This window comes from Klebsiella sp. 1SOBk5mer (genome assembly GCF_046603115.1).
GTDB classification, from domain to species: Bacteria; Pseudomonadota; Gammaproteobacteria; order Enterobacterales; family Enterobacteriaceae; genus Klebsiella; species Klebsiella quasipneumoniae.
Genome location: NZ_JBKIUU010000008.1, coordinates 1 through 55805 on the forward strand (window position 1 = coordinate 1; position 55805 = coordinate 55805).

Annotated in this window: 57 protein-coding genes and 1 riboswitch (1 of these 58 running past the window's edge); of the genes, 39 read left to right on the plus strand and 18 right to left on the minus strand. The window is 59.9% G+C overall.

Annotation, left to right across the window (positions count from 1 at the left end):
* Window positions 1–186: 186 nt before the first annotated feature.
* Window positions 187–432: a sulfurtransferase TusA gene (gene tusA, locus ACLH1U_RS17740; protein WP_044524980.1), complete on the minus strand. Its 246-nt coding sequence runs from the start codon at window positions 430–432 to the stop codon at window positions 187–189.
* Window positions 433–638: 206 nt separating this feature from the next.
* Between tusA and ACLH1U_RS17745 the strand changes: the two genes are divergently transcribed.
* Both ACLH1U_RS17745 and ACLH1U_RS17750 read left to right on the plus strand, forming a co-directional pair.
* Entirely contained in the window at window positions 639–1304 is a 666-nt protein-coding gene (locus tag ACLH1U_RS17745) for a 7-cyano-7-deazaguanine/7-aminomethyl-7-deazaguanine transporter (protein ID WP_101862283.1), read from the plus strand.
* Between the two features lie 73 nt (window positions 1305–1377).
* Window positions 1378–1935, plus strand: coding sequence for a DcrB family lipoprotein (locus ACLH1U_RS17750; RefSeq protein WP_023291237.1), 558 nt, complete (start codon window positions 1378–1380; stop codon window positions 1933–1935).
* Here ACLH1U_RS17750 and ACLH1U_RS17755 read toward each other — a convergent pair whose 3' ends face one another.
* The gene (locus tag ACLH1U_RS17755) at window positions 1936–3156 is read right to left on the minus strand and encodes an MFS transporter (RefSeq protein ID WP_032454259.1); all 1221 of its coding nucleotides are present in this window, start codon (window positions 3154–3156) and stop codon (window positions 1936–1938) included.
* Between the two features lie 405 nt (window positions 3157–3561).
* On the opposite strand from ACLH1U_RS17755, the gene ACLH1U_RS17760 reads away from it, so the two are divergent.
* From ACLH1U_RS17760 to ACLH1U_RS17855, 20 genes are all read left to right on the plus strand, one after another.
* Window positions 3562–3957 carry a hypothetical protein gene (locus ACLH1U_RS17760; RefSeq protein WP_411299375.1) on the plus strand — a complete coding sequence of 132 codons (396 nt, stop codon included), beginning with the start codon at window positions 3562–3564 and terminating at the stop codon, window positions 3955–3957.
* Between the two features lie 62 nt (window positions 3958–4019).
* Window positions 4020–5081: a methyltransferase gene (locus tag ACLH1U_RS17765; RefSeq protein WP_411299376.1), complete on the plus strand. Its 1062-nt coding sequence runs from the start codon at window positions 4020–4022 to the stop codon at window positions 5079–5081.
* Between the two features lie 20 nt (window positions 5082–5101).
* The gene (locus ACLH1U_RS17770) at window positions 5102–5824 is read left to right on the plus strand and encodes a beta-ketoacyl synthase chain length factor (protein WP_411299377.1); all 723 of its coding nucleotides are present in this window, start codon (window positions 5102–5104) and stop codon (window positions 5822–5824) included.
* Entirely contained in the window at window positions 5803–6636 is an 834-nt protein-coding gene (locus tag ACLH1U_RS17775) for a lysophospholipid acyltransferase family protein (RefSeq protein WP_171879206.1), read from the plus strand. The genes ACLH1U_RS17770 and ACLH1U_RS17775 overlap by 22 nt, the downstream gene beginning before the upstream one ends.
* Entirely contained in the window at window positions 6617–6874 is a 258-nt protein-coding gene (locus ACLH1U_RS17780; RefSeq protein ID WP_023291243.1) for a phosphopantetheine-binding protein, read from the plus strand. The genes ACLH1U_RS17775 and ACLH1U_RS17780 overlap by 20 nt, the downstream gene beginning before the upstream one ends.
* An 11-nt stretch (window positions 6875–6885) precedes the next feature.
* Window positions 6886–7137 carry an acyl carrier protein gene (locus tag ACLH1U_RS17785; protein ID WP_023291244.1) on the plus strand — a complete coding sequence of 84 codons (252 nt, stop codon included), beginning with the start codon at window positions 6886–6888 and terminating at the stop codon, window positions 7135–7137.
* A gap of 6 nt (window positions 7138–7143) precedes the next feature.
* Window positions 7144–7725: a hypothetical protein gene (locus ACLH1U_RS17790; protein WP_411299378.1), complete on the plus strand. Its 582-nt coding sequence runs from the start codon at window positions 7144–7146 to the stop codon at window positions 7723–7725.
* Window positions 7722–9071, plus strand: coding sequence for an AMP-binding protein (locus ACLH1U_RS17795; RefSeq protein WP_072421027.1), 1350 nt, complete (start codon window positions 7722–7724; stop codon window positions 9069–9071). Before ACLH1U_RS17790 ends, ACLH1U_RS17795 begins: the two co-directional genes overlap by 4 nt.
* Window positions 9058–9411 (plus strand): beta-hydroxyacyl-ACP dehydratase, encoded by a 354-nt coding sequence (locus ACLH1U_RS17800; RefSeq protein ID WP_023291247.1) that lies wholly within the window; start codon window positions 9058–9060, stop codon window positions 9409–9411. Before ACLH1U_RS17795 ends, ACLH1U_RS17800 begins: the two co-directional genes overlap by 14 nt.
* Window positions 9402–11093, plus strand: a complete 1692-nt coding sequence (locus ACLH1U_RS17805; RefSeq protein ID WP_102003142.1) for a glycosyltransferase family 2 protein — start codon at window positions 9402–9404, stop codon at window positions 11091–11093. Before ACLH1U_RS17800 ends, ACLH1U_RS17805 begins: the two co-directional genes overlap by 10 nt.
* 3 nt (window positions 11094–11096) lie before the next feature.
* On the plus strand, window positions 11097–11519 hold the full coding sequence (locus ACLH1U_RS17810; protein ID WP_032454265.1) for an acyl-CoA thioesterase: 423 nt from the start codon (window positions 11097–11099) through the stop codon (window positions 11517–11519).
* Window positions 11516–12121, plus strand: coding sequence for a LolA family protein (locus ACLH1U_RS17815; protein WP_085551460.1), 606 nt, complete (start codon window positions 11516–11518; stop codon window positions 12119–12121). Before ACLH1U_RS17810 ends, ACLH1U_RS17815 begins: the two co-directional genes overlap by 4 nt.
* On the plus strand, window positions 12090–14408 hold the full coding sequence (locus ACLH1U_RS17820; protein WP_411299379.1) for an MMPL family transporter: 2319 nt from the start codon (window positions 12090–12092) through the stop codon (window positions 14406–14408). Before ACLH1U_RS17815 ends, ACLH1U_RS17820 begins: the two co-directional genes overlap by 32 nt.
* Window positions 14405–14989: a DUF3261 domain-containing protein gene (locus ACLH1U_RS17825; RefSeq protein WP_023291252.1), complete on the plus strand. Its 585-nt coding sequence runs from the start codon at window positions 14405–14407 to the stop codon at window positions 14987–14989. The genes ACLH1U_RS17820 and ACLH1U_RS17825 overlap by 4 nt, the downstream gene beginning before the upstream one ends.
* Window position 14990: 1 nt before the next feature.
* On the plus strand, window positions 14991–16160 hold the full coding sequence (locus ACLH1U_RS17830; protein WP_411299380.1) for a beta-ketoacyl-[acyl-carrier-protein] synthase family protein: 1170 nt from the start codon (window positions 14991–14993) through the stop codon (window positions 16158–16160).
* The gene (locus ACLH1U_RS17835) at window positions 16157–16633 is read left to right on the plus strand and encodes a hypothetical protein (protein WP_023291254.1); all 477 of its coding nucleotides are present in this window, start codon (window positions 16157–16159) and stop codon (window positions 16631–16633) included. Before ACLH1U_RS17830 ends, ACLH1U_RS17835 begins: the two co-directional genes overlap by 4 nt.
* Complete coding sequence (locus tag ACLH1U_RS17840) at window positions 16630–17361, plus strand: 3-ketoacyl-ACP reductase FabG2 (protein WP_023291255.1); 732 nt, start codon at window positions 16630–16632, stop codon at window positions 17359–17361. The genes ACLH1U_RS17835 and ACLH1U_RS17840 overlap by 4 nt, the downstream gene beginning before the upstream one ends.
* Window positions 17358–18587, plus strand: a complete 1230-nt coding sequence (locus tag ACLH1U_RS17845; RefSeq protein WP_023291256.1) for a beta-ketoacyl-ACP synthase — start codon at window positions 17358–17360, stop codon at window positions 18585–18587. The genes ACLH1U_RS17840 and ACLH1U_RS17845 overlap by 4 nt, the downstream gene beginning before the upstream one ends.
* Window position 18588: 1 nt before the next feature.
* Entirely contained in the window at window positions 18589–19176 is a 588-nt protein-coding gene (gene acpT, locus ACLH1U_RS17850; RefSeq protein WP_065883199.1) for a 4'-phosphopantetheinyl transferase AcpT, read from the plus strand.
* Between the two features lie 100 nt (window positions 19177–19276).
* The gene (locus tag ACLH1U_RS17855; RefSeq protein WP_004202085.1) at window positions 19277–20326 is read left to right on the plus strand and encodes an AI-2E family transporter; all 1050 of its coding nucleotides are present in this window, start codon (window positions 19277–19279) and stop codon (window positions 20324–20326) included.
* On the opposite strand, the gene arnF is transcribed toward ACLH1U_RS17855, so the two are convergent.
* The 8 genes from arnF to ACLH1U_RS17895 all read right to left on the minus strand — a co-directional run bounded on the left by arnF (window position 20323) and on the right by ACLH1U_RS17895 (window position 28601).
* Window positions 20323–20703, minus strand: coding sequence for a 4-amino-4-deoxy-L-arabinose-phosphoundecaprenol flippase subunit ArnF (gene arnF, locus ACLH1U_RS17860; RefSeq protein WP_032454284.1), 381 nt, complete (start codon window positions 20701–20703; stop codon window positions 20323–20325). The genes ACLH1U_RS17855 and arnF overlap by 4 nt on opposite strands.
* Entirely contained in the window at window positions 20703–21041 is a 339-nt protein-coding gene (gene arnE / locus ACLH1U_RS17865; protein WP_023291259.1) for a 4-amino-4-deoxy-L-arabinose-phosphoundecaprenol flippase subunit ArnE, read from the minus strand. Before arnE ends, arnF begins: the two co-directional genes overlap by 1 nt.
* A complete protein-coding gene (arnT, locus tag ACLH1U_RS17870) occupies window positions 21038–22693 on the minus strand; it encodes a lipid IV(A) 4-amino-4-deoxy-L-arabinosyltransferase (RefSeq protein WP_368764183.1) in 1656 nt (551 codons plus the stop codon). The genes arnE and arnT overlap by 4 nt, the downstream gene beginning before the upstream one ends.
* Window positions 22693–23595, minus strand: a complete 903-nt coding sequence (gene arnD / locus ACLH1U_RS17875; protein ID WP_048298527.1) for a 4-deoxy-4-formamido-L-arabinose-phosphoundecaprenol deformylase — start codon at window positions 23593–23595, stop codon at window positions 22693–22695. The genes arnT and arnD overlap by 1 nt, the downstream gene beginning before the upstream one ends.
* Window positions 23592–25577, minus strand: coding sequence for a bifunctional UDP-4-amino-4-deoxy-L-arabinose formyltransferase/UDP-glucuronic acid oxidase ArnA (arnA, locus tag ACLH1U_RS17880; protein WP_065812650.1), 1986 nt, complete (start codon window positions 25575–25577; stop codon window positions 23592–23594). The genes arnD and arnA overlap by 4 nt, the downstream gene beginning before the upstream one ends.
* Window positions 25574–26557, minus strand: coding sequence for an undecaprenyl-phosphate 4-deoxy-4-formamido-L-arabinose transferase (gene arnC / locus ACLH1U_RS17885; protein WP_023291263.1), 984 nt, complete (start codon window positions 26555–26557; stop codon window positions 25574–25576). Before arnC ends, arnA begins: the two co-directional genes overlap by 4 nt.
* A gap of 1 nt (window position 26558) precedes the next feature.
* A complete protein-coding gene (gene arnB / locus ACLH1U_RS17890) occupies window positions 26559–27698 on the minus strand; it encodes a UDP-4-amino-4-deoxy-L-arabinose aminotransferase (RefSeq protein ID WP_072421031.1) in 1140 nt (379 codons plus the stop codon).
* A 396-nt stretch (window positions 27699–28094) separates the two neighbouring features.
* Window positions 28095–28601, minus strand: a complete 507-nt coding sequence (locus ACLH1U_RS17895) for a phenolic acid decarboxylase (RefSeq protein WP_167875413.1) — start codon at window positions 28599–28601, stop codon at window positions 28095–28097.
* A gap of 97 nt (window positions 28602–28698) precedes the next feature.
* Here ACLH1U_RS17895 and ACLH1U_RS17900 point away from each other — a divergent pair, with 97 nt between their 5' ends.
* The 8 genes from ACLH1U_RS17900 to ACLH1U_RS17935 all read left to right on the plus strand — a co-directional run bounded on the left by ACLH1U_RS17900 (window position 28699) and on the right by ACLH1U_RS17935 (window position 36327).
* Window positions 28699–29559 carry a LysR family transcriptional regulator gene (locus ACLH1U_RS17900; RefSeq protein ID WP_044524990.1) on the plus strand — a complete coding sequence of 287 codons (861 nt, stop codon included), beginning with the start codon at window positions 28699–28701 and terminating at the stop codon, window positions 29557–29559.
* Window positions 29560–29696: 137 nt separating this feature from the next.
* Complete coding sequence (nikA, locus tag ACLH1U_RS17905; RefSeq protein ID WP_085551467.1) at window positions 29697–31265, plus strand: nickel ABC transporter substrate-binding protein; 1569 nt, start codon at window positions 29697–29699, stop codon at window positions 31263–31265.
* The gene (gene nikB, locus ACLH1U_RS17910; RefSeq protein ID WP_023291267.1) at window positions 31265–32209 is read left to right on the plus strand and encodes a nickel ABC transporter permease subunit NikB; all 945 of its coding nucleotides are present in this window, start codon (window positions 31265–31267) and stop codon (window positions 32207–32209) included. The genes nikA and nikB overlap by 1 nt, the downstream gene beginning before the upstream one ends.
* Window positions 32206–33039 carry a nickel ABC transporter permease subunit NikC gene (gene nikC, locus ACLH1U_RS17915; RefSeq protein WP_117132889.1) on the plus strand — a complete coding sequence of 278 codons (834 nt, stop codon included), beginning with the start codon at window positions 32206–32208 and terminating at the stop codon, window positions 33037–33039. The genes nikB and nikC overlap by 4 nt, the downstream gene beginning before the upstream one ends.
* Window positions 33039–33803 carry a nickel import ATP-binding protein NikD gene (gene nikD, locus ACLH1U_RS17920; protein ID WP_117132888.1) on the plus strand — a complete coding sequence of 255 codons (765 nt, stop codon included), beginning with the start codon at window positions 33039–33041 and terminating at the stop codon, window positions 33801–33803. Before nikC ends, nikD begins: the two co-directional genes overlap by 1 nt.
* Window positions 33800–34591, plus strand: a complete 792-nt coding sequence (gene nikE, locus ACLH1U_RS17925; protein ID WP_023291270.1) for a nickel import ATP-binding protein NikE — start codon at window positions 33800–33802, stop codon at window positions 34589–34591. Before nikD ends, nikE begins: the two co-directional genes overlap by 4 nt.
* Entirely contained in the window at window positions 34579–34977 is a 399-nt protein-coding gene (gene nikR, locus ACLH1U_RS17930) for a nickel-responsive transcriptional regulator NikR (protein WP_023291271.1), read from the plus strand. Before nikE ends, nikR begins: the two co-directional genes overlap by 13 nt.
* A gap of 98 nt (window positions 34978–35075) precedes the next feature.
* A riboswitch (M-box (ykoK) riboswitch) is annotated at window positions 35076–35257 on the plus strand.
* A 56-nt stretch (window positions 35258–35313) separates the two neighbouring features.
* Window positions 35314–36327, plus strand: a complete 1014-nt coding sequence (locus tag ACLH1U_RS17935; protein ID WP_023291272.1) for a magnesium transporter — start codon at window positions 35314–35316, stop codon at window positions 36325–36327.
* A gap of 37 nt (window positions 36328–36364) precedes the next feature.
* Here ACLH1U_RS17935 and ACLH1U_RS17940 read toward each other — a convergent pair whose 3' ends face one another.
* Window positions 36365–37558: an NAD(P)/FAD-dependent oxidoreductase gene (locus ACLH1U_RS17940; protein ID WP_032454294.1), complete on the minus strand. Its 1194-nt coding sequence runs from the start codon at window positions 37556–37558 to the stop codon at window positions 36365–36367.
* A 229-nt stretch (window positions 37559–37787) separates the two neighbouring features.
* On the opposite strand from ACLH1U_RS17940, the gene pitA reads away from it, so the two are divergent.
* Window positions 37788–39284, plus strand: coding sequence for an inorganic phosphate transporter PitA (gene pitA, locus ACLH1U_RS17945; RefSeq protein ID WP_004204940.1), 1497 nt, complete (start codon window positions 37788–37790; stop codon window positions 39282–39284).
* A gap of 59 nt (window positions 39285–39343) precedes the next feature.
* Here the strand turns inward: pitA and uspB are convergent, their stop codons facing one another.
* Window positions 39344–39679, minus strand: a complete 336-nt coding sequence (gene uspB / locus ACLH1U_RS17950; protein WP_002921203.1) for a universal stress protein UspB — start codon at window positions 39677–39679, stop codon at window positions 39344–39346.
* A 382-nt stretch (window positions 39680–40061) separates the two neighbouring features.
* On the opposite strand from uspB, the gene uspA reads away from it, so the two are divergent.
* Both uspA and dtpB read left to right on the plus strand, forming a co-directional pair.
* Window positions 40062–40499, plus strand: coding sequence for a universal stress protein UspA (gene uspA / locus ACLH1U_RS17955; RefSeq protein WP_004145166.1), 438 nt, complete (start codon window positions 40062–40064; stop codon window positions 40497–40499).
* Between the two features lie 255 nt (window positions 40500–40754).
* Complete coding sequence (dtpB, locus tag ACLH1U_RS17960; protein ID WP_130941803.1) at window positions 40755–42230, plus strand: dipeptide/tripeptide permease DtpB; 1476 nt, start codon at window positions 40755–40757, stop codon at window positions 42228–42230.
* A 139-nt stretch (window positions 42231–42369) separates the two neighbouring features.
* Here dtpB and rsmJ read toward each other — a convergent pair whose 3' ends face one another.
* From rsmJ to ACLH1U_RS17975, 3 genes are all read right to left on the minus strand, one after another.
* Window positions 42370–43122 (minus strand): 16S rRNA (guanine(1516)-N(2))-methyltransferase RsmJ, encoded by a 753-nt coding sequence (gene rsmJ, locus ACLH1U_RS17965; RefSeq protein ID WP_032429010.1) that lies wholly within the window; start codon window positions 43120–43122, stop codon window positions 42370–42372.
* Window positions 43123–43129: 7 nt separating this feature from the next.
* Window positions 43130–45172, minus strand: a complete 2043-nt coding sequence (gene prlC, locus ACLH1U_RS17970; RefSeq protein WP_050534349.1) for an oligopeptidase A — start codon at window positions 45170–45172, stop codon at window positions 43130–43132.
* Between the two features lie 182 nt (window positions 45173–45354).
* Window positions 45355–46626 (minus strand): acid phosphatase, encoded by a 1272-nt coding sequence (locus ACLH1U_RS17975; RefSeq protein ID WP_261901972.1) that lies wholly within the window; start codon window positions 46624–46626, stop codon window positions 45355–45357.
* Window positions 46627–46819: 193 nt separating this feature from the next.
* Here ACLH1U_RS17975 and ACLH1U_RS17980 point away from each other — a divergent pair, with 193 nt between their 5' ends.
* Together ACLH1U_RS17980 and gorA are read left to right on the plus strand one after the other, a co-directional pair.
* Window positions 46820–47662, plus strand: a complete 843-nt coding sequence (locus tag ACLH1U_RS17980) for a 23S rRNA (adenine(2030)-N(6))-methyltransferase RlmJ (protein WP_004204945.1) — start codon at window positions 46820–46822, stop codon at window positions 47660–47662.
* Between the two features lie 72 nt (window positions 47663–47734).
* The gene (gorA, locus tag ACLH1U_RS17985; RefSeq protein ID WP_032454297.1) at window positions 47735–49087 is read left to right on the plus strand and encodes a glutathione-disulfide reductase; all 1353 of its coding nucleotides are present in this window, start codon (window positions 47735–47737) and stop codon (window positions 49085–49087) included.
* Between the two features lie 32 nt (window positions 49088–49119).
* On the opposite strand, the gene ACLH1U_RS17990 is transcribed toward gorA, so the two are convergent.
* On the minus strand, window positions 49120–50211 hold the full coding sequence (locus tag ACLH1U_RS17990) for a serine hydrolase domain-containing protein (protein ID WP_065882861.1): 1092 nt from the start codon (window positions 50209–50211) through the stop codon (window positions 49120–49122).
* Between the two features lie 195 nt (window positions 50212–50406).
* Window positions 50407–51030 carry a glutathione S-transferase family protein gene (locus tag ACLH1U_RS17995; protein WP_048298718.1) on the minus strand — a complete coding sequence of 208 codons (624 nt, stop codon included), beginning with the start codon at window positions 51028–51030 and terminating at the stop codon, window positions 50407–50409.
* 126 nt (window positions 51031–51156) lie between these two features.
* On the opposite strand from ACLH1U_RS17995, the gene ACLH1U_RS18000 reads away from it, so the two are divergent.
* From ACLH1U_RS18000 to ACLH1U_RS18010, 3 genes are all read left to right on the plus strand, one after another.
* The gene (locus ACLH1U_RS18000) at window positions 51157–52305 is read left to right on the plus strand and encodes an iron-containing alcohol dehydrogenase (protein WP_072422200.1); all 1149 of its coding nucleotides are present in this window, start codon (window positions 51157–51159) and stop codon (window positions 52303–52305) included.
* A gap of 239 nt (window positions 52306–52544) precedes the next feature.
* A complete protein-coding gene (locus ACLH1U_RS18005; protein WP_023291282.1) occupies window positions 52545–54197 on the plus strand; it encodes an alpha,alpha-trehalase in 1653 nt (550 codons plus the stop codon).
* A gap of 66 nt (window positions 54198–54263) precedes the next feature.
* Complete coding sequence (locus ACLH1U_RS18010; protein ID WP_023291283.1) at window positions 54264–54797, plus strand: GNAT family N-acetyltransferase; 534 nt, start codon at window positions 54264–54266, stop codon at window positions 54795–54797.
* A gap of 34 nt (window positions 54798–54831) precedes the next feature.
* Here the strand turns inward: ACLH1U_RS18010 and ACLH1U_RS18015 are convergent, their stop codons facing one another.
* On the minus strand, window positions 54832–55590 hold the full coding sequence (locus tag ACLH1U_RS18015; RefSeq protein WP_368764187.1) for an SDR family NAD(P)-dependent oxidoreductase: 759 nt from the start codon (window positions 55588–55590) through the stop codon (window positions 54832–54834).
* A 119-nt stretch (window positions 55591–55709) separates the two neighbouring features.
* Between ACLH1U_RS18015 and ACLH1U_RS18020 the strand changes: the two genes are divergently transcribed.
* Window positions 55710–55805: the start of a LysR family transcriptional regulator gene (locus ACLH1U_RS18020; protein WP_023291285.1), read on the plus strand. Its footprint extends 804 nt past the window's final position; 96 of the gene's 900 nt are visible here — the first part of the coding sequence; the start codon lies at window positions 55710–55712; its stop codon lies beyond the right edge, outside the window.

Sequence of the window (55805 nt, forward strand, 5' to 3'; positions counted from 1 at the left end):
TCCGGGATATTCCCTGCTCGCGCTACGCTTAGCAGGGCTACGGTTCCAGACCGTCGGGTAGCCCGGATAAGGCGCTACGCGCCGCTATCCGGGGTATTCCCTGCTCGCGCTGCGCTTAGCAGGGCTACGATTCCGGACCGTCGGGTAGCCCGGATAAGGCGCTACGCGCAGCCATCCGGGAGAGACTCAGTGGCTTTTGCGGATCAGGTAGCGGTACGGCAGAGCTTCGGTTTGCTGGGCCACCAGCTCATGCTCCATAAAGCGGCAGAATCCCGGGATATCGCGGGTGGTGGCCGGATCGTCAGCAATAATCAGCAGCGTCTCGCCGACGGGCATTGTCCGCACGGTTTTACGCACCATCATGACCGGCTCCGGGCAGCGCAGTCCCAGGGCATCCAGAGTGTGGTCTGGAGTGGAGAAAAGTTCGCTCATTTTAGTCTCACATCAACAAAACGGCCCTAGTTTACCCCCAGTTCGCCAGTACGCAAGCCAGGTTAACGTTTGCGCGAAAAACAACCATTGCATTACGCCGGCAACGCAGTATCATGCAGCCGTTTTTCATTGGGTTCCCTCACCCCAACGTTCCGCTGCCGATTGCTCATTTACCTGAAGCATGACGGGCATAAAAAGGTCACAATATGAATCCGTTTACTACCGTACAGCGCAAAAAAGCGCTCGTCTGGCTTTCGCTATTTCATCTGCTGGTGATCACCTCCAGCAACTATCTGGTTCAGCTACCGATCTCCATCTTTGGTTTCCATACCACCTGGGGGGCGTTCAGTTTTCCGTTTATCTTCCTCGCCACCGATCTGACGGTGCGAATTTTTGGCGCGCCGCTGGCGCGACGCATTATTTTTGCGGTGATGGTCCCGGCGCTGGTCATCTCCTACGCCATCTCCGCCCTGTTTTACATGGGCGAGTGGCAGGGTTTCGCGGCGCTGGGCACCTTTAATCTCTTCGTCGCGCGTATCGCCATCGCCAGCTTTATGGCCTATGCGCTGGGGCAGATCCTCGACGTCCACGTCTTCAACCGCCTGCGGCAGAGCCGCCGCTGGTGGCTGGCCCCCACCGCCTCGACGCTGTTCGGCAACATCAGCGATACCATGGCGTTCTTCTTCATCGCCTTCTGGCGCAGCCCGGATCCGTTTATGGCCGCCCACTGGGGGGAAATCGCCCTCGTCGACTACAGCTTTAAAGTGCTTATCAGCATCATTTTCTTCCTGCCGATGTACGGCGTACTGTTAAATATGCTGTTGAAAAGGCTGGCGGATAAATCTGATTTGTCGGCATTGCAGCCGAGTTAAAGGTACTCGCGGGCTGATGTGTTAAGATAGCCGGATGAGCCATTAGTGGCCGTTTATCGAAAGGAAGATGTCAATGCGCAATTTGGTTAAATATGTCGGTATTGGCCTGCTGGTGATGGGGCTTGCCGCCTGCGATAACAGCGATTCAAAAGCGCCAACCGTTGGGGCAGCAGCGGAGAGCAACACCAGCGGCCAGGCGATCAGCCTGCTGGATGGCAAACTGAGCTTCACCCTGCCTGCGGGCATGGCCGACCAGAGCGGCAAACTGGGTACTCAGGCGAACAACATGCACGTCTATTCTGACGCCACCGGCCAGAAAGCAGTCATCGTCATCGTCGGCGACAGCACCAATGAAGACCTGGCGGTGCTGGCGAAACGCCTGGAAGATCAGCAGCGTAGCCGCGACCCGCAGCTGCAGGTGGTGAGCAATAAATCGCTGGAGATCAAAGGTCACACCCTGCAGCAGCTGGACAGCATCATCTCCGCCAAGGGGCAGACCGCCTGGTCTTCCGTGCTCCTCGGCAAAGTGGATGACAAACTGCTGACCCTGCAGGTCACCCTGCCGGCGGACAACCAGCAGCAGGCGCAGACCGAAGCGGAAAGCATCATCAGCACCCTCACCATCCAGTAATTACTGGCCTGGTGCGACGGCCTCCGGTTCGCTGACCGGGGGCCGTTTTTTTAACCGCCAGCCCAGCAGCAGCGCCGCCATCACCAGACCTGCCGCCGCCAGATATATCACCGGGATCCCGGTCCACGCCATCAGCAAGCCGGCCAGCGGCCCGGTGACGCCTAACGACAAATCCATAAACACGGTATAGGTGGCCAGCGCCGACCCCTGGTTATGCTGCGGCACCGCTTTCACCGCCACCACGCCCAGCGCCGGAAAGACCAGTGAGAACCCGGCCCCGGTAAGAAAAGTGCCGATTTTCGCCAGCAGCGGCGTATCGGCAAAGCCGACCAGCAGCAGGCCGATGATCTCCACGCTAAAGCAGAGCATCGCCACGTTCAGCCCGCCGAGGCGGTTAATGGCGTTGGGAAACAGCAGCCGCGCGCCAACGAACGCGCAGCTGAACAGCGTCAGGGCGAAGGCCGCCCCGTCCCAACCTTTGGCGTCATAAAACAGCGTGATAAAGGTGGCGATAACCCCGAAACCGGCGGAGGCCAGGGCCAGCGCCATGCCGTAGGGCCACACCCGCCCGAGCACCGCGCGAAACGACATTGCTTTGCCTTTCGCCGCCTTCACCGCTGCGCGGGGCAGCGCGCAGAGGATAGCCACCAGCGCAACCGCCATAATGACCCCGGCCAGGCCGCTGAGGCCAATTTGCGAATAGCACAGCACGCCGAGCGGGGCGCCCATCGCCATCGCCCCGTAGGTCACAATGCCGTTCCATGAGATCACCCGCCCGATATGCAGCGACCCAACAACGCCGACGCCCCACAGCGTCGAGCCGGTGCCGGCAAAGCTCTGGCCGATGCCGAGAATGACCCGCCCGAGGCATAGCAGCAGCAGGCTAACCAGCGGCCAGCCGCTGCTCCAGGCGGCCAGCAGATAGCTCAGACCGCTTAAAAAGCAGCCGCAGAGGCCGAAGACGACAATCTTTTTGGGCCCCAGCAGGTCAGCGTAGCGCCCGGCGTGCGGGCGGCTGAGCAGCGTGGCGAAATATTGCAGACTAATCACCAGGCCAGCCCAGAAAGCGCTAAAGCCCATTACATCATGCACATAGCCAGGAAGTACCGCCAGCGGCAAGCCGATGGTGAGGTAGCTGGCAAAGTTAAAAATAACCACGGAGACAATCCGCAGATTGAGGCGCAGTCCATTGAGCGCCGGTTCGGCGACGGATTCGGGCATCAGGTTCCACCAGATTTGTACTATACAGAGCCACTATTACCACGACTTCTGTTGAAAAGCAGCCTTCCGGTGGCAATAACCTCAGCGGCGCCATCGCCGCGCTCATCAGCATAAATTGCCGCGACGATTATTCGACTTTCCTTAATGGAAGGATAAATACATATTAATAATTATCGCTATTGCCTGAGCAGGGTTAAATTACTTATACTTCCTCACGGCTCTGATAGCGCCTCATTGTTTATCATGATGTTAATATTTCTATAACATCATATTTCCCTCTCCGGCCTGTTTTAATACAGATGAACATATTGCCTGACAGAACAACCACAGCATATCAGCCTATATAAAAGTTTCTTACGTGGCATAAGTTAATGCCAGTAGCCAATATATTGACATGGAGTATTCATGAAAAAAATTATTCACTGGATGATTGTCGCTACGGTTGTCGGTGCGCTCGCCGGTTGCGCACGGACAGCCCCTATTGAACAGGTCAATGCGATAGTGAGCGCCGGCCATACGGAAGCGCAGGTCAAGGATGCCATTATCAAAGCAGGTGCTCAGCGCCAATGGATTATGTCTGACGCGGGCCCTGGCGTCATAAAAGGTAAATTGCAAAATCGCGACCATGTCGCGGATATTAAAATTAACTACTCCGCAACAAGTTATTCTATTGTCTATGTGAGTAGCATTAATCTCATGGCCTCCAACGGAAAAATTCATAGAAACTATAACCGCTGGGTACACAACCTCGATAAAGATATTCAGGTTACGCTGGCAGCAAACACCGCTCTGCAACAATAAATATACATACGGGTCACTACTGACCCGTTTCGCCGATTATTTGTAATAAGGTTGTACCGAACGTGTACCAAAAGGATTCTCTCAGCGCACTTGATGCCATTACTGAAGCGCAGCGTATTGCTTTTGCCCCCATGCTCTTTCAAACCGCATTATGTCTACGCAACTCAGGTATTCTGGGTTATCTGGACCAACAAGGTAAACGCGGTGCAACGTTTGCAGCCATCAGTGAAATTTTCGACGGAAAAGAATATGCCGTTAGCGTTTTGCTCGATATGGGATTAAGCGGTCGTATCCTGACCTATAAAGAGGAACGCTACCACCTCTCTAAAATAGGACATTTCTTACTTCATGATCCGATGACGCGAGTAAATATGGATTTTACTCAAGACGTTTGTTATCAAGGATTATTCTTTCTGGAAAATGCGCTCCAGGAGGGAAAGCCTTTAGGATTAAAAGTTTTTGGTGAGTGGCCAACGATTTACCCTGCCTTGTCACAGCTACCACCCGCGGCGCGCAAAAGCTGGTTTGCCTTCGACCATTACTATTCCGATGGCGCCTTCACTGCAGCGCTGCCCTATGTATTCGCCAGCCAGCCCGCAAGGCTGTACGATGTAGGCGGTAATACCGGGAAATGGGCGCTACGCTGTTGCCAGTACGATGAAAATATCGCGGTCACGTTATTAGATTTACCGCAACAAATTGCACTGGCACGGGAAAATATAGAAAATGCTGGCCTTGCCCATCGCATCGATTTTCATGCTGTGGATATGCTGAGTGACGCCCCCCTACCCGGAGAAGCGGATATCTGGTGGATGAGTCAGTTCCTGGACTGTTTCTCGCCAGAACAAATCATCACCATACTCAGTAACGTGGCACAGGTCATGAAACCTGGCGCCCGCCTGTACATTCTGGAATTGTTCTGGGATGCGCAGAAATTTGAAGCAGCATCATTTAGTCTGAATGCGTCTTCACTCTATTTTACCTGTATGGCCAACGGCAACAGCCGTTTCTACAGCGTAGAGAAGTTTTACCGCTATCTTGAAATGGCGGGGTTCGAAGTAGAACAGCGTCACGATAATTTAGGCGTTGGGCATACCTTGTTGATATGCCACAAGAATAATTGATTGATCGCGGATGCGAGTGGATGACATTTTCATTTAACATTGTTGATTGGCAGGCCTTCGCGCCTGGCGTCAGTGGCCCCGAGCAATGGCAACGGTGGTCACAGCATTTGCACGCCATCGATCCCGCCGCGGCGCCACCCAAACTCAGCGAATTGCCGATGATGACCGCACGCCGACTCAGTTCGGGAAGTAAGCTGGCTGTGGAATGCGGTCTGGCTATGCTCCGTCGCCATGAAATCGATGCCGTTCTTTATACCAGCCGTCACGGCGAACTGGAGCGCAACTATCGGATCCTCCATGCGCTGGCTATGGAACAAGCGATCTCGCCGACCGATTTCGCCTTATCGGTGCATAATTCCGCCGTGGGTAATCTGACGATTGCTGCAAAAAAAGCGATTATGTCGTCATCCCTTTCTGCCGGACGCGATACGTTTCAGCAGGGATTATACGAAGTGATGGGCCTGCTACAGGCGGGTTATCAGCGCGTGTTGATGGTTGATTTCGACGGTTTTCTCCCTGAGTTTTACCACGCTCAGTTGCCGCCAGGTATCACCACCTGGCCCTATGCGGCAGCCTGGGTGATTGAGCCCGGTCGCCAGTGGCAATGCCACTCCCAGCCTCATGCAGCCGTTGCTGAAAGTCCATTACCGCAAAGTTTACTGTTCTTGCAGTACTATTTGCAGAATGCCCGCACGTTCACGCTTCCCGGCGATCGCGTGCAATGGCAATGGAGCCGCGCATGAAGCCGTTTTTCCACCGGCTTAATCGGCTCTGGCGCGCAGCGATGACCGGTTTCTGCTTCGCACTGTTTGGCATTGGCGGCCTGCTGCTCTCGCTCATCTGGTTTAATCTGCTGCTGGTTTTGGTACGTAATAAAACCCGCCGACGCCGTATCGCGCGGCGCAGCATTTCCGTTAGCTTTCGCGTATTCCTCAGCGTGGTGAAAAGCGTCGGCGTTCTCGATTACCGTATCGATGGCCGCGATATTTTGCGCGCGGAGCGCGGTTGCCTGGTGGTCGCCAATCACCCCAGCCTTATTGACTATGTGATGCTGGCCTCGGTGATGCCGGAGACCGACTGCATGGTAAAAAGCGCGCTGCTGAAAAATCCATTCGTCAGCGGCGTGATCCGCGCCGCCGATTATCTGATTAACGATCAGGCCGATGCCCTGCTGCCGGCAAGCCGGCAGCGTTTACAGCAAGGCGATACGATTTTGATTTTCCCTGAAGGCACGCGCACCGTGCCGGGGAAAAAAATGCAGCTACAGCGAGGGGCGGCTAATATCGCGGTACGCTGCGGCAGCGATTTACGCATTGTCGTCATCCGCTGTACCGAGCATATGCTGGGTAAACAAAGCAAATGGTACGACGCGCCGCCAACTAAGCCGCGGTTTACCGTCGAGGTTGGAGAACGGCTGCCAATACATCAGTTTTATGATGCCAATAAACAAGAACCGGCGCTGGCCGCAAGACAGTTGAACCGTCATATTTTGCTTAAATTAGAAACAGGCACTCTCCCTGAAACAGGAATGAATGATGCAAGCGCTCTATCTTGAAATTAAAAATCTGATCATCAGTACATTGAACCTGGACGAGCTGTCCGCTGATGATATCGACACCGACGCCGCGCTTTTTGGCGATGGTCTGGGTCTGGACTCAATTGATGCGCTGGAGCTGGGTCTGGCGGTGAAAAATCAGTACGGCGTGGTGCTGTCGGCTGAAAGTGAAGAGATGCGTCAGCATTTCTACTCTGTCGCCACGCTGGCGGCATTTATTCAAGCACAGCGCGCCTGAGGAGAGTGGTTATGAATGAACAACAAGCCATTTACGAAGAAATCTCCGCGCTGCTGGTGAACGTGTTTGAAATCGATCCGCAGGATATTACGCCTGAGGCCCGCCTGTACGAAGATCTCGAACTGGACAGTATCGACGCCATCGACATGATCGTCCATCTGCAAAAGAAAATTGGTAAGAAAATCAAGCCAGAAGAGTTCAAAACTGTCCGCACCGTGCAGGATGTGGTCGATGCGGTAGAACGCCTGTTCAAAGAAGAATAATTCACCGTGTCGGGCATTCGCTCACTGCCAGTTGTGCCATTGCTGACGGGCATATTGCTGCTGGCCTGGCCGTTTATCATCTGGTTCGGCCTCGCGCATAACAGCCTGCAAGGGTTGTTACCGCTCATGGCGCTGATGTTGTTTTTACGCTTTCGTCAGACCCGGCGACGGGCGGGAGCGCTGAGCGTGGTCACTCAGATTGTGGCGGTGGCCGGCATGACGCTGTGTATTGCCAGCTACCTGCTGAAAACCCATCAGTTACTGCTATTTTACCCGGTGGTGGTGAACAGCGTGATGCTGGCGGTGTTTGGCGGTTCGCTATGGTCCACGATGCCGATAATCGAGCGTCTGGCGCGACTGCGTGAACCGGATCTTCCGGAGCAGGCTGTACGCTATACCCGGCGCGTCACCCAAATCTGGTGCGCCTTTTTCATCATTAACGGTGGCATTGCGCTTTTTACCGCGCTGTATGGCGATCTGTCCCTGTGGACGGCGTGGAACGGCATGATTTCCTATCTGCTGATGGGCACGCTCATGGCCGGCGAGTGGCTGGTGCGCCAGCGGGTGATAAAACGAGATAAACCATGAAGCAGCCTCTCCCGTTGGACCAGTGGCTCAGCGCCGCGCGTTCGCCGGAAACGCCGATCGCCTGGCAGGACACGCACCTCTGGACGCTTGCACATCTGCGCCATGATGTCGCCCACCTGCTCACGCACTTGCGTCAGCAGCCAGCCATGCGCTGGGCGTTGTGCATTGAAAATAGCTACTTGTTTATCGTCGCTCTGCTGGCAACCCTGCATGCCGGCAAAACGCCGGTCCTTCCCGGCCACGGCCGTATTTCGCTGTTAAATGAGCAGAAGGCGCTGTTTGACGGCATTCTCAGCGATAAAGCGCTGGCATGGGATGGCGCGCTGGTGATTGTCGAGTCCACGATGACGGTAACGAGCGGCCAGATGCATTTTCCCGCGCCAGGCAAAGAGGCTTGCATTGAGTTATTCACCTCCGGTTCCACCGGTCAACCGAAGCGAATTTGCAAACCGATCGGATCGCTCGACCGCGAGGCGGCGCTGTTATCCGCCTGCTATGCCGGGCGTCTGGCAGGCTGTCGGGTGGTGGCATCCGTAGCGCCGCAGCATCTGTATGGCCTGACGTTTCGACTGTTCTTGCCAATGGCGTTGGGTTTACCGCTTCACGCGGACATGCTGGAGTACACCGAGCAGTTAACGGCGTTAAGCCGGAAGCATCGCTATCTGTTTATTAGTAGTCCGGCCTTCCTTAAACGTCTCGACCACCGGCTTACCCCTCCGCCGATCGAAATGATCGTGTCCGCAGGCGGCAAGCTGCTTTGGCAGGATGCCGTGCAAACCGCCCGCTGGTGCAATACCTGGCCGGATGAAATTTACGGCAGTACGGAAAGCGGCGTCATCGCCTGCCGCCAGCGCGTGCAGGATGAGGCGCCATGGCAACCGTTTCCCGGCATCCGCTTTCAGCCAGAAGGCGATGCGTTCCGCCTCTTTTCTCCGCTTATTACCGATAACCGCGGCCAGCTGCTCGAGGATATTTTGCATTTTCGCGAGAGTGGCCACTTCCATTTGGCAGGCCGTCGGGATCGCGTGGTCAAAATTGAAGAGAAGCGCATATCGCTGAGCGAAGTGGAGCAGCGCCTGCTGGAACTTGAAGGCATCATTGATGCCGCCGTGTTACCCATCACCCGCGGCAGCCGTCAGAGTATTGGCGTATTGCTGGTGCTGGATAACCATGCCCGCCAGCGCTGGGGAAAAAGCCAGGAGACTCATTGGCGAAAAGCACTGCGCCCTCTGCTGGAACCGGTCGCCATTCCCCGCTACTGGCGGGTTATCGACGAGATCCCCGTCAATAGTATGAACAAGCGTGTCTACGCGCAGTTACAGGAGTTATTTCATGCAGCCCCATGAAATTGAGCGCCGTCAGCCACAAGCCGATCGGGTTGAAATCATTTTATCGGTGGATCCGGCGTTATTCTGGTTTCGCGGCCACTTTGCCGTTCAGCCCTTGTTGCCAGGCGTCGCGCAGATTGACTGGGCGATGCATTACGCCACCACCTTGCTGGCGCCCGGCTGGCGCTTTCACGATATTCACAATGTGAAATTCCAGTCGCCGCTCCTGCCGGGGGCGATCGTGACGCTCACTCTTAGCTGGCAGGAGGCGCGTCAGCTCATCACCTTCAGCTATCAGCGCCACGATGGCGAAACACGACATACCGCCAGCAGCGGGAAGATTCGCTTATGTCGCTAACCTTTTCCCCCTGCGTGGTGATCCCGTGCTATAACCACGGCGCGATGATGTCGCGGGTGCTGGCGCGCCTGCAGCCGTTTGATCTTCCCTGTATCGTGGTGGACGACGGCAGCGACAGTCGCACACAGCTGGAGCTGGAGCGACTGGCGCTGGAAAACCCGGATCTGACGTTGATCCGCTTACCGCAGAACGCCGGAAAAGGCGCCGCGGTCATCTGCGGATTACAGGCCGCAGCGCAAGCCGGGTTCAGCCACGCGGTGCAGGTCGATGCCGATGGACAGCACGCCATCGAAGATATTCCGCAGCTGCTGGCGCTGGCGCAGAAGCATCCCGAGGCGCTGATCTCCGGCCAGCCGGTTTACGACGACTCAATCCCGCGCTCGCGCCTGTACGGACGCTGGATCACCCACGTCTGGGTATGGATTGAAACGCTATCGCTGCAGCTAAAAGACAGCATGTGCGGCTTTCGCGTCTATCCGCTGGCGCCGACGCTGCAGCTGGCTAAGCGCGTGCCCCTCGGCAAGCGGATGGATTTTGATACCGAAGTGATGGTGCGCCTCTACTGGCAGGGGAACACCAGCTACTTTCTCCCGACCCGCGTGACCTATCCGCCGGACGGTTTGTCGCATTTCGATGCCCTCAGAGATAACTGCCGCATCTCGCTGATGCATACCCGACTGTTCCTCGGCATGTTGCCGCGGATCCCCTCGCTGCTGTTTCGCCGCGCTTCGCCGCACTGGGCGCGTCAGAAGGAGGTCAAAGGCTTATGGGGCATGCGCCTGATGCTGTTGGTGTGGCGGCTGTTGGGACGACACGCGTTTTCGCTGCTGCTCTACCCGGTGGTCGGCGTCTACTGGCTAACGGCCAGCACCGCGCGCCGCGCTTCACAAAACTGGCTTACCCGCGTGCGCGACCAGTTAGCCGCTCGTCAGCTGCCGGAGCCGGGCGAACTCAGTAGCTATCGTCACTTCCTGCGCTTTGGCAACGCGATGCTGGATAAAATCGCCAGCTGGCGCGGCGAACTGCAGTTTGGTCGCGATGTGGTGTTTGCCGCAGGTGCCGAAGAGACGCTCAATATCGACGATCCGCGCGGCAAACTACTGCTGGCCTCACATCTCGGCGATGTTGAAGCCTGCCGTGCGCTGGCGCAGCTGCAGGGCAGCAAGACCATCAACGCGCTGGTGTTCAGCGACAATGCCCAACGCTTTAAGCAGATTATGGCGGAGATGGCCCCGCAGGCCGGACTCAACCTGCTGCCGGTCACCGATATCGGCCCGGAGACCGCCATGCTGCTACAGGAAAAACTGGATCGCGGAGAATGGATCGCCATTGTCGGCGATCGTATTGCGGTCAATCCGCAGCGCGGCGGCGAGTGGCGCGTCTGCTGGAGCCGTTTTATGGGGCAACCGGCCCCCTTCCCGCAGGGGCCCTTTATCCTCGCGGCTATTTTGCGCTGCCCGGTCAATTTGATGTTCGCTCTGCGTCAGCAGGGCAAGCTGCGCATTTACTGTGAGTCGTTCGCTGACCCGCTGCCGCTGCCGCGCGCCAATCGCCAGCAGGCACTGCAACATATCATCGATCGCTACGCCGAACGGCTGGAATATTACGCGCTGCAGTCGCCGCTCGACTGGTTTAACTTTTTCGATTTCTGGCGTTTGCCGGAGCCCAAAGATAAGGAGTAAAGGGTGCTTAACGATCCCCGTTTTACTGCTGAAGTAGAGCTAACCATTCCCTTTCACGACGTCGATATGATGGGCGTCGTCTGGCATGGCAACTATTTCCGCTACTTCGAAATTGCCCGCGAGGCGCTGCTTAACCAGTTCAACTACGGCTACCGGCAGATGAAAGCCTCCGGCTATCTGTGGCCGGTGGTGGATACCCGCGTGAAGTACCGGGACGTTATCACCTTCGAGCAGCGTATTCGCGTCCGCGCGCGTCTGGAAGAGTTCGAAAACCGCCTGCGCATTGGCTATGAAATTTTTGCCGCCGAGAGCGGCAAACGCACCACCACCGGCTACACCATCCAGGTCGCGGTGGACGAAAAAAGCGGCGAGATGTGTTTTGTCAGCCCGCAAGTTCTGTTTGAACGCATGGGGGTCACGCCATGAGATTGCTGCTGTTGGTGGGACTGTTCATCAGTCCGTTGGTCAGCGCGCTGACGCTCGATGACCTGCAAAAACAATTTAGCGAACAGCCGGTGGTGCGCGCCCACTTCGATCAAACCCGCACCATAAAGGATCTTCCGCAGCCGCTGCGATCCCAGGGGCGGATGTTGATCGCCCGCGACCAGGGCTTGCTGTGGGATCAAACCTCACCGTTCCCGATGCAACTGCTGCTGGATGACAAACGGATGGTGCAGGTGATTAACGGCCAGCCGCCGCAGACCGTCACCGCCGAAAACAACCCGCAGATGTTCCAGTTCAACCATCTGCTGCGCGCGCTGTTCCAGGCCGATCGTAACGTGCTGGAGGAGAACTTCCGCGTGGAATTCGCCGATAAAGGCGACGGGCGATGGACGCTGCGCCTGACGCCTGTCACCACGCCGCTGGATAAGATTTTCGCCAGCATCGATCTCGCCGGAAAAACCTACCTGGAGCATATTCAACTCAATGATAAACAAGGCGATCGCACCGATATCGCCCTTTCCCAACATCAACTGACGCCAGCGCAACTGACCGATGACGAACGCCAACGCTTTGCCGCCCAGTAAACGTCCTGCGCTGATCTGGGGCGTCGTCTGCCTGATACTGGCGGGCGCGCTGCTGGCGCTGTTGCCGCAGGCCCGGCTCAACAGCAGCGTGCTGGCGATGCTGCCCAAACAGACGCTCGGCGCGATCCCCCCGGCGCTGAACGACGGCTTTATGCAGCGTCTGGATCGCCAGCTGGTCTGGCTGGTCAGTCCCGGTAAACAGGCCGACCCGCAGGTGGCTCGCGACTGGCTGCGGTTGCTGCAAACCTCAGACGCGCTGGCCGAGGTCAAAGGCCCAATGGATGCCGCCAGTCAGCAGGCCTGGGGAACGTTTTTCTGGCAACATCGCAATGCGTTAATCGACCCCGCCACCCGCGCGCGTCTGCAGGTGGGCGGCGAAGCGCAGGCCCAGTGGATCCTTTCGCAGCTCTATTCGGCGTTTTCCGGGGTCAGCGGTAAAGAGTTACAAAACGACCCGCTGATGCTGATGCGCGGCTCACAGCTGGCGATGGCGAATAGCGGCCAGCGGATGCAGCTGCAGGACGGGTGGCTGACCAGCAAAGACGCGCAAGGAAACGTCTGGTATCTGCTGCACGGCGAGCTGGCGGGTTCGTCGTTCGATATGCGACAGACGCACCGCCTGGTAACCACCCTCGCGCAGCTTGAAAAGGAATTAAAAGCGCGCCACTCGCAGGCGCAGCTGCTGTCGCGCGGCACCGTATTTTACAGTGATTACGCCAGCCAGCAGGCGAAGCGCGATATCTCCACTCTCGGCGCGGCCACCCTGTTCGGCGTCATCCTGTTGATCGTGGCCGTGTTCCGCTCGCTGCGTCCGCTGCTGTTATGCGCGATCTCTATCGCTATCGGCGCACTGGCCGGCACCGTTGCCACGCTGCTGCTGTTTGGCGAGCTGCATCTGATGACCCTGGTGATGAGCATGAGCATTATTGGCATTTCCGCAGATTACACGCTCTATTACCTGACCGAACGGATGGTCCATGGCGCAGCGGCTTCACCGTGGCAAAGCCTTGTTAAAGTACGGAAAGCGCTGCTGCTGGCGCTGCTTACCACCGTGGCGGCTTATTTAATCATGATGCTGGCCCCCTTCCCGGCAATTCGCCAGATGGCGCTATTTGCGGCCGTGGGGCTAAGCGCCTCATGCCTGACGGTGATTTTCTGGCAGCCATGGCTGTGCCATGGGCTCCCGGTGCGTCCCGTTCCAGCGATGGTGCTGATGTCGCGCTGGCTCGCGGCATGGCGGCGTAACAAAAAACTCGCCATCGGTCTGCCGGTGGTTCTGGCCATTTTCTCCCTGACGGGGCTCGCTCTCCTGCGGGTGGATGACGATATCTCACAGCTGCAGGCGCTACCGCAGAATATCCTCTCCCAGGAGCATGCCATCACCGCGCTTACTGGCCAAAGCGTCGATCAAAAGTGGTTCGTGGTTTACGGCGACACGGCGCAACAAACGCTGCAGCGGCTTGAAGCCTTTATGCCCGCACTGGCTAAAGCGCAAACCGACGGTATGCTTGGCGGGTATCGCGCCATTCCGCTCAATTCACTGGCCCGCCAGCAGCAGGATCTGGCCCTGCTGAAGCAGGCGGCGCCGGCCATCGGCCAGGCGCTGAATAACGCCGGACTCACCGCTGTTCACCCCGACCTGCGGCCGATGCCGGTGACAGTCGGCGACTGGCTTGCCAGTCCGGCCAGCGAAGGCTGGCGGCTGCTATGGCTGACGCTGCCGGATGGCGAAAGCGGCGTACTGGTGCCAGTGAGCGGGGTGAAAGATAGCCCGGCGCTGAAGGCGCTCAGCACAACCCAGACTGGCGTGGCGTGGGTCGATCGTAAAAGCGATTTCGACCAGCTTTTCGCGCTCTACCGTCATATTTTAACCGGGCTGCTGGGCGTTGCGCTGGCGGTGATTGCCTGCGGCGCCGCTATCCGCCTTGGCTGGCGCAAGGGCTTAATAAGCCTGGTGCCGTCGGTATTGTCGCTGGGATGCGGCCTGGGGGCGTTGGCGCTCATCGGCCACGCCGTTAACCTGTTCTCCTTACTGGCGCTGGTGCTGGTACTTGGGATTGGCATCAACTACACCCTGTTTTTCAGCAACCCGCGCGGCACGCCGCTGACATCGCTGCTGGCGGTTACCCTGGCGATGATGACCACCTTATTAACGCTTGGCATGCTGGTGTTTAGCGCCACCCAGGCCATCAGCAGCTTTGGCACTGTCCTGGTCAGCGGTATTTTCACCGCTTTCCTGCTGTCGCCGCTGGCGATGCCGAGCAAAAAAGAGAAAAAAAGACGATGAGAAGACCATCATTCTGGCGCGCCTTCGCGCTCTTCGCCGCCTTATTGCTGGCCGGCTGCAGTCATTCGCCGCCGGAGCCGCAAGGCCGTCCGCAGGCGTGGCTGGAGCCGGGTACGCGCGTCACGTTACCGCCGCCGGGCATCTCGCCGGCCATCAGTTCCCAGCAGTTATTGACCGGCCGCTTCAACGGCCAAACCCAGTCGCTGCTGGTGCTGCTCAATGCCGATGATAAAAAGCTCACGCTGGCGGGCCTGTCGTCCGTCGGTATCCGCCTGTTCCTGGTGACCTATGATCAACAAGGGCTGCGCGCGGAACAGTCGATGGTGATCCCGCAACTGCCGCCCGCCAGCCAGGTGCTGGCCGATGTGATGCTCAGCCACTGGCCGCTTAGCGCATGGCTGCCGCAGCTGCCGAAAGGCTGGACGCTAACCGACCGCGGCGACAAACGCGAACTGCGTAACGCGCGCGGAAAACTGGTCACCGACATCACCTATATCAACCGCAAAGGCAAGCGCGTGCCGATTAGCATCGAGCAGCACGTCTTTAAATACCACATCACCATTCAATACCTGGGTGACTGAGATGATCTTCATTTCTGCTGTCGGCATGATTAACGCCCTGGGACGCGATAATGATGAAATCGCCGCCAATCTGGCCCGCGGTATAGCGCCCGGCATGCGCCCGCGTGAAGGGTGGTTACAGGGGCATCCGCAGGCGATTTTCGCGGGGGTGGACGCCGAACTACCCGCCATTCACGATACCTTTCGCGACCATCGTTCGCGCAATAATCAGCTGCTGCTGGCGGCGCTGGCGCAGATCCAGCCGCAGGTGGATCGCGCCATCGCCCGCTATGGCCGGGCTCGGGTCGCCGTGGTGTTGGGCACCAGTACGTCAGGGCTGGATGAAGGCGACGTACACGTTAATTTGACGCTTAACGGCAAGGCGAGCGAGGCCTGGCGCTATCCACAGCAGGAGCTGGGCGACCCGTCGCGTTTTCTCAGCCGCTGGCTGGCGCTGGATGGTCCGGCATATACCCTGTCAACCGCCTGCTCCTCCAGCGCGCGGGCGATAATCAGCGGACGGCGGCTCATTGAGGCGGGGCTGGCGGATGTGGCGATCGTCGGCGGCGCGGATACCCTTAGCCGGATGCCCATCAACGGCTTTCACAGCCTGGAGTCGCTCTCCACGACGCAGTGCCAGCCGTTTAGCCGCGACCGCTGCGGGATCACCATCGGCGAAGGGGCGGCGCTGATGCTGCTGACCCGCGAGCCGCAGCCCATCGCGCTGCTGGGTATCGGCGAATCCAGCGACGCCTGGCATATTTCCGCCCCGCATCCCCAAGGAGAAGGGGCGATGCGCGCCATTCAGCAGGCGCTGGACGACGCGGGCATCATGCCGGAGCAGGTGGGTTACATTAACCTGCACGGCACCGCTACGCGGCTTAACGACCAGATAGAAGCCCGGGTGATCAACGCGCTGTTTGGCGAAAGGGTGCCCTGTAGTTCCACCAAACATCTGACCGGACATACGCTGGGTGCGGCGGGGATCACCGAGGCCGCCATCGGCATGCTGATCCTGCAGCGCAATCTGTTGTTACCGGCACAGGATTTCAGTCAGTCTCCGCAGGATGACACGCTACCGCCGTGCGGGCTCATTGAACATCCGCAGCCGCTGTCGCGGCCAGTTATCCTGTCGAACTCTTTTGCCTTTGGCGGCAATAACACCAGCATCCTGCTCGGGAGAATGTCATGAGCCACTTTTTATCACCCGGCAGTTACCTGCCGCACGACGCGCCGATGCTGCTGCTGGAAGAGGTCGAGGCGGTGACTGCCGACACCGCCACCTGCCGCGTCGCGGTCTCACCCGGCAGCGTTCTGGAGCCATTTCTCGATACCAACGGCGATCTTCCCGGCTGGTTCGCCCTTGAATTAATGGCGCAGACCGTCGGCGTCTGGTCCGGCTGGCACCGCCAGCAGCAAGGACAAACATCGCTCGCTTTAGGCATGGTGCTGGGCGCGCGCGAACTGGTTTGCGCGGCCGGGAGCCTGCCGGGCGGAAAGACGCTGTCCATCAGCGTGAAGCTCTTGATGCAGGATGAACGTTTCGGCAGCTTCGAAGGCACCATTATGGCGGACGATGACGTCCTGGCCAGCGGGCGGGTCAACACCTTCCAGCCCACAACAGAAGAACTTAGCACTTTATTTCAACAAGGAGCGTCAGAATGAGTCGTTCAGTTTTGGTTACCGGCGCCAGCAAAGGCATCGGTCGCGCTATCGCCTGCCAGCTGGCAGCGGACGGTTTTGTGGTGGGCGTCCACTATCATCGCGACCGCGCGGGGGCGCAACAGACGCTGGAGGCGATAACCGCCGCCGGCGGCGACGGCCGGCTGCTGAGTTTTGACGTCGCCGATCGTCAGCAATGCCGCGAGGTACTGGAGCAGGATATGGCCGACCATGGCGCGTGGTATGGCATTGTCAGCAACGCCGGCATCGCCCGCGACGGCGCCTTTCCGGCGCTTGGCGATGACGACTGGGACGCCGTGATCCACACCAACCTCGACAGTTTTTATAACGTCATTCATCCCTGCATCATGCCGATGATTAGCGCGCGCCAGGGCGGACGTATCATCACCCTCTCCTCGGTTTCCGGCGTCATGGGCAACCGCGGCCAGGTCAACTACAGCGCCGCCAAGGCGGGCATTATCGGCGCCACCAAAGCGCTGGCGATAGAACTGGCAAAACGCAAAATCACCGTTAACTGTATTGCGCCGGGTCTTATCGACACCGGGATGATTGACATGGAAGAGCACGCGCTGAAAGAGGCGATGACCATGATCCCGATGAAACGCATGGGTCAGGCCGACGAGGTGGCCGGGCTTGCCAGCTATTTAATGTCGGATATCGCGGGCTACGTCACCCGCCAGGTCATTTCCATCAACGGGGGGATGCTATGATACGCCGGGTGGTCATTACAGGGATGGGCGGGGTGACCGCGTTTGGCGAAAACTGGCAGGATGTCGCCACCAGGCTGCGGGAATATAAAAATGCGGTGCGTAAGATGCCGGAATGGCTGGCGTATGATGGACTGCATACGCTGCTGGGGGCGCCAATCGACGATTTCACCCTGCCGGAGCATTATACCCGCAAGCGTATCCGCGCGATGGGGCGGGTATCGCGGCTCTCCACCCGCGCCACTGAGCTCGCGCTGGAGCAGGCCGGGCTTATCGGCGACACCGTGCTGACCAACGGCCAAACCGGCATCGCTTACGGCTCGTCAACCGGTAGTACCGGTCCGGTGAGCGAGTTCGCCACCATGTTGACGGAGAAACATACCAACAATATCACCGGCACTACCTATGTGCAGATGATGCCGCATACTACCGCGGTGAATACCGGATTATTCTTCGGTCTGCGGGGGCGCGTGATCCCCACCTCCAGCGCCTGCACCTCCGGCAGCCAGGCAATTGGCTACGCCTGGGAAGCCATTCGCCATGGTTACCAAACGGTGATGGTGGCCGGCGGTGCCGAGGAGCTCTGCCCTTCGGAAGCCGCGGTATTCGATACTCTCTTCGCCACCAGCCAACGCAATGACGAACCGGCCCTCACCCCCTCTCCGTTCGATGAACAGCGAGATGGTCTGGTGATTGGCGAAGGCGCCGGCACGCTGATCCTTGAAGATCTCGAGCATGCCAAAGCGCGCGGCGCAACCATCTACGGTGAAATCGTCGGGTTCGCCACTAACTGCGATGCGGCCCATATTACCCAGCCGCAGCGCGAAACCATGCAGATCTGCATGGAACAATCGCTAAACATGGCGGGCTTAAGCCCCCGGGATATCGGCTATATTTCGGCCCACGGCACCGCCACCGATCGCGGCGATATCGCGGAAAGCCAGGCAACGGCGGCCGTTTACGGCGACAGCGTGCCGATCTCTTCGCTGAAAAGCTATTTCGGCCATACGCTTGGCGCTTGCGGGGCGTTAGAAGCGTGGATGAGCCTGCAGATGATGCGCGAAGGCTGGTTTGCGCCAACGCTGAATCTCCATAAACCGGACGCCAACTGTGGCGAACTGGATTACATCATGGGGGAAAAGCGCAAACTGGAGTGTGAATTCCTGCAGAGCAACAACTTCGCCTTCGGCGGCATTAACACCTCAATCATTATTCGACGCTGGCCTTGAAATGTATCAGCTTTTTCTGGGTAAGATCTCCGCCCTTAGCGCCCTGCCGTTACCGCCTGCGTTGATGGCGCAGGCGCCGGACGGACCGCGACGAGCCAGCTGGCTTGCCGGCCGCGCGCTGCTGGCGCAGGCGGCTGCCCCGCTGACGGATATTCAGCTTGGCGAACAGGGCAAGCCTGCCTTCCCCGTCGCGCGCGGGCTGTGGTTTAACCTTAGCCACAGCGGCGACGATATTGCCCTGCTGCTCAGCGATAAAGGCGAGGTGGGTTGCGACATCGAAGTGATTCGCCCGCGCGAAGGCTGGCGCCGCCTGGCTAACGCCCTGTTCAGCGAAAGCGAGCACCAGGAACTGGCGCAGGCTTCGCCGGCGCAGCAGCTCACGGTCTTCTGGCGTATCTGGACGCGCAAAGAGGCGCTGGTGAAACAGCGCGGCGGCAGCGCCTGGCAGATGGCCTCCGTTGACAGCGCCTGTCACGGCCCGCTGTCGCTCAGCCAGATTCTGCACGATGGGTTAAGTATTGCGGTCTGTACGCCGACGCCGTTCACGCTGACGGACGCGCGCATTCAACATTTCAGCGGCGCGGTTTAAGCGATCAAAAGATGATGGCGGAAAAGCCGCTCGCCTTTCGGAATATTGGCAGCCAGCGAACCGCTACACTTATCAGGCGCGACTCACAAAAGGAATACCTATGTCCCCTCCGCAGGCTGATAAAGCCGGGCTCCATATTTTACTTAAGCTGGCGGCGCTGGTGATTATCCTCGCCGGGATCCACGCCGCCGCCGATATTCTGGTGCAGCTCCTGCTGGCGCTGTTTTTCGCTATCGTCCTCAACCCGCTGGTCACCTGGTTCATTCGCCGCGGGGTGCGGCGCCCGTTCGCCATTACGCTGGTGGTGACGGCAATGCTGGTCATGCTGACCGCGCTGCTTGGCGTGCTGGCGGCGTCGCTCAATGACTTTGTCGCCATGCTGCCCGATTTCAACCGCGCCCTGACGCGTAAGATCGTCCAGCTCCAGGAGTATCTCCCCTTTCTCAACCTGCATATCAATCCGGAGCGCATGCTGCGACGTATGGATTCAGAACGGCTGATGACCTGGGCCACGACGCTGATGACCCAGCTTTCCGGGGCGATGGCCAGCATTGTGCTGCTGGTGATGACGGTGATCTTTATGCTGTTTGAGGTTCGCCATCTGCCCTACAAACTGCGTTTTGCCCTCAATAACCCTCGCCTGCATATCGCCGGGCTGCACCGGGCGCTGAAAGGCGTCACCCACTATCTGGCGCTGAAAACGCTGATCAGCCTGTGGACCGGCCTGATTGTCTGGCTGGGGCTGCTGGCGATGGGGGTGCAGTTCGCGCTGATGTGGGGGGTGCTGGCGTTCCTGTTGAACTATGTGCCGAATATCGGATCCGCCATCTCCGCCATCCCGCCCATGCTGCAGGCGCTGCTGTTCAGCGGCATCTATGAGTGCCTGCTGGTCGGGGCGCTGTTCCTGGTGGTGCATATGGTGTTGGGCAACATGGTGGAGCCGCGCATGATGGGCCACCGGCTGGGGATGTCGACCCTGGTGGTGTTCCTGTCGCTGCTGGTCTGGGGCTGGCTGCTGGGGCCGGTGGGAATGCTGCTCTCGGTGCCGTTAACCAGCGTCTGTAAAATCTGGATGGAGACCACCGTCGGGGGCAGCAAGCTGGCGATCCTGCTCGGCCCGGGGCGCCCCAAAAGCCGGCTCCCCGGCTAGCGGCGTTTCACCGGCCAGAAGATGGTCAATACGCCGGCGACGATAATCGCCACGCCCAGCAGCGATTGCCAGTGGAACGGCTCGTGCCAGCCGGGCAGCCAGATGGCGGCGGCCCAAACGAGGATATAGCTCAGGCTCAGCAGCGCATACGCTTTCGACAGCGGCAGACGGTGGAGGGCAAAGTACCAGCAGACCATCGACAGCAGGTAGCCCAGCAGGCCGAAAAACAGGCCGAAGGTGCCGGGCTGGAGATGCAACAGATGCTGGAGAAACGCCAGAATATCGGTCAGCGGCGGCAACACCACCATGGCGCTGCGCAGCAGCAGCTGCGCGCCGCTGACGAGGCCGACGCTGAATAATGCCCAGAGGAAGCCCATCAGACGCTGGTCCCCAGAATGACAATGCCCACGACGATCAAGCCGACGCCAAACCAGTGGCGGGGAGCGACCGGCTCATGCCAGATGCCCCAGCCCGCGAGGGTGACCCAGACGAAGTTCAGACTCAGCATCGGATAGGCGATGCTCACCGGAATTGACTGCAGGACGCTCAGCCACAGCAGCATGCCGCAGCCGAGGCATAACAGCGCCATCCCCAGCCAGAAGAGTATATGACGACTCCGCCGTCCGCGACGGGACGGGCGGGTCGCCTGTTTCTGGCACAGCTGTCCGGCGCAGCTCAGCAGGCTGGCGAACACCAGACAGATCCAGACGCTCATTGCGGCAGATACTGAAGGAAAACGACCCGCCCCAGCTCGTAAGCGTTATCGGGTTTCGGTAACGGTAAGTCGAGCATACTCTCTCCTTTATCCATCAACAGCACCAGCGAGACCGGCCCCTGCTGACGATGCGCGGCCAGCCAGTCGGCAAACCCGGCCTGGCTGACAAAGCTTCCCTGAGCGTCCGGCCAGTCGAGACCGTACTTCAGCTCACCCTGTTTGTCGAACATAATAATATCGCTTCGCTTCAGCTCCCAGGCCAGGCCGCCGGCGATCCCGACGTTGTTGGTCAGGACGTAGCGGCTGGGCTGCAGGGATTCGCTGACGATATCCACGAGGAACTGCGGCTGTTTGCTGTCGATAACCCGGTCCGGAATGGCGAAGCCCACCAGCAGCGCCAGGCCGAGCGGGCAGAGCGCCGCCAGGCTCCAGCGGCGGCCAGCGTCTTTCATCGCCAGCCAGCCCATCAGCGCCCAGACGGCGAAGGCGATCGCCGCCAGCAGACATTTATACAGCTCAATCTTGGTCCACACCGGCTTGTGCATCACGCCCCAGGGCGAGACCACCAGCACGGCGATCAGCCCCAGCAGGCCGACGCCCAGGTTGATCATCCCGTTGACCCGTAACGCTTTCGCGCCGGTCTTCGCCGCCTCCAGCGCGTAGCGCGCCATCAGGATCGACAGCGGCGCAAAGCACGGCAGAATATAGGTCGGCAGTTTGCCTTTGGCGATACTGAAGAACAGGAGCGGCATCGCCACCCAGCCTAACAGATACAGCGCGCCGCGGGCCTCATCGCGCTCAAGCCAACCGCGCTTCAGCGCCCCCGGCAGCAGGGCCAGCCACGGCAGGCTGCCGGCGATCAGGAACGGGATGTAGTACCAGAACGGCGCTTTGTGCTGGGCGTCTTGTTCGGCGAAACGCTGAATATGCTCGACCCAGAAGAAGTAGCGCCAGAAGTCCGGCTCGCGCTGGGCGATAGCCAGCCCCCAGGGCAGCACCACCAGCGTACAGACGACCACCGCCAGCCAACCGTAGGTCAGCACTTCACGCCAGCGTCGACGGGCGATCACCCACGGCAGAACGCCCACTACCGGCACCGCCAGCGCAAGGAAGCCTTTGGTCATCACCCCCATACCGCAGGCGACGCCCAGCAGCGCGTAACCCAGTATTTTGCCGCTGCGGCTCTGCGCCTGCGTCGCGCCCCAGAAACTGCACATCGCCAGCGCCAGCCACAGGGTGATCATCGGGTCCAGCACCGCATAGGTGCCAATCGCATACACCAGCATCGCGGTGAGAAAAATCACCGGCGACAGGACAGCTACCTTTTTGTCGCGAAAGACGCGCCACGCCAGCCAGGCCACCAGCACGGCGGTCATGGTGATGGCGAAGACCGACCCAAAGCGTACGCCGAAGTTATTATGGCCAAACAGCCATTGACCGATACTGTTGATCCAGTAACCGGCAATCGGCTTTTCGAAATAGCGCAATCCGAGAAAATGCGGCACCACCCAGTCGCCGGTGGCCAGCATTTCACGGCTGATCTCCGCGTAGCGGGTTTCATCGGGTTGCCAGAGCAAACGGAAATTAAGCGGCAGCAGGTAATACAGCGCAAACAGCGCAATCAGAGAGACGCCATAGCGAATGCTTTTCATCAAACACCCGAAGTCAGTAATTGTTCACGTCCGAGCCAGCCTTCCCGGCCAGCCAGTTCACCCCGAACCACTTTGCCAGACGGCAGCTCGCTAAAGTCAGCGGGCAATAGCTGGCTCAGTGGGCAAAACTGAATTTCTTCTTCCGCCGCCATGGTCAGCAGTTCATTGAACTGATCCGCGTAGGCAATGCCTTCCACTTCGGCGTGAATGGTATAGACCGGCACGCCCGGGTCGCGATGGATGCAGTCGAGGAGATAGCGGTTAAAGCCGGCGATATCCACCGCCGTGCCCACCGCCTCGTCCCAGGTCGGCAGCGTGACCGGGATCTGCACCGTACCGGAGACACCGCTGCCGAGCTGGGGCAGAAACGGCCGCGTGCCGCGACAGTCGCTGTTGTAGAGGAAATCGAAGGATTCTTTGGCTTTCACCACTCGCTGATCGGCGCGCCAGCCGGCGACAGCCGAGCAGGTGACCGGCCGGCCGATGATGCGTTCGAGCTCCAGCAGGCCGCGCTCAACCTCCAGCGTCAGCCGTTCCTGCGGCCAGACGCCGCTCCACGCCTGCCAGCTGTAGTGGTCCCAGGCGTGCAGGCCCACTTCATGAGACTCGGCGGCGGCGCGGATCACCGCTTCGTTCCCCGCGCCGATGCGGCGTCCCGGCCACGCGGTGCCGGCCAGCAGAATATCCCAGCCGTACAGCGAGGCCGCTCTGGAGCGCAGCATCTTCCACAGAAACTTCGGTTTTACCAGGCGCCACAAGTGGCGCCCCATATTGTCCGGCCCGACGCTGAAGAAGAAGCTTGCCTGGATCCCGTGCTGACCCAGCAGGTCCAGCAGCCGCGGAACGCCGTCCCGCGTGCCGCGAAAGGTATCGACATCTATGCGTAAGCCGACCTGTTTCATGGATGTTTAGCGTCCACCAGTTCAACCGTGCGCAGGAAGAAGTCCAGCGTATGCTCAACGGTCTCTTCCATCTCCACCTTCGGCTCCCAGTTCAGGCAGCGTTTGGCGTTGCGGATGCTCGGTTTGCGATGCTCAACGTCCTGATAGCCCTTGCCGTAGTAGTCGCTGCTTTCCACTTCGCGGAAGCCGGCAAACGGCGGGAAGCGATCGCGCAGCGGATGGCGTTCGAAGCAGGCCAGCAGCATCTCCGCCAGCTCTTTGATGCTCGCTTCGTTATCCGGGTTACCGATGTTGATGATCTGCCCGTCGCAGCGGCCGTCTTTGTTCTCGATGATGCGGAACAGCGCTTCGATACCATCGCTGATGTCGGTGAAGCAGCGCTTCTGCTTACCGCCTTCGATGAGCTTGATCGGCGAGCCTTCCACCAGGTTGAGGATCAGCTGGGTGATGGCGCGGGAGCTGCCGATACGCGCGGCGTTGAGGTTATCCAGACGCGGCCCCATCCAGTTGAACGGACGGAACAGGGTGAACTTCAGGCCATTCTTATCGCCGTAGGCCCAGATCACGCGGTCCAGCAGCTGCTTGGAGACCGAGTAGATCCAGCGCTGTTTGTTGATCGGCCCGACCACCAGATTGGAAGTGTCTTCGTCGAAGTTTTTATCAGTGCACATGCCGTACACTTCCGAGGTCGACGGGAAGATGATGCGCTTATTGTATTTCACGCAGTCGCGGATGATCTTCAGGTTCTCTTCGAAATCCAGCTCGAAGACGCGCAGCGGGTTGCGGGTGTACTCGATAGGGGTGGCGATGGCCACCAGCGGCAGCACCACGTCGCATTTCTTAATGTGATATTCGATCCACTCGGAGTGAATGCTGATATCGCCTTCCACAAAGTGGAAACGCGGGCAGTCGAGGAAACGGCTGATGGCGTCGGAGCCGATATCCAGGCCGTAAATCTCATAGTTGTCGTCCTGCAGCAGGCGTTCGGTCAGATGGTTACCGATAAAGCCATTGACGCCGAGGATCAGCACCCGGGTGCGACGCTTAACCGCCACCACCGGTTTGCTGCTGATCACCGCCCCGGACACCAGGCCCAGCCCCTGCGCCAGCTGGGCGCCCTGCATGTACACCCCGCGTTCGGTCTGGCCGGTGACAATCTCCAGCGCCCCCTCCTGGCACGCCACGATCAGCGGCGCAACGGAGATAACGGTACCCGGCTTAGCTGCCGGCAGATCATGACGGACGCGGGATTTCCAGACGATAAACTTGTTCGCGCCGGCGTAGCCGAAGGCGCCCGGCCACGGATCGGAGACCGCGCGCACCAGATTGTGCAGGGTCTGCGCCGGCTGCTCCCAGTCGAGGCGGCCATCTTCCGGGGTACGACGCCCCACATAGGTCGCCTGGCTGTGATCCTGCGGACGTTCATCGGTGGTTCCGGCGAGGATCGCCGGCAGCGCCTGGCCCAGCAGCCCGGTGGCGGCGGCGCACAGCTTGCGGTGCAGCGTCAGGGCGGCGTCATCCGGGCCAATCGCCACGGCCTGCTGGGCGACGATATCCCCCGCGTCGGCGCGGTTCACCATTCGGTGCAGGGTGACGCCGGTTTCGCTTTCGCCATTGACCAGCACCCAGTTCAGCGGCGCGCGGCCGCGATATTTCGGCAGCAGCGAACCGTGCAGGTTAAACGCCCCTTTCGGCGCGAGACGGAGGATCTCATCGCCCAGCAGATTGCGGTAGTAGAAGGAGAACAGCACGTCCGGCTTCATCTCGCGGATACGCTCGATCCACAGCGGATGGTTCACGTCTTCCGGCGCCCACACCGGAATGCCCTGCTCGGCAGCAAGGCGCGCCACGGAGCCAAAGAAATGGTTTTCGCCAGGGTTATCCGGGTGGGTGAAAATAGCAGCGATATCATACCCGGCGTCCAGCAGAGCCTGGATACCGGTGCAGCCCATATCGTGATAAGCGAAGACTACGGCTTTCATGAACGATCTTCCTCTTTAGATGCCGTTTCCGGCTGGCGAACAACACGTTGAATAAAGTAGCGGGGACGCGCGCGCACGTCGTTATAGATGCGTCCGATATACTCCCCGAGCAGGCCCATACCGATAAACTGGGCGCCGATGAACATAAACAGCACGGCGAAGAGCATAAACACCCCTTCCGCCGCCCACTGCGGGCCGAAGGCCAGACGCAGCACCACCAGCAGCAGGCCGAAGGCGAAGCCCAGCAGGGCTATCACGCTGCCGAAAATGCTGAGCAGACGCAGCGGCGTGGTGGTCAGACAGGTCACCAGGTCGTACATCAGGTTGATCAGGCGCATAAAGCTGTATTTGGAGTCGCCGAATTCACGCTCGGCGTGCATCACCGGGATCTCCACCGCGCGACGGGCGAAGGTATTCGCCAGAATCGGGATAAAGGTGCTGCGCTCGTGGCAGTTGAGCATCGCGTCGATAATGTGGCGACGGTAGGCGCGCAGCATGCAGCCGTAGTCGCCCATCGCTTTGCCGGTGGTGCGCTGGATCAGGCGGTTGATCATCTTCGAGGCGGTTTTGCGGAAGATGCTGTCCTGACGGTTCTGACGGACGGTGCCCACCACGTCGTAACCTTCATCCGCCTTCGCCACCAGCCGCGGGATCTCTTCCGGCGGGTTTTGCAGGTCGGCATCAAGGGTAATAATCAGATCGCCCGTCACATGGCTGAAGCCGGCCATGATCGCCGAGTGCTGGCCGTAGTTACGGTTTAACAGCACGGCGACGACGTGACTGCCTTCCGCCTCGGCGGCTTCGGTGAGCATGCGCGCGGAATCGTCGCTGCTGCCATCGTCGATCAGCAGAATTTCATATTGCCGCCCCAGCGTGGCGCAGGCGGTTTCCGTACGACGAAGCAGCTCCGGCAGGCTATCCTGTTCGTTATAAACCGGGATAACCACCGAGACCTTCTTCACGGGAGGGTAAGTAAGCATATCAACGTCCTGACAGCTGGCGCAGTGCGGAAATGACGCGAGTGACATCGTCATCGGTCATGTCCGGGAACAACGGGAGAGAACAGATGCGGGCGCTGTTCCATTCGGTATTCGGCAGGGAAACCTCAGGGAAGCGCTCGCGGTAATATTTTTGCGTATGGGCCGCACGGAAGTGCAGACCGGTGCCGATACCCATCGCCTTCAGCTTTTCCATCAACGCGTCGCGGCTGATGCCGCACGCAGCCTCATCGACGCGGATGATAAACAGATGCCAGGCGTGCTGGTGATCCCAGGCCGGGACGGTCAGGGGCGTAAACGGCGTGTCCGCCAGTTCGCGCAGATAGCGCTGGGCAATTTCCGCCCGCCGCTGGTTGGCGTGAGGCAGTTTTTCCAGCTGGACCAGCGCCAGCGCGGCGTTGATGTCGGCAAGGTTGTATTTAAAGCCCGGAGCGATCACCTCCGCCTGCGGCGCGCGGCCGTGGGTCTGGCGGTCATAGGCGTCCACGCCGAGGCCATGGAATTTCAGGCTACGGATGCGGGAGGCCAGCTCGTCGTCGTCGGTGACAACCAGCCCGCCTTCAGCGCAGGTCATATTTTTGATCGCGTGGAACGAGAAAATCGCGGTCCCCTGCCAGCCTACGTGGCGGCCTTTATAGTGGGTCCCCGCCGCATGGGCGGCGTCTTCGATCACCGGAATGCCATGGCGCTCGCCCACCGCGCGAATGGCGTCGATATCGGCTGGCGCCCCCGCGTAGTGCACAGGAATAATCGCTTTGGTCCGCGAGGTGATCGCCGCTGTCACCGCCTCAGGGGTGATCATCAGATTGTCGTTATCGACATCGATCATCACCGGCGTGGCGCCCAGCAGGCAGATCATATTGAGGGTGGAGACCCAGGTCTGGGACGGCGTAATGACTTCATCGCCGGGGCCAATACCCAGCGCCATCAGGGTCACGTGCATCCCGCCGGTCGCTGAACTGACGGCAATCGCGTGGCGGTTGCCGGTCAACTGGCAGAATGCCGCTTCAAGTGCCTGATTCTTCGGCCCGGTGGTGATCCAGCCCGACGCTAAAACTTCACGCAGCGCTGCCAGCTCTGCGTCGCCCATCGACGGGCGCGAAAAAGGCAAAAAATCGCTCATCATCATCCTGTTCTGTAGATGACCCACGCACAAATCAGGGTCGTTAGAATAAAATATCCTGCGCCTGTGGACTTAAACGAAATTAAAATGAAGTGAGTTCAGCGCGGCATTCCATTTCAGGGTATTTCGACCACTATTAATGTAGTTGACCTTGCTTAGGATAATATTAAGAAATTAATCTTTTCTCAGCACGGCCAAATAAATCATTAAGAAACAGAATGATAGGTTTTATTTATGGCAGAATTTTGACAAAAAAACGTTCCTGTCTGGAAAAGCAAACAGGAACGCTATCGCGGAAAGTAAACGGGGGTTAAACCAGATAACAATTAATGACGCTGTCTTTGTCACGCTTGATGACAAAAAGTTAGCGCAGATCACAAAGTTATTTCTGCTTAATTACAAATTTGCAGGAAAATCCGCAGGCAATTCACTCGCCGGGCAATTAATTACCTCATCATTATCTGCGCCACAGTCGCGAATGAAGGTGATGGTGGCGAACTCGTCAATCACTTCTGTCGGGTAGGCCGGGCCGGCATCGCGGTAAGAATTCATCAGCGGAATGTGATCGTTCTGGAAGCAGACGGTTTTTTCCGGGTTATTCATGATCCAGCGCGGGAAGAAGATGGTGCCGTGGAACAGTTTATCGCCCAGGTTGACGATCAGGCTCACGTCGGTACCGGTCGGTTCGGTCCAGGAGATTTTGTAGATACTTTCCCCCACCCGCACGATGTACGCTTCCTGATCTTTCACCCAGCGATTGCCGACGATGCCGCTGTGAATACGGTAGTCGAGGGTATGGTCGTTTTTGACGTAAATTTCGTAGTTCCAGCCGTTGTCGTAGGTGTAGACCAGATGTTTACCGATAAAGCCGCTGAGGTCATGTTTGTCGAAAGTGCTCATCATTTATTCTCCTCTGTGTTGTTGAGGACAGCATACGTCTTTAAAAATTGAATGAATAACGCTATGTTTGGATTAAATACATCCAAATTTTAGATTGATTATGCACAAGACAACCCTGGAGCAGTGGGCATTACTGGAAAAGGTCGTGGAACTCGGGAGCTTTGCCAGAGCGGCGGAGGAGACCAACCGCAGTCAGTCTTCGGTGAGCTATAACCTCGCGCTGCTGCAGGAGCGCTTAGGGGTGGCGCTGCTGGCGCCGTCCGGTCGGCGGGCGGTGCTGACCCCGGCCGGCGAACTGCTGCTGAATCAGGTCAAACCGTTGCTGCAGGCCTTCGCCTACGTTGAAACGCATGCTGCCACTCTGCGCAACGGGGCGCGCACCCGTCTGGACCTGGTGGTCGACAGCATTTTCCCGCGCCAGCGGCTGTTCGCCATTCTGCGCCAGTTTCAGCAGCGTTATCCGCAGACTCAGGTCAGACTCACCGAAGTGCTGGAAAATATTGATGACGAGGGCGCGGCGCGAACGGAAGCCGATGTCATGGTTCTGACCCGCCGCCAGGATATTACCGGCCGCGGAGAGTGGCTGATGAATATTGATTTTATCGCCGTCGCCCACCGCGACCATCCTCTCGCCGCCCTCGACGGTCCGCTGGAGGATAGCGCGCTGGCGCCATGGCCGCTGGTGCGCATTGCCGACCAGACCGGCGATGGCCAGGCGACGCGTGACGCCTGGACCTTCTCCACCATTGACGCGGCCATTGATGCGGTGATGTATCAGGTCGGCTTCGGCTGGCTGCCGGAAGAGCGCATTCGTTCCCATCTCGATCAGGGCGTGCTGAAGCGGCTGCCCCTCAGCCACGGCGCGCGCCGCGCGACGCCGCTGCATCTGATCGTCAAGCGGGATCTGGCGCCGATCGACGAACAGGTGGCCACGCTGCTGGGGTTGTTCCGGACGCCCTAAGGGGTAAGGCGGCGCCTGCCCCTGCGCATAATCATACGGATTACTTATACTTTCCGGCGCAATATTGATCCAGGTTACTCCGAAAGTATGATGAATCACTAAAATCGTCATACTTTCCTGTCGCTGAGAACGCCGTCTTGTCTATTTTCCGCCTCACTCTGCTGGCGCTGGTCGCCTGCGCCCCTCTGCTGGCTCAGGCCGCGCAGCACTCGCTTACTACCGCCTGGCCGGTGAACGTCGGCCCGCTGAATCCGCATCTCTATACGCCCAACCAGATGTTTGCCCAAAGCATGGTCTATGAACCGCTGGTGAAGTATCAGGCTGACGGCAGCGTGCAGCCCTGGCTGGCGACCCGCTGGCGCCACTCCGCCGATGGTAAAACCTGGTGGTTTACCCTGCGCGAGGATGTGACCTTCTCCAACGGCGAACCCTTTAACGCCCAGGCCGCGGCGGCTAATTTCCAGGCGGTGCTCGCCAACCGCCAACGCCACGCCTGGCTTGAGCTCGCCAATCAGATAACCGACGTGCGGGCGCTCAGCGCCAGCGAGCTGCAGCTCACCCTGAAAAGCGCCTACGCCCCCTTACTACAAGAGCTGGCCCTGCCCCGCCCGTTCCGCTTTATCGCCCCCTCGCAGTTTATCGATGGCGGCACCGCCAACGGCATCAAAGCCCCGATCGGCACCGGGCCGTGGCGACTGGCGAGCTCGCAGCTCAATCAGCGCGACGTGCTGGTACGCAACGAACGCTACTGGGGTAATCAACCCGCGCTACAGCAAATCACCATCAAAGTGATCCCCGACGCCACCAGCCGCGCGGTGGCGTTCGAAACCGGGGAAATCGACATGCTCTACGGCGACGAGGGGCTGCTGCCGCTGGATACCTTCGAACGCTTTCGTCATCACCCCGGCTACGCGGCTCGTCTCTCCGCCCCGGCGGAGACGGTGATGCTGGCGCTGAACGCCAGCCAGGGCCCGACCCACGAGCAGGCGGTTCGCGAGGCGCTCAACTACGCCGTCGACAAGCAGACCCTCGTCGATAGCGTGCTCTACGGCACCCAGCAGGTTGCCGACACCCTGTTTGCCCCCTCGGTCCCCTACGCCCCGCAGGATCTGACGCCGCGCCGTTACGACCCGGCAAAAGCCCGCGCCCTGCTGGCGCAGGCCGGCTGGCAGCAACCGGAAGGCCAGCCCTGGCGACAAAAGGCCGGGCAACCGCTGGCGATTGAGCTGGCGTTTATCGGCACCGACGCGCTGGCTAAATCGATGGCCGAAATTATTCAGGCCAATCTGCGGGAGGTCGGCGTCCGCGTCACCCTGGTGGGCGAGGAGGAGAGCAGCATCTATGCGCGCCAGCGCGAAGGGCGGTTCGGCATGATCTTCAATCGCACCTGGGGCGCCCCCTACGATCCGCATGCCTTTTTAAGCTCGATGCGCGTGCCCTCCCATGCCGATTATCAGGCCCAGCGCGGCCTGCCCGACAAGGTGCTGATTGATAAAGAGATTAGCGAGGTGCTGACCACCAGCGACGAGGCGCAGCGGAAACGGCTGTACCACGATGTGCTGAGCCGCCTGCACCAGGACGCGGTGTACCTGCCCATCAGCTATGTCTCGCTGATGTCGGTTGCACGCCAGGAGGTCGGGGTGATCCCGTTCGCGCCGGTGAGCACCGAGATCCCTTTCGACCAGATTAAACCGGTAACGCCATAATGTTACGCTATATTTTACGCCGCCTGCTGCTGCTGATCCCGCTGCTGCTCGCCGCCTCCGCCATCATCTTTCTGCTGCTGCGGCTCGGCACCGGCGACCCGGCGCTGGATTATTTACGCCTGTCGAACCTGCCGCCCACTGAAGAGATGGTCGCCTCGACCCGCGAACTGCTGGGGCTCAACCAGCCGCTGGCGATGCAGTATCTGCACTGGCTGTGGCGGGCGCTGCACCTGGACTTTGGCCTCTCCTATGCCACCCGGCGACCGGTGCTGGATGACCTGCTGCACTTCCTGCCGGCCACTCTGCTGCTCACCGGCGCGGCGCTGGCGCTGATCCTCGTCACCTCGCTGCCGCTGGGGATCTGGGCGGCGCGCCATCGCGATCGCCTGCCGGACTTTGCTGTGCGGCTGATTGCCTTCCTCGGCGTGTCGATGCCGAACTTCTGGCTGGCCTTTCTGCTGGTGATGCTCTTTTCCGTGCATCTGCAGTGGCTTCCGGCGATGGGGTACGGCGACTGGCAGCACCTGATATTGCCCGCCGTCTCCATCGCCTTTATGTCGCTGGCGATCAACGCCCGTCTGCTGCGCGCCAGCATGCTGGAGGTCTCCAGCCAGCGTCACGTGGTGTGGGCGCGGCTGCGCGGCTTGAGCGCGCGCCAGGTGGAACGGCGGCATATCCTGCGCAACGCCACCCTGCCGGTGGTGACCGCCATGGGCATGCACATTGGCGAGCTGATCGGCGGCACCATGATTATTGAAAATATCTTTGCCTGGCCGGGGGTCGGCCGCTACGCGGTTTCCGCGATCTTCAATCGCGATTACCCGGTGATTCAGTGCTTTACGCTGATGATGGTCACGGTGTTCGTGCTGGCTAACCTGGCGGTGGATGTGCTCAACGCGGCGCTCGACCCGCGCCTGCGCCGCCATGAGGAGGTGAGCGTATGAGATGGCTGCGAAACTTCCGCTGGCCGGTGAAACTGGCCCTGCTGGTTATTGCGCTGCTGGCGGTCATCGCCATCGGCAGCGGCTGGTGGCTACCTTGGGATCCGGCGGCGATTAACCTGCAGCAGCGACTGCTGCCGCCAGGGGCAGCGCACTGGCTGGGGACCGATCATCTAGGACGGGATATTTTCTCGCGCCTGCTGGCCGCTACCCGCGTCTCGCTGGGGGCGGTAATGGCCTGCCTGCTGCTGGTGCTGCTGATCGGTCTGGCGGTTGGCGGCAGCGCCGGGCTGCTGGGCGGCCGCGCCGACCGCGGCCTGATGCGCCTCGCCGAACTGTTTATGACCTTTCCAACCTCGATCCTGTCGTTCTTTATGGTGGGGGTGCTCGGCGCCGGGCTGACCAACGTGATCCTCGCCATTGCGCTATCGCACTGGGCCTGGTACGCCAGAATGGTGCGTAATCTGGTGGTCTCCCTGCGCCAGCGCGAATTTATCCTCGCCGCCCGCCTGAGCGGCGCCAGCCAGTGGCGGCTGTTCAGCGACCATCTGGCAGGGGCGGTGATCCCCTCGCTGCTGGTGCTCGCCTCACTGGATATCGGCCATATGATGCTTCACGTGGCCGGCATGTCGTTCCTTGGCCTCGGCGTCAGCGCGCCGACGGCGGAATGGGGGGTGATGATCAACGACGCCCGGCAGTATATCTGGACCCAGCCGCTGCAGATGGTCTGGCCGGGGCTGGCGCTGTTCATCAGCGTGATGGCCTTTAACCTGCTGGGCGACGCGCTGCGCGATCGCCTCGATCCTCACCTGATCGCGGAGCATAGCCACTGATGCCGCAGAAGATCCAACTGCAACAGATCGCCCTTGCCGCCGACCGCCCGCTGGTCAGCGACGTCTCTCTTACCCTGCGCCGCGGCAAGGTGCTGGCGCTGCTCGGCAGCAGCGGCAGCGGGAAATCGCTTACCTGCGCCGCCGCGCTGGGCCTGCTGCCGCCCGGCGTCAGCCAGACCGCCGGCCGGGTGTTGCTTGACGGCATGCCGGTGCACAGCGAACCGCTGCGCGGCGCGACTATCGCCACCATCATGCAGAACCCACGCAGCGCCTTTAATCCGCTGCATACCATGGCCGCCCACGCCCGGGAAACTTGCCGGGCGGCGGGACGCGAAGCGAATGACGCCGCCCTGCTGGCGGTGATGGAAGAGGTGGGTCTGGATAATCCGCGCTCGCTGCTCAGCCGCTATCCCTTCGAGATGAGCGGCGGCATGCTGCAGCGGATGATGATCGCCCTCGCCCTGCTCAGCCGCGCGCCCTTTATCATCGCCGACGAGCCGACCACCGACCTCGATGCCATCGCCCAGGCGCGGATCCTCGATCTGCTGGCGGATATCGTCGCCAGCCGCGGTCTGGGGCTGCTGCTGGTGACGCATGACATGGGCGTTGTGGCGCGGCTGGCGGATGACGTGACGGTCATGGAGAACGGTCGCCTCGTTGAACAGTGCGATGTAAACACGCTGTTCAGCGCCCCACAGCACCCGCTGAGCCAGCGCCTGCTGGCGGCGCATCTGGCGCTGTACGGACTGGAGAAAACAGCATGAATTTACTCAGCGTCAACGGGGTGAGCCACGATTATCCCCACCACGGCAGGGTCCTGCACGAGATCCAACTCGCCATCGCCCCCGGCGAAACGGTGGCCCTGCTCGGGCGCAGCGGCTGCGGCAAGAGTACCCTGGCGCGGATGCTGGTGGGCCTGGAAACGCCGCAGCACGGCGATATTGTCTGGCGCGGCACACCGCTGACCGCCCTGAAGGGCGAGGCCGTCGGCGCCTTCCGCCGTGATATTCAGCTGGTGTTTCAGGACGCCTTCAGCGCGGTGAATCCGCGCAAAACGGTGCGCGAGATCGTCAGCGAGCCGCTGCGCCATCTGTTCCGCTTGTCGCGCGAGGAGCGCGCACGGCGGGTGGAAGAGATGCTGCACGCGGTCGACCTTTCCACGACGCTGCTCGATAAACGCCCGGCGCAGCTCAGCGGCGGACAGCTGCAGCGCGTCTGCCTGGCTCGCGCCCTGGCGGTGCGGCCGCAGCTGTTGATCCTGGATGAAGCGGTCTCGAATCTCGATCTGCTGCTGCAGGCGGAGATTATCGCCCTGCTGAAGCGCCTGCAGGCCCGGTTTGGCACCGCCTGCCTGTTCATTACCCACGACCTGCGGCTGGTGGAGCGCTTTTGCCAGCGGGTGCTGGTGATGGAGCACGGACGCATCGTCGAAACCGCAACGGTCAGTCTACCGCTGCGCCTGCGCTCTCCTGCCGGACAGGCGCTCCAGCAGGCGGTGCTGCCACCTTTTCCTGCCACTCTGCTCAACGAGGCCATGCCATGCAGCGCGTAACCCTGACCCTTGATGATGACCTGCTGGCCGCTCTCGATGCGCTCAGCGCCCGCCGCGGCTACCATAACCGTTCGGAGGCGGTACGCGATATTCTGCGCGACGCCCTCAACCAGGATCCCGCGCCGTCGGAGCCGCGGCGCGGTTATGCCGTCCTGTCATATGTCTACGAGCATGAAAAACGCGAACTGGCGAGCCGGCTGGTGGCCACCCAGCATCATCATCACGATCTCTCCGTCGCCACGCTGCATGTGCATATCAGCCATGACGACTGCCTGGAGATTGCGGTGCTGAAGGGAGACATGGCCGAGGTGCAGCATTTTGCCGACGACGTGATTGCCCAGCGCGGTGTGCGCCATGGGCATTTGCAGTGTTTAGCGGATGATTAACTATTTGAAAATGACTGAGTGGTTTATCAACAGTTGATAAACCACATAAACTATACGCTTGGTGAATTATCCCTCTTCGCCAATAATGGCGCCTCATTTAACGATCTCGTTATGGCGAGGCTCCTGCATAAATACAAGTTACCGCCCTGTTGGTATCGAGAGAGACCACTCAGGGAAATACAGGCTTCCATCGAATCAAGGTGTTGCCAAGGTAACTTCTGGCGGTCATGACCGTTCAGATACGTTATGCAGTGCTAAAACCAGGACGTAGGGATCTGCCTGCGCTAACCCTGTCTTGTTCGCCCCTATGAGTGATTTTTTATAGGGATTTTAATCATGTCTTCCATTCAACTCTGCGCCGCCCATCAGGCGACCTCTGGCTTCGACGGCGATGCCATCGCCCAGTACATGCGTACCGACTTTATTACGCTGCAGGAACATCTCAGCGTCCATGAAGCGCGGGAGCACTTTATCTCACAGCTCACCAGCGATGATATTCCCGGCCAGGTGTTTGTGGTCGCCGGCAAGAAGCTGCGCGGCAGCCTGTCGGTCAAAAAGCTACTGCAGGAAGGGGATGTCGGGCAGTCTATCCGCTACCTGATGGACAGCTGCCTGTTCCGCGTCAAACCTGACGATGAACGCCCGCAGGTGATTGCCGAGCTCAACGAGCGCGGCCTCGACCTGGTTCCCGTCGTCGATAAAGGCGAGCTGGTCGGCTGCCTGATGGAAAAGGAGATCGCCCATCTGCTGGAGGATGACGTCACCGAGGACGCCCAACTGCAGGGGGCGACGCTGCCGCTGGAAAAACCGTATCTGGACATCAGCCCCTGGACGCTGTGGAAGAAACGCTCGGTGTGGCTGCTGCTGCTGTTCGTGGCCGAAGCCTACACCAGCAGCGTGCTGCAGCATTTTGAAGAGGCGCTGGAATCGGCCATCGCGCTGGCCTTCTTTATTCCGCTGCTCATCGGTACCGGCGGCAACAGCGGAACGCAGATCACCTCAACGCTGGTGCGCTCGATGGCGCTGGGAGAAGTACGGCTGCGCGATATGGGGCGGGTGATCCGCAAAGAGGTATCGACCTCATTTCTGATTGCCTTAACGCTGGGGCTGGCGGGCTGCCTGCGCGCCTGGATGATGGGCATCGGCATGGAAATCACGCTGATCGTCAGCCTGACGCTGGTATGCATTACCCTGTGGAGCGCGATTGTCTCGTCGGTCATCCCGATGGTGCTTAAACGGATCGGCATCGACCCGGCGGTGGTTTCCGCGCCGTTTATCGCCACACTGATCGATGGCACCGGACTGATCATCTATTTCAAAATCGCCCAGTATTTTCTTGGGTTGAACTAACCTACACGCCCGGGCGCCGAATGCCCGGGCCCTTAGTTTAAGCGTCCACCAGCGCCTGCGCGCAGGCCCAGGCGCTTGACCACGCCCACTGGAAGTTATACCCGCCGAGCCAGCCGGTGACGTCCATCACTTCGCCGATAAAGTAGAGGCCCGGCGCCTTGCGCGCCTCCATAGTACGCGACGAGAGCTCATTGGTGTCCACGCCGCCGAGGGTCACCTCCGCCGTCCGGTAGCCTTCGGTGCCGTTCGGCTGCACGCGCCAGGCGGTCAGCGTCTCCACCAGCGCCTGCTGATCGCGAACGTTCAGCTGCTTCAGCGTGACATCAGGAATTTGCCCCAGCTGCTGCAGGCACTCCACCAGCCGCTTCGGCAACTGCATCGCGAGGGTGTTTTTCAGGCTCTGGTTGGGATGCGCGCCGCGCTGCTCGTTAAGGAAGTCTTCAAGATTGCAGTCCGGCAGCAGATTCACGGTGACGAACTCGCCGGGCTGCCAGTAGCTGGAAATTTGCAGCACCGCCGGTCCGGAAAGGCCGCGATGGGTGAACAACAGATTTTCGCGGAACAGGGTGCCGTTCTCGGCGGTGATGGTCGACGGCACCGAGACGCCGGAGAGAACCTGCAGCTGCTCAAGCAGCGGCTTGTGCAGGGTAAACGGCACCAGACCCGCACGGGTCGGCAGCACCTTCAGGCCGAACTGTTCGGCGATTTTATAGCCGAACGGCGAGGCGCCAAGGCCCGGCATCGACAAGCCGCCGGAGGCGATCACCAGCTTTTTGGTCGCCAGCGTTTCGCCGTTCACCTGGAGCCGGTAGCCTTGCTCGTCGCGCTCGACGCTGAGGATTTCGCTGCGCAGGCGGATCTGCACGCCGCCCTTTTCGCATTCCGCCAGCAACAAATTGACGATCTGTTCCGCCGAATCATCGCAAAACAGCTGACCGAGGGTTTTCTCATGCCAGGCGATGCCATATTTGCCGACCAGCTCGATAAAGTCCCACTGGGTGTAGCGCGCCAGGGCAGATTTGCAAAAATGCGGGTTTTGGCTCAAATAGGCCGCCGGCTCAACATACATATTGGTAAAGTTGCAGCGACCGCCGCCGGACATCAGAATTTTTCGCCCCGGCTTTTTGCCGTTGTCGAGCAGCAGAACGCGACAGCCGAGCTGCCCCGCCTGCGCTGCGCAAAACATTCCCGCCGCTCCGGCGCCAACGACAATGGCATCAAACCTTTCCACAGCGCATTCCTCGTTCCCCAATTGTCGGGTTTTGTAAATATTTCACTCTGGTCACACCAGCGGGAAAAATCCCGCATTAGATACATCATTGAAAGATATAGGATTACTCCCAACAGGGTAAAACCTAAACAGGAAGAAAATCAAAAAAAGTCTATATTTCACTTTGCCCGCGCCGCTAAAGTCACTGATAATGCGCCGCGTTCATGTCCTCAAAATGGCGTAACGTCCTATGCTACATTTATTTGCCGGTCTGGATTTACATACCGGACTATTATTATTGCTTGCTTTAGCTTTTGTACTGTTTTACGAAGCGATTAACGGTTTCCATGATACCGCAAACGCGGTGGCTACGGTTATCTACACTCGCGCTATGCGCTCACAGCTCGCTGTGGCGATGGCGGCGCTCTTCAACTTCTTCGGCGTTCTGCTGGGGGGTCTCAGCGTAGCTTATGCCATCGTGCATATGCTGCCGACCGATCTGCTGCTTAACATGGGTTCCGCACATGGCCTCGCCATGGTGTTCTCTATGCTGCTGGCGGCGATCATCTGGAACCTCGGCACCTGGTACTTCGGTCTGCCGGCATCCAGTTCCCATACGCTGATCGGCGCTATCATCGGGATCGGTCTCACCAATGCCTTAATGACCGGTACGTCGGTCGTTGACGCGCTGAATATCCCGAAAGTCATCGGCATTTTTGGATCGCTGATTATCTCGCCTATCGTCGGCCTGGTGATCGCGGGCGGCCTGATTTTCCTGCTGCGTCGCTACTGGAGCGGCACCAAGAAACGGGCGCGTATCCACCTGACCCCAGCGGAGCGTGAAAAGAAAGACGGCAAGAAAAAGCCGCCGTTCTGGACCCGTATCGCCCTGATCCTGTCCGCTATCGGCGTGTCGTTCTCTCACGGCGCTAACGATGGACAGAAAGGCATTGGTCTGGTGATGCTGGTCCTGATTGGCGTCGCCCCGGCGGGCTTCGTGGTGAATATGAACGCCTCCGGTTACGAAATCACCCGTACCCGCGATGCGGTCAACAACGTGGAAACCTTCTTCCAGCAGCGCCCTGACCTGCTGAAGAAAGCCACCGGCGTTGACCAGCTGGTTCCCTCTCCGGACACCAATACCGCGGCCAACGGCGAGTTTCATTGTCATCCGGCGAACACCATCAACGCCCTTGACCGCGTGAAGACCATGCTGACCGGCGTTGAGAACTACGAGTCGCTAAAACCGGAACAGCGCGGCCAGCTGCGTCGTATCATGCTCTGCATCTCCGACACCACCGACAAAGTGGCGAAACTGCCGGACGTGAGCGCTGACGACCAGCGTCTGCTGAAGAAACTGAAAACTGATATGCTGAGCACCATCGAGTACGCGCCAATCTGGATTATCATGGCGGTCGCACTGGCGCTGGGTATTGGCACCATGATCGGCTGGCGCCGCGTGGCGACCACTATCGGTGAGAAGATTGGTAAGAAGGGCATGACCTACGCCCAGGGGATGTCGGCGCAGATGACCGCGGCGGTCTCTATCGGTCTGGCGAGCTACACCGGGATGCCGGTCTCCACCACCCACGTACTCTCCTCCTCGGTAGCGGGGACGATGCTGGTGGATGGCGGTGGTCTACAGAAAAAGACGGTGACGAGCATTCTGATGGCCTGGGTGCTGACCCTGCCGGCAGCGATTATCCTTTCAGGCGTCCTTTACTGGCTCTCCCTGAAGCTGATTTAAGCGTTATTCGTTCAAAACGGGCCAGCTTGCTGGCCCGTTTTTTTATCCCGAAGATGCCGTCAGTGCCAAATCATCAACGCAATCAGGCTCACCACCACCAGGCCGCACAGGGCGCTGGTCAGAATAAACTGGCGACGAACACGTTCGCAGCGACGAATAAATTCATCGTCATGATGGTCACGGTAGCGCTGGGCATAGATATACCACACCAGGCGCATCTGTTTGCTGGGCTGCCCGTGCGAGGTAAAAAAGCCGCCGCCATCGACGTACTGATAGAGCAAGGGATCGCAACCACGTAGCACAACCAATAATGCACGCAACGATGAGAAGTAGCGTGCCATATTCACCACACAAACGACACACAGGGCCCAAAACAGCGCAATAGTGCTGATCATACCTCCTCCCCGGCGACCCGCCCACGGAGAAACCCTCCGCGGCTACCGCTCCCCAAATAACCGACGACAATACCGTAAAGAGTGCGATTCCGATCACATTTATTTTTCCGACCGGCTCATTAAATAGTGTAGGAGATCCATTAATTTTTTTACCACAAGGTTATTCGTTATCAATACGTAAGACGGATAAATTTGTTTAACTTTTAGGTGAACCCAGTGCATTGACGGAGTGCGGGGGGCGCTATAAGGTAAGAAATATCTTCTACAATGAAGTCCTTAAAGGCTACCCTCCCGCGAATGTAGCACGCAGGACGCGGGCGAAACGGCAGCGCCAGCTGTCAGGTCCAATGGTCATCGACAAACTTATGGAAGGAGTAACACTATGGCTTACAAACATATTCTGATTGCAGTAGACCTGTCCCCGGAGAGTAAAGTACTGGTTGAAAAAGCCGTTTCTATGGCCCGCCCGTATAACGCGAAAGTCTCCCTAATCCACGTGGATGTGAATTACTCCGACCTCTACACCGGGCTGATTGACGTGAACCTCGGCGACATGCAAAAACGCATCTCCGAAGAGACCCATCACGCGCTGACCGAACTCTCGACCAACGCCGGCTACCCGATCACCGAGACCCTGAGCGGCAGCGGCGACCTGGGCCAGGTGCTGGTCGATGCGATTAAAAAATATGATATGGACCTGGTGGTCTGCGGCCACCATCAGGACTTCTGGAGCAAGCTGATGTCCTCTGCCCGTCAGTTGATCAACACCGTCCATGTCGACATGCTGATTGTCCCGCTACGCGACGAAGAAGACGAATAACCGTCCCGTTGTGTCATGCCAGACGCCCGCCGCTGCGGGCGTTTTTATTTTCGCTTCCGCCTCGCCAGACAATAGAGCTTAACTCCATAAAAAAGCCATTCAATTAGTGTGATCAACCAGTTATTCACTAAAACATCTATATAATAATCTATTCAATAAGCCAATAACCGCAGCATGGCGAGTTATCAGACATTTTCGGCGCGTTCTGGCATACGCGTTCATACTTTTTGGGAAAGTAATACAAGGCGAAGGAATATGAATACAACTGCACCTACGGGCTTGCTGCAGCAACCTCGTCCGTTCTTTATGATCTTCTTTGTGGAGCTCTGGGAACGTTTTGGCTATTACGGCGTTCAGGGGATCCTGGCGGTCTTCTTTGTTAAACAGTTGGGCTTCTCTCAGGAACAGGCCTTTATCACCTTCGGCGCCTTCGCGGCGCTGGTTTACGGGCTGATCTCCATCGGCGGCTACGTGGGCGACCATCTGCTGGGGACCAAACGCACGCTGGTGCTCGGCGCGATTGTGCTGGCCATCGGTTACTTTATGACCGGGATGTCGCTGCTGAAACCGCAGCTGATCTTTATCGCCCTCGGCACCATCGCCGTCGGCAACGGTTTGTTTAAAGCCAACCCGGCGAGCCTGCTGTCAAAATGCTATCCGCCGAAGGATGCCCGTCTCGACGGGGCGTTTACCCTGTTTTATATGTCGATAAACATCGGTTCGCTGCTGTCGCTGTCGCTGGCGCCGGTGATCGCGGAAAAGTTTGGCTACGCGGTGACCTATAACCTGTGCGGCGCGGGGCTGATTATCGCGCTGCTGGTCTACCTCGCCTGCCGCGGGATGGTGAAAGAGATTGGTTCCGAGCCCGATCATCGCCCCCTCAGCCTGCGCAATCTGGCGCTGGTGCTGGCCGGTACGGTGGTAATGATTTTTCTCTGCGCCTGGCTGATGCATAACGTGATGATCGCCAACCTGGTGCTGATTGTCCTGTCGGTCGTGGTCATTGCGTTCTTTTTCCGCGAGGCGTTTCGCCTTGATAAAACCGGGCGCAACAAAATGTTCGTCGCCTTTATCCTGATGATCGAGGCGGTGCTGTTTTACATTCTCTACGCCCAGATGCCAACCTCGCTGAACTTCTTCGCCATCAATAACGTCCATCATCAGATCCTGGGTTTTACCATCAACCCGGTCAGTTTCCAGGCCCTGAACCCCTTCTGGGTGGTGGTGGCCAGCCCGGTGCTGGCGGCGATCTACACCCATCTCGGCCACAAGGGTAAAGACCTGACCATGCCGGTGAAATTTACCCTCGGGATGTTCCTCTGCGCGCTGGGTTTCCTTACCGCCGCGGCCGCCGGGATGTGGTTCGCCGACGCCCAGGGATTAACCTCGCCGTGGTTTATTGTGCTGGTTTATCTGTTCCAGAGCCTGGGCGAGTTGCTGATCAGCGCCCTGGGGCTGGCGATGGTCGCCGCGCTGGTGCCGCAGCATCTGATGGGCTTTATTCTGGGGATGTGGTTCCTGACCCAGGCCGCCGCGTTCCTGCTCGGCGGCTATGTGGCGACCTTCACCGCGGTGCCGGAAAATATCACCGACCCGCTGCAGACGCTGCCCGTTTACACCAGCGTGTTCAGTAAAATTGGCCTGGTGACCCTGGGGGTCACGGTAGTGATGGCGCTGATGGTGCCGTGGCTGAACCGGATGATTAATACCCCGGGGGAAGCTAACCGGTAGAGATGATCGTCGGTTTGCGCCTTACTCAGCCCGGCCTGCGGGAATGATATCCATCTGATATATAAATGATTATGTAGGCCGGGTAAGGCGCAGCCGCCACCCGGCAACATGACGGCGCGATGCCTGATAGATTGCAAATTTACGCCGGCGTGCCGGCGTAAATATCAAACCGATGCCCTTTGGTCACCACCGCGTTCGGCGTGGCGACTTCCGCCAGCGGCGGCGCGTAATCCGGGCGCTTCACCACCACCCGTTTGGTCGCCAGCTGGCGCGCCGGGGCCAGCAGGCCATCGGCGTCTAAATCGGGCCCCACTAGCGACTGAAAGACGCGCATCTCTTTCTTCACCAGCGCGCTTTTCTGCTTATGCGGGAACATCGGGTCGAGGTAGACCACCTGCGGACGCGGGGTAATATCGGTCAGCGCCGTCAGGCTGGAGGCGTGGATCAGCTGCAGCCGCTCCTGCAGCCAGCCGCCGATTTCCGCATCGGCATAGCCGCGGGCCAGGCCATCGTCGAGCAGCGCGGCGACCACCGGATTACGCTCCAGCATCCGCACGCGACAGCCGACCGACGCCAGCACAAAGGCGTCACGCCCCAATCCGGCGGTGGCATCGACGACATCCGGCAGATAATCGCCTTTAATACCGACCGCTTTGGCCACCGCTTCACCGCGGCCGCCGCCAAACTTGCGCCGGTGGGCCATCGCCCCGCCGACGAAATCGACGAAGATACCGCCGAGTTTGGGCTCATCGCGCTTACGCAGCTCCAGATGCTCAGCGGTCAGCACCAGCGCCATCAGGTTATCGTCATCCTGCTCCAGCCCCCAGCGGGCGGCTAAAACAGATAAGGCGCCGTCTCCGGCGCCCGTTTCATCAATTAAGCAGATCTTCACCGCAGACTTAACCCTTGATCCCGTAATGCTCCAGCATCGCATCCAGCTGCGGCTCGCGCCCGCGGAAGCGTTTGAACAGCACCATCGGCTCTTCAGAACCGCCGCGGCTCAGGATGTTATCGAGGAACGACTGACCGGTTTCACGGTTGAAGATCCCCTCTTCTTCGAAGCGTGAGAAGGCGTCTGCCGCCAGCACGTCGGCCCACAGGTAGCTGTAGTAACCCGCCGCGTAACCGCCGGCGAAGATATGGCTGAAGGCGTGCGGGAAGCGGCCCCAGGTTGGGCCCGGCACCACGGCGACCTGCTTTTTAATCTCCGCGAGGGTCTCAAGGATTTTCGCCCCCTGCTCCGGCTTGTACTCCGCGTGCAGGCGGAAATCGAACAGGCCGAACTCCAGCTGGCGCAGAATAAACATCGCCGCCTGGTAGTTTTTCGCCGCCAGCATTTTCTCCAGCAGCGCCTGCGGCAGCGGTTCACCGGTTTCATAATGACCGGAGATAAAGGCCAGCGCTTCCGGCTCCCAGCACCAGTTTTCCATAAACTGGCTCGGCAGCTCGACCGCGTCCCACGGCACCCCGCTGATGCCGGAAACCCCGGCGGTATCAATGCGGGTCAGCATGTGGTGCAGACCGTGGCCGAACTCGTGGAACAGGGTGATTACTTCGTCGTGGGTGAACAGCGCCGGTTTGCCGTTGACCGGACGGTTGAAGTTACAGGTCAGGTAGGCGACCGGCTTCTGCAGGGAACCATCCAGCTTACGCATCTGGCCGACGCAGTCGTCCATCCACGCCCCGCCGCGCTTGTGCTCGCGGGCATACAGGTCGAGATAGAAGCTGCCGCGCAGCTCGTCGTGTTCGTCATACAGCTCGAAGAAGCGCACTTCCGGATGCCACACGTCGACATCGGTACGCTCTTTGGCGGTAATGCCGTAAATGCGCTTCACCACTTCAAACAGACCGTTAACGGCTTTGTTTTCCGGGAAATAGGGGCGCAGCTGCTCATCGCTGATGCTGTAGAGATGCTGTTTCTGTTTTTCGCTGTAGTAAGCGATGTCCCACGGCTGCAGCTCTTCGACGCCGAACTCGGCTTTAGCGAAAGCGCGCAGCTGGGCCAGCTCTTTTTCGCCCTGCGGACGGGCGCGTTTTGCCAGGTCGGTGAGGAAATCGAGCACCTGCTGCGGATCCTCCGCCATTTTGGTGGCGAGGGATTTAAAGGCGTAGCTGTCAAAGCCCAGCAGTTGCGCCAGCTCGTGGCGCAGGGCGAGGATCTCCGCCATCACCGGGCTGTTATCCCATTTACCGGCGTTTGGCCCCTGGTCGGAGGCGCGCGTGGAGTAGGCGCGGTACATCTCTTCGCGCAGCGCCTGGTTGTCGCAGTAGGTCATCACCGGCAGGTAGCTCGGGATATCCAGGGTCAGCAGATACCCTTCCTGCTCTTTGGCCTGGGCCTGCGCCTGAGCGGCGGCCAGCGCGCTTTCCGGCATACCGGCCAGATCGGCGACGTCGGTCACCAGCTTGTTCCAGCCCATGGTGGCGTCAAGGACGTTGTTGCTGTACTGGTTGCCCAGCTCAGAGAGGCGCGCGGCGATTTCACCGTAGCGTTTCTGCGCCTCCGGCGGCAGGCCAATACCGGATAATTCGAAATCGCGCAGCGCGTTATCCACCGCTTTTTTCTGCGCGGTATTCAGCGTGGCGTAGTTATCGCCATCGCGCAGATCGCGGTAGGCTTTATACAGGCCTTCATGCTGGCCGACCCAGGTGCTGTACTCGGAGAGCAGCGGCAGCGTCTGTTCGTAGGCCTCACGCAGTTCCGGGCTGTTTTTTACCGAATTGAGATGGCTGACAGGCGAGAAGATGCGTCCCAGCACATCGTCCACTTCCGCCAGCGGCTGGCAAAGATTTTCCCAGCTATACGGCGCGCCGTGCGCCACCGCGCTTTCCACCGCGGCCCGGCAATCCTCCAGCGCTTTGGTGACCGCAGGGACCACGTGCTCTGGTTTGATCGCAGAAAAAGGCGGCAGGGAAAAAGGCGTCAGTAATGGATTGGTCATATGCGCTGTCCTGTTGAAAAGGGTGAGTGAAGCGCGCGTCCGGCGCTTATGCATGAGATCTAGAATGGGGGATAGTTGGGGGAATTTCAATGACGGGCGGTGCGTCAGCCTGGGTATTGCTGCGATAAGTCCGCCCGTTGCCGGAAAAGCGCGACACGCGGCGCAGCGTGCCGGAAACCGCATTAATGCCTTTTTTGCGCCATCTCCCAGGCCGCCGACAGATTCAGCCGCTGCCAGAACTGCTGTTCGGGGGTGGCGCCGGAGAGCGGGTAGCCCGCCGGCAGCGCGGTGTTGACCATCAGCGCCCGACGCTGGGCCGCTGACAGCTGCGGCAGGGCAGCCTCCAGCAGCACTTCCGCCCCCTCCGGCGCCTGCAGGCGCGGCTGCGGCCCCTTCTGCCGCGGCAGGTCGTAGGTCATGGTGAAACGAGTGAAATCACGCATCGCCGGATCGCGCCAGGGATCGTCTTTCACACTGCTCTTCGCGCACTCGGCAAGCGACGTACCGCAGGCTTTCGCCAGCGCGGCGCGCAGCTGATCGCGGGCTTCGTTAAATAATACCCGGTAGCGCGGATCGTTAAGATAATGGGCCACGTTGCGCTCGGCCACCATCCGCGAGCCGATCACGTCCAGCGGATAGTGGACGCCCAGCACGATGCGCGAGTAGCCATAGCGGGCGCCGCGCGCCACCAGCGCGTCGTAGCGCTCCGGGATCATCGCCGCCAGCAGCAGCGCATCGGTATAGCCAGTGTTGGTGTGGCCGCTGGGGAACGAGCCGCCGTCGGCGGTATAGGGCTGGTTATCCTTTACCACCACGTCGTCCGGCACCAGGTGAATGGTGTTGCCCTGGACCAGGAACGGCCGCGGATTGTGGAAGTGCTTTTTCGCCTCGCCGGTGCTGACTTCCGAGGCTTTGATCAGCGCCGCCGCTTTCCCCAGCGCGCCCTGGTCATAGGCGGTCAGAAACGCGTTGCCCAGACGAGGCCCCAGCGCGTCGCTGAGGAAATAGAGGTAGCTAATCCCTTGCGCATCGGCCAGCGCCTGACGGCGGGTGGTCTGCACGGCGTCGCGGTTGATGGCGGTCACCGTCGCCAGGTTCTGCTTCACGACGGTCTCCGGCAGACTGCTGAACGCCGACAATAGCGCAATATCCGCCTGCTGGTTTGCCCGGGTCTGGAAGTCGTAGCCGCTGGCCTTCAGCCAGGCGGTATCGGCCTGGGTTTTGTTTTGTTTCGTGTGCGCCAGCCGATCGCGGGTCAGCGTCGCGGCATCCCCTTGCAGCGCGTGGCGCAACTGCGCCAGCGCCTGTTGCTCAAGATCGTCATACGCCTGGCTGGAGGCAGCCGGCGTCACGCTATTGGCGAGGGCCGCCGCCCTGTTCAGCGGGATGTCTTTAGCCAGAACCGGTTGCGCCAGCAGCAGCGCGACGGCCAGCAGCGAGAGTTGCTTTTTCATTATTTTTCCTTTTATTCAAACAATTACCTTGCCTGTATCCGACGCTAGCGCGGCCGTTTGACGCTTTTATGACAGCGTTATGTTTTGCAACGCTTTTGGCAGAAATGAAACAGCGCGGCGGCGCAGCGGTAATCTCGGCCGATCTGCGGTAAACTATCGGTTAACTTGTTTATTTCCCGGAATCTCTGCATCCATGCTCAGTTATCGCCACAGCTTTCACGCAGGCAACCACGCCGACGTCCTCAAACACACCGTTCAGAGCCTGATCATTGAAGCGCTGAAAGAGAAAGAAAAACCGTTTCTCTACCTGGACACCCACGCCGGCGCGGGCCGCTATCAGCTGAGCGGCGAGCACGCCGAGCGTACCGGCGAGTATCTCGAAGGCATCGCCCGCATCTGGCAGCAGGACGACCTGCCGGCAGAGCTTGAGCCCTATATTTCGGTGGTCGAACACTTCAACCGTAACGGCCAGCTGCGCTACTACCCGGGTTCTCCGCTGATCGCCCGCCAGCTGCTGCGCGAGCAGGACAGCCTGCAGATGACCGAGCTGCACCCGAGCGACTTCCCGCTGCTGCGCGCCGAGTTTCAGAAAGACAGCCGCGCGCGCGTCGATAAAGCCGATGGCTACCAGCAGCTGAAAGCCAAACTGCCGCCGGTCTCGCGCCGCGGTCTGATTCTGATCGACCCGCCGTACGAAATTAAAACCGACTATCAGGCGGTGGTGACCGGAATTAACGAAGGCTACAAACGCTTCGCCACCGGCACCTACGCGCTGTGGTACCCGGTGGTGCTGCGCGCGCAGATCAAACGCATGATCAAAGACTTAGAAGCCACTGGCATTCGCAAGATTCTGCAGATTGAGCTGGCGGTACGTCCTGACAGCGACCAGCGCGGCATGACCGCCTCCGGGATGATCGTCATCAACCCGCCGTGGAAGCTGGAGCAGCAGATGAACAATGTGCTGCCGTGGCTGCACAGCAAGCTGGTGCCGGCCGGTACCGGTCACACGACCGTCAGCTGGATCGTGCCGGAGTAATCGCAACCATCGGTGGAACCTTTTACGCCTCGCGTTACAATCGCGGCAATCAACGATTAAGGACATATGGGCATGAGCAAACATTATGATTACCTCGCCATCGGCGGCGGTAGCGGCGGTATCGCCTCGATTAACCGTGCGGCCATGTACGGCCAGAAGTGCGCGCTGATTGAAGCCAAAGCGCTGGGCGGCACCTGCGTCAACGTCGGCTGCGTGCCGAAAAAAGTGATGTGGCATGCGGCGCAGATCCGCGAAGCGATTCATCTTTACGGCCCGGACTACGGTTTCGATACCACCATCAACCATTTCGACTGGGAGAAGCTGGTCGCCAGCCGCAGCGCCTATATCGACCGCATTCATACCTCCTACGACAACGTGCTGGGTAAGAACAACGTCGACGTGATCAAAGGCTTTGCGCGCTTTGTCGATGCCCACACCGTGGAAGTGAACGGCGAGACCATTACGGCCGATCATATCCTGATCGCCACCGGCGGCCGTCCGAGCCACCCGACCATTCCGGGCGTGGAATACGGTATTGATTCCGACGGTTTCTTCGAACTGCCGGCGCTGCCGAAGCGCGTGGCGGTGGTCGGCGCGGGCTACATCGCCGTTGAGCTGGCGGGGGTGATTAACGGCCTCGGCGCTGAAACCCACCTGTTCGTGCGCAAGCACGCGCCGCTGCGCAGCTTCGATCCGCTGATCGTCGAAACGCTGGTGGAAGTGATGAACGCCGAAGGTCCGCAGCTGCATACCAACGCCATCCCGAAAGCGGTGGTGAAGCATGCCGACGGCAGCCTGACCCTTGAGCTGGAAGATGGCCGCAGCCAGACCGTTGACTGCCTGATCTGGGCGATTGGCCGCGAACCGGCGACCGATAACTTCAACCTGGCGGCTACCGGCGTGAAAACTGACGATAAAGGCTACATCGTCGTCGATAAGTTCCAGAACACCAGCGTGCCGGGCATCTACGCCGTGGGCGATAACACCGGCGCCGTTGAGCTGACCCCGGTGGCCGTGGCCGCAGGCCGTCGTCTCTCCGAACGCCTGTTTAACAACAAACCGGAAGAGCATCTGGACTACAACAACATTCCGACCGTGGTCTTCAGCCACCCGCCTATCGGCACCGTCGGCTTAACCGAACCGCAGGCGCGCGAGCAGTATGGCGACGACGCCGTGAAGGTCTACAAATCCTCCTTCACCGCGATGTACACCGCTGTCACCTCGCACCGCCAGCCGTGCCGCATGAAGCTGGTGTGCGTCGGCCCGGAAGAGAAGATTGTCGGTATCCATGGCATCGGCTTCGGGATGGATGAGATGCTGCAGGGCTTTGCGGTGGCGTTGAAGATGGGCGCCACCAAAAAAGACTTCGACAACACCGTCGCTATTCACCCAACGGCGGCAGAAGAGTTTGTCACCATGCGCTAAGGCGCGCAGCCCCGTCTCCGGACGGGGCTTTTTTATTGCGCCGCCAGGTGACGCAGGATCTGGTGGCCGATATAGTTGCTCCAGTTAAAGCTGTTTTGCAGCACCACCACCGCATTCTGATTCGCTTTATCAAAACCGATATAGCTCGAATAGCCGCCGATGTACCCCACCTGATAGGTTAATTGCTGCTCGCCGAACGTGTCTGTTACCCAGGCGATATTCGCCGCTTCAATCCGTCGCGGATAATAGTCGACGCTAACGTCGCGGAACGCCTGGTCCAGCGCCGCCTGACCGGTGGGCGCGAAGTGGGCGCGGGCATAGTGAATCAGATCCCCGGCGTCGCTGTACAAACTCGCCGCGCCGACCATGTTATGACGGAACTGCCAGTCCGGCGTCAGCGCGCCGCGGGGTTTAAACTTCGGCTGATCGCCAGCATGGCCCAGCGCCCGCCACGGATAATCACGCAGCGTTTGCGGCAGGAAGCTGGTGTTCCCCATCGCCAGCGGGCGGAAGATCATCCGCGAGGCCAGCGTCTCAATCGATTCGCCAGTCTGGTACTGGAGAAGATAGCCGAGGATCGCGTAGCCGAGGTTGGAGTAACTCGGCGCCGGTTCCGCCGGGGCCTGGAAATGCTGCAGATAACTCAGTACGCCATCGGCATCGAGCTCATGGTAGAAGTTCTCGCCATCGTTGAGATAGGCCAGCAGGTGCTCAAGCGACAGCATATTCATCGGTTGCCGCGGCAGCCCTGAGGTATGCGTCACCAGCTGCAGCAAGGTTATCTTACGGGCATCCTCACTCAGCGCGGTACCCGGCGGCAGCAGGGTCTGCAGCGTGTCGTGCCAGTGGAAACGGCCCTCGTTCACCAGCATCGTGACCACTTCGGCGGTAACCCCTTTGCTCAGCGAGCCGAGGGCAAACAGCGTATGCGGGGTTATCGGGTAGCGATGTTGGTCATCGGTCACGCCGAAGCAGTGAAACTCCGCCGGGCCGTTATGATGAATAATTGCCACCACCATGCCGCTGACCTGCTTCTCGCGCATGTAATGCCTGACATAATCATCGACGGAAAGCCGCTGACCGTTGCGCCCTGTCAGACTGGTTTCATTGCTGGGCGGGCTCATTTGCGACAGCGTGCCGGAACAGCCTGAAATCAACAGTAATGCCAGTAGCACAAGGCCTAACCGTTTTTTCAAACTGCACCTGCCTGCCACACGTTATTTGGGATGGGATAAAAAACAGACGCGGGATCGTAGCGGCATTACCCCGCCAGTGCAAAGCGAATACGCTGAAAAATCGATAAGGCCCTGGCCCGTTCGCTACGCCACGCCGTTATTTCCATGGCGCATAAACGCCGGGCGCTGATTGAGCGCCATATACCAGCGCTCCACGGCCGGCATTTCCGGATGGGCAAAGGGCGTCATCTTCCAGCGATGCACCGACAGGCCCAGCACAATATCCGCCAGGGTGAAGCGCTCGCCGGCGACCCACGCCCCGGTCCGCTGCAGCTGCGCTTCGACAATGCGCACGCAGTGGGTCCAGGCGGCAATGCTCTCTTTAATCGCCGCCGGATCCTGAAAGCGGGGATCTTTACGCACCAGCCCCATAAAAGCATGGCGCCAGGCATTATTGAACTCGGTCGCCTGCCAGTCCATCCAGTGCTCCACCTCGGCGGCGGGCTGCGGCTCGGCGGGCAGCAGATCCCAGCGCTCCGCTTTTCGCGCCAGATAGCGGCAGATACTGTTCGACTCCCAGAGCACAAAGTCATCGTCCAGCAGCACCGGCACCAGGCTGTTAGGATTCAGGCGCTGAAATTCGGGGGTGTCCAGGGGCTTAAACCCGCTGCCGTAATCCTCCTGCTGGTACGCCAGCCCGATCTCCTCGCAGGTCCACAGCACTTTCCGTACATTGATTGAAGAGCGTTTGCCCAGAATTGTTAGCATCGTCAGCGATTCCTCAGCCATAAAAGAGAGTTCATTCACTCTACTCTATTGCCAGCCAGCAACAAGGCAGAGCGCTGGATAATGTGTATAGTTGATTCCAGCCTGTTTGCCGAAAAGGAACCCGACATGTTGACCCCTTTTACCGTTTTGATGCCTGAAAATATTCGTTTTGGCCGCGGTCAGGCCCAGAGCGCCGCCCCCTGGCTGGCGCAGCAGGGCGGTCCTGTTCTGCTGGTGCATGGCGCCAGCCCGCAGCGGGCGGCGTTTCTCCGCCATCAGCTGGAGGCGTTGCAGCTGGCGGTCACGACGCTGGCGATAAGCCGCGAACCCTGGCTTATCGATATTGAGCAGGGCGTCCAGCTGGCGCGCGAGAAAGGGATCAGGGCGGTGGTCAGCCTCGGCGGCGGCGCGGTGATTGACGCCGGTAAGGCGATTGCGGCGCTGGCGCCCGCCACCGGCCCGCTGATCGACTATCTGGAAGTCGTGGGAACCGGCCGTCAGCTGGAAGCCAGCCCGCTGCCGTTCGTGGCGATCCCCACCACCGCGGGCACAGGCGCGGAAGTCACTAAAAACGCGGTGATCAACGTCGTGGAACAGCAGCGGAAAGTGAGCCTGCGCGACGACCGGATGCTGCCTGACCTGGCCATTGTCGACCCGGCGCTAACCGACAACGCGCCGCGCAGCATCACCCTGAGCTCCGGCCTCGACGCCCTGACCCAGGTGATCGAGCCCTGGCTCTGCAGCCGGGCCACCCCTTTCACCGACGCCCTCTGTCAGCAGGCGATCCCGCGCGGCATCCGCGCGCTGAAGGTTCTGATGGAAAAAGAGTGCCCGGCCAGCCGCGACGAGATGGCCTGGGTCAGCCTGTGCGGCGGAGTGGCGCTGGCGAACGCCGGGCTGGGGGTGATCCACGGCCTCGCCGGCCCGCTGGGCGGCCTGAGCCGCGCCTCGCACGGCGCCTTATGCGGCAGCCTGCTGCCGTTTGGGCTGGCGCTGAATGAGTCGCAGATAAACGACCCCGCCCTGCGCCAGCGCTTCAACGACGTTCGCCGCTGGCTGGCCGAGGGGCTGGAGGTCCCGGCGGATCGGGTCTGGGACAGCCTGCGGGAATGGAGCCATCGCGCCGGTCTCGGCACCCTGCGCGACCTCGGCGTGGCGCGCGACGCCCTGGAGCCGGCGGCGCTGGCCGCCAGCACCTCCTCGTCGATGAAGGCCAATCCGGTCAGCCTGAGCAGCGAACAGCTGCTGGAGATGCTGGAGGCGGCGTGGGAGTGAGCGCGCCGGGATAAAATTTTGTTGCATAATGAATGCTCCGAATTTTATCTTCACCTAATCGCGGATTTATTTATTATTTATCAACGTGTTAATTAGAAATCACGGCGTCCCCTGCAGGCGGAAAAGCGTGATCTAACGCACAGTTTACTTCACACTCACCGAAGCGACTGTCTACGCTTAAAAGACAAGGCCGGGTACGCCCGGCCGCGAACTCACGCTATCCGGAGGTCCGTATCGCTATGTTCAGCCAGAAATTACGCCACGTTGAAGACGACGAGTTAAGGATCGACATCGATCCCTGCTACGAAGCCGATCCGTACGAATTAAAGCTGGATGAGATGATTGACGCTGAACCGGAGCCTGAGGTGATCGAGGGGCTTCCGGCCTCCGATGCCCTCACCCCGGCGGATCGCTATCTTGAGCTGTTTACCAACGTGCAGAAATCACGCATTTTTGCCGACAGCAAAACTTTTCCCGACTGCGCGCCGAAACACGACCCGCTGGACATCCTGCGGAACTACCGGAAGGTCAAACGCCAGCCCGATTTCGACCTGCGGCAGTTCGTTGAGGATAATTTCTGGCTGCCGGAGAGCCATACCGACGTCTACACCTCCGACCCCAGCCTGACGCTGAAAGAGCATATCGATAAACTATGGCCGGTGTTGACCCGCGAGCCTCAGGATCATATCCCCTGGTCATCGCTGCTGGCGCTGCCGCAGGCCTATATCGTGCCCGGCGGTCGCTTTAGCGAAACCTATTACTGGGACTCTTATTTCACCATGCTGGGGCTGGCGGAGAGCGGCCGGGAAGATCTGCTGAAATGCATGGCCGATAACTTCGCCTGGCTGATTGAAACCTACGGTCACATTCCGAACGGCAACCGCACCTACTACCTCAGCCGCTCGCAGCCCCCGGTGTTCGCCCTGATGGTCGAACTCTTTGAAGAGGACGGCGTGCGCGGCGCGAAGCGCTATCTGGATCATCTGAAGATGGAGCATGCCTTCTGGATGGACGGCGCCGAGTCGCTGATCCCGCATCAGGCGTATCGGCACGTGGTGCGCATGCCGGATGGCTCCCTGCTCAATCGCTACTGGGACGACCGGGACACGCCGCGGGATGAATCATGGCGCGAGGACGTGGAGACCGCCCGACACTCCGGACGGCCGGCCAATGAAGTCTACCGCGACCTGCGGGCGGGCGCCGCGTCCGGCTGGGACTACTCCAGCCGCTGGCTGCGGGATATCACGCGACTGGCCAGTATCCGCACCACGCAGTTTATCCCCATCGACCTGAACGCCTTCCTGTTCAAGCTGGAGACGACCATCGCCAACCTCTCCGGCCTGAAGGGCGATCGCGAGACGGAAGCGGCCTTCCGCCAGAAGGCTCAGGATCGGCGGGCGGCGGTTAACCGCTATCTGTGGGACGATGAGAACGGCTGTTTTCGCGATTATGACTGGCGCCGCGAACAGCTGGCGCTGTTTTCCGCCGCCAGCATTGTCACCCTTTACGTCGGCCTGGCGACCCACGAACAGGCGGAACGCCTTGCCGATGCGGTGCGGGCCCGCCTGCTCACCCCCGGCGGGATCATGGCCACCGAATACGAGAGCGGCGAGCAGTGGGATAAACCCAACGGCTGGGCGCCGCTGCAGTGGATGGCGGTGCAGGGATTTAAACGCTACGGCCAGGATCCGCTGGGCGATGAGATCGCCTGGAGCTGGCTGCAGACGGTCAACCACTTCTACAAGCAGCACCACAAGCTGATTGAGAAATACCACATCGCCACCGGCGTTCCGCATGAGGGCGGCGGCGGGGAGTATCCCCTGCAGGATGGCTTCGGCTGGACCAACGGCGTCGTGCGCCGGCTGATTGGCCTCTACGGCGAGCCAACCTAGTCGGGCTGTTCCCGGCGGCCTTCTCCTGCTATGTTCAGAGGATTCGCCCTGCCCGGAATGACGCTTATGCCTGAACTTCTGACGCCGCGCCTGCGCTGCTCACCGCTGCAGCTGGACGACTGGTCGTTTTTTCTTTCCCTGCAGCAGGATCCGCAGGTCATGCTTTACGTGGCCGACCCCAGGCCGCAGGCGGCCATCCGCGAGGCGTTCGATTCACGGCTGCCGCCGTGGACGCCCGGGGATGAACACTGGCTGTGCCTGGTGGTGCGCGACAGGCTGACCCATACCCCGCTCGGCCTCACCGGTTACCAACATCATCAGCGCGACATTGCCGAGGTCGGCTTTCTCTTCGCTCCGGCGGCGCAGGGTCGTGGCTACGGCTACGAATCGCTGCGCGCGCTGTGCGACTACGCCTTCACTACCGGCGGCGTCCGCCGCCTGACCGCCAGCGTCACCGCCGGCAACGAGGCGTCCAAGCAGTTACTGCTCAAAGCCGGGTTCAGGCTGGAGGGGGAGCTGCGGGAGAACTACTGGCTCAACGGGCGCTGGCACAATGACTGGCTGTTCGGTCGGCTGCGCGCGGAGGGCGATGCGCCCTAGCGCACCGCCGCTCACGGTCTGACGGCAGCGGGGTTCAGAGGAACATCCCTCCCGAGACTTCCACGCGCTGCGCGTTCATCCACGCCAGCTCATCGCTGAGCAGGGCGGCGATGGCGTCGCCGATATCATCCGGCAGCCCGACGCGCCCCAGCGCGGTCTGGGCGGCGATATGCCGATTCACCTCGGCGTTATCGCGCACCACCCCGCCGCCAAAGTCGGTCTCAATGGCCCCCGGCGCGATGATGTTCACCGATATCCCCCGTCCGCCCAGCTCTTTCGCCTGATAGCGGGTCAGAACCTCCATCGCCCCCTTCATCGCGGCGTAGGCCGCATAGCCCGGCAGGGCAAAGCGCGCCAGGCCGCTGGAAACGTTGAGGATGCGCCCCCCGTCCTGCAGGAGGGGCAGCAGCCGCTGGGTCAGGAAAAACGGGCCTTTGAACTGAATGTTCATCAGCTCGTCAAACTGCGCTTCGCTGGTCTCGGCGAAGGGGACGTTGAGGCCGATCCCGGCGTTGTTCAGTAAATAATCAAAGGTGGTGCGTCCCCACTTCTGCGCCAGCACCTGCGCCACCTCGCTGGCGAAAGCGTAGAATGTTGAAGGATCGCCGACGTTCAGCGCCAATGCTGCCGCCTTCACCCCTTTTTGCTCAATCTCCGCCACCACCTCGAGCGCCGCCTGGCGGTTGCTGTGATAGGTCAGAAGAATGTCGGTTCCCTTCGCCGCCAGCTTCAACGCGGCGTTTTTACCCAGACCGCGGCTGCCGCCGGTCACTAAAGCGATACGTTGTGTCATCAGAAGACCCCTTTCAGGTTGCGTTGTGATTGTGTTCTAGCTTATTAACTGCCGGTGAAACAATAAATACGCTACATTACGTTTTACTGTTTCATTCACAACAACAATAGGCCATCGGCATGGATAAAATTCATGCAATGCAGTTATTCATTCGCGTAGCGGATCTGGAGAGTTTCTCCCGCGCCGCCGAGACCCTGGCGCTGCCGAAAGGCAGC

What these genes read in the sequence shown, in the direction of transcription:
- ACLH1U_RS17840 (WP_023291255.1), top strand. Translation starts at nt 16,630, where the DNA reads ATGAGTCGTTCAGTTTTGGTTACCGGCGCCAGCAAAGGCATCGGTCGC.
- ACLH1U_RS17760 (WP_411299375.1), top strand. Translation starts at nt 3,562, where the DNA reads ATGAAAAAAATTATTCACTGGATGATTGTCGCTACGGTTGTCGGTGCG.
- arnC (WP_023291263.1), bottom strand. Translation starts at nt 26,557, where the DNA reads ATGCTTACTTACCCTCCCGTGAAGAAGGTCTCGGTGGTTATCCCGGTT.
- arnT (WP_368764183.1), bottom strand. Translation starts at nt 22,693, where the DNA reads ATGAAAAGCATTCGCTATGGCGTCTCTCTGATTGCGCTGTTTGCGCTG.
- gorA (WP_032454297.1), top strand. Translation starts at nt 47,735, where the DNA reads ATGAGCAAACATTATGATTACCTCGCCATCGGCGGCGGTAGCGGCGGT.
- pitA (WP_004204940.1), top strand. Translation starts at nt 37,788, where the DNA reads ATGCTACATTTATTTGCCGGTCTGGATTTACATACCGGACTATTATTA.
- ACLH1U_RS17835 (WP_023291254.1), top strand. Translation starts at nt 16,157, where the DNA reads ATGAGCCACTTTTTATCACCCGGCAGTTACCTGCCGCACGACGCGCCG.
- ACLH1U_RS17815 (WP_085551460.1), top strand. Translation starts at nt 11,516, where the DNA reads ATGAGATTGCTGCTGTTGGTGGGACTGTTCATCAGTCCGTTGGTCAGC.
- nikD (WP_117132888.1), top strand. Translation starts at nt 33,039, where the DNA reads ATGCCGCAGAAGATCCAACTGCAACAGATCGCCCTTGCCGCCGACCGC.
- ACLH1U_RS17750 (WP_023291237.1), top strand. Translation starts at nt 1,378, where the DNA reads ATGCGCAATTTGGTTAAATATGTCGGTATTGGCCTGCTGGTGATGGGG.
- arnE (WP_023291259.1), bottom strand. Translation starts at nt 21,041, where the DNA reads ATGAGCGTCTGGATCTGTCTGGTGTTCGCCAGCCTGCTGAGCTGCGCC.
- ACLH1U_RS17800 (WP_023291247.1), top strand. Translation starts at nt 9,058, where the DNA reads ATGCAGCCCCATGAAATTGAGCGCCGTCAGCCACAAGCCGATCGGGTT.
- ACLH1U_RS17900 (WP_044524990.1), top strand. Translation starts at nt 28,699, where the DNA reads ATGCACAAGACAACCCTGGAGCAGTGGGCATTACTGGAAAAGGTCGTG.
- ACLH1U_RS17785 (WP_023291244.1), top strand. Translation starts at nt 6,886, where the DNA reads ATGAATGAACAACAAGCCATTTACGAAGAAATCTCCGCGCTGCTGGTG.
- ACLH1U_RS17775 (WP_171879206.1), top strand. Translation starts at nt 5,803, where the DNA reads ATGGCAATGGAGCCGCGCATGAAGCCGTTTTTCCACCGGCTTAATCGG.
- ACLH1U_RS17820 (WP_411299379.1), top strand. Translation starts at nt 12,090, where the DNA reads ATGACGAACGCCAACGCTTTGCCGCCCAGTAAACGTCCTGCGCTGATC.
- ACLH1U_RS17745 (WP_101862283.1), top strand. Translation starts at nt 639, where the DNA reads ATGAATCCGTTTACTACCGTACAGCGCAAAAAAGCGCTCGTCTGGCTT.
- ACLH1U_RS18000 (WP_072422200.1), top strand. Translation starts at nt 51,157, where the DNA reads ATGTTGACCCCTTTTACCGTTTTGATGCCTGAAAATATTCGTTTTGGC.
- ACLH1U_RS17825 (WP_023291252.1), top strand. Translation starts at nt 14,405, where the DNA reads ATGAGAAGACCATCATTCTGGCGCGCCTTCGCGCTCTTCGCCGCCTTA.
- ACLH1U_RS17975 (WP_261901972.1), bottom strand. Translation starts at nt 46,626, where the DNA reads ATGAAAAAGCAACTCTCGCTGCTGGCCGTCGCGCTGCTGCTGGCGCAA.
- arnA (WP_065812650.1), bottom strand. Translation starts at nt 25,577, where the DNA reads ATGAAAGCCGTAGTCTTCGCTTATCACGATATGGGCTGCACCGGTATC.
- ACLH1U_RS17780 (WP_023291243.1), top strand. Translation starts at nt 6,617, where the DNA reads ATGCAAGCGCTCTATCTTGAAATTAAAAATCTGATCATCAGTACATTG.
- ACLH1U_RS17935 (WP_023291272.1), top strand. Translation starts at nt 35,314, where the DNA reads ATGTCTTCCATTCAACTCTGCGCCGCCCATCAGGCGACCTCTGGCTTC.
- ACLH1U_RS17990 (WP_065882861.1), bottom strand. Translation starts at nt 50,211, where the DNA reads ATGAGCCCGCCCAGCAATGAAACCAGTCTGACAGGGCGCAACGGTCAG.
- nikB (WP_023291267.1), top strand. Translation starts at nt 31,265, where the DNA reads ATGTTACGCTATATTTTACGCCGCCTGCTGCTGCTGATCCCGCTGCTG.
- tusA (WP_044524980.1), bottom strand. Translation starts at nt 432, where the DNA reads ATGAGCGAACTTTTCTCCACTCCAGACCACACTCTGGATGCCCTGGGA.
- ACLH1U_RS17980 (WP_004204945.1), top strand. Translation starts at nt 46,820, where the DNA reads ATGCTCAGTTATCGCCACAGCTTTCACGCAGGCAACCACGCCGACGTC.
- nikE (WP_023291270.1), top strand. Translation starts at nt 33,800, where the DNA reads ATGAATTTACTCAGCGTCAACGGGGTGAGCCACGATTATCCCCACCAC.
- ACLH1U_RS17830 (WP_411299380.1), top strand. Translation starts at nt 14,991, where the DNA reads ATGATCTTCATTTCTGCTGTCGGCATGATTAACGCCCTGGGACGCGAT.
- ACLH1U_RS17770 (WP_411299377.1), top strand. Translation starts at nt 5,102, where the DNA reads ATGACATTTTCATTTAACATTGTTGATTGGCAGGCCTTCGCGCCTGGC.
- uspA (WP_004145166.1), top strand. Translation starts at nt 40,062, where the DNA reads ATGGCTTACAAACATATTCTGATTGCAGTAGACCTGTCCCCGGAGAGT.
- ACLH1U_RS17805 (WP_102003142.1), top strand. Translation starts at nt 9,402, where the DNA reads ATGTCGCTAACCTTTTCCCCCTGCGTGGTGATCCCGTGCTATAACCAC.
- ACLH1U_RS18005 (WP_023291282.1), top strand. Translation starts at nt 52,545, where the DNA reads ATGTTCAGCCAGAAATTACGCCACGTTGAAGACGACGAGTTAAGGATC.
- nikC (WP_117132889.1), top strand. Translation starts at nt 32,206, where the DNA reads ATGAGATGGCTGCGAAACTTCCGCTGGCCGGTGAAACTGGCCCTGCTG.
- uspB (WP_002921203.1), bottom strand. Translation starts at nt 39,679, where the DNA reads ATGATCAGCACTATTGCGCTGTTTTGGGCCCTGTGTGTCGTTTGTGTG.
- ACLH1U_RS17895 (WP_167875413.1), bottom strand. Translation starts at nt 28,601, where the DNA reads ATGATGAGCACTTTCGACAAACATGACCTCAGCGGCTTTATCGGTAAA.
- ACLH1U_RS17755 (WP_032454259.1), bottom strand. Translation starts at nt 3,156, where the DNA reads ATGCCCGAATCCGTCGCCGAACCGGCGCTCAATGGACTGCGCCTCAAT.
- ACLH1U_RS17855 (WP_004202085.1), top strand. Translation starts at nt 19,277, where the DNA reads ATGTCCCCTCCGCAGGCTGATAAAGCCGGGCTCCATATTTTACTTAAG.
- ACLH1U_RS18015 (WP_368764187.1), bottom strand. Translation starts at nt 55,590, where the DNA reads ATGACACAACGTATCGCTTTAGTGACCGGCGGCAGCCGCGGTCTGGGT.
- ACLH1U_RS17845 (WP_023291256.1), top strand. Translation starts at nt 17,358, where the DNA reads ATGATACGCCGGGTGGTCATTACAGGGATGGGCGGGGTGACCGCGTTT.
- arnD (WP_048298527.1), bottom strand. Translation starts at nt 23,595, where the DNA reads ATGAAACAGGTCGGCTTACGCATAGATGTCGATACCTTTCGCGGCACG.
- nikR (WP_023291271.1), top strand. Translation starts at nt 34,579, where the DNA reads ATGCAGCGCGTAACCCTGACCCTTGATGATGACCTGCTGGCCGCTCTC.
- ACLH1U_RS18010 (WP_023291283.1), top strand. Translation starts at nt 54,264, where the DNA reads ATGCCTGAACTTCTGACGCCGCGCCTGCGCTGCTCACCGCTGCAGCTG.
- prlC (WP_050534349.1), bottom strand. Translation starts at nt 45,172, where the DNA reads ATGACCAATCCATTACTGACGCCTTTTTCCCTGCCGCCTTTTTCTGCG.
- ACLH1U_RS17995 (WP_048298718.1), bottom strand. Translation starts at nt 51,030, where the DNA reads ATGCTAACAATTCTGGGCAAACGCTCTTCAATCAATGTACGGAAAGTG.
- arnB (WP_072421031.1), bottom strand. Translation starts at nt 27,698, where the DNA reads ATGAGCGATTTTTTGCCTTTTTCGCGCCCGTCGATGGGCGACGCAGAG.
- arnF (WP_032454284.1), bottom strand. Translation starts at nt 20,703, where the DNA reads ATGGGCTTCCTCTGGGCATTATTCAGCGTCGGCCTCGTCAGCGGCGCG.
- acpT (WP_065883199.1), top strand. Translation starts at nt 18,589, where the DNA reads ATGTATCAGCTTTTTCTGGGTAAGATCTCCGCCCTTAGCGCCCTGCCG.
- dtpB (WP_130941803.1), top strand. Translation starts at nt 40,755, where the DNA reads ATGAATACAACTGCACCTACGGGCTTGCTGCAGCAACCTCGTCCGTTC.
- ACLH1U_RS17795 (WP_072421027.1), top strand. Translation starts at nt 7,722, where the DNA reads ATGAAGCAGCCTCTCCCGTTGGACCAGTGGCTCAGCGCCGCGCGTTCG.